The 56687-nt window shown below is 58.3% G+C and carries 57 protein-coding genes and 3 pseudogenes (2 of these 60 running past the window's edge); 27 read left to right on the top strand and 33 right to left on the bottom strand.

The window, feature by feature from the left end:
- The 7 genes and pseudogenes from ACQY4M_RS21105 to ACQY4M_RS21135 all read right to left on the bottom strand — a co-directional run.
- Window positions 1–147 carry the beginning of a sulfotransferase family 2 domain-containing protein gene (locus ACQY4M_RS21105; RefSeq protein ID WP_428548439.1) on the bottom strand. The gene continues 243 nt to the left of window position 1, outside the view, so the window shows 147 of its 390 coding nt (coding positions 1–147); the start codon lies at window positions 145–147; its stop codon lies beyond the left edge, outside the window.
- Between the two features lie 319 nt (window positions 148–466).
- Window positions 467–1363, bottom strand: a pseudogene (locus ACQY4M_RS21110) (aminotransferase class III-fold pyridoxal phosphate-dependent enzyme); the annotation flags it as partial.
- Between the two features lie 265 nt (window positions 1364–1628).
- Entirely contained in the window at window positions 1629–2651 is a 1023-nt protein-coding gene (locus tag ACQY4M_RS21115) for an IS110 family transposase (RefSeq protein WP_428540060.1), read from the bottom strand.
- A 111-nt stretch (window positions 2652–2762) separates the two neighbouring features.
- Window positions 2763–3083, bottom strand: a complete 321-nt coding sequence (locus tag ACQY4M_RS21120; RefSeq protein ID WP_428542677.1) for a head decoration protein — start codon at window positions 3081–3083, stop codon at window positions 2763–2765.
- Between the two features lie 3 nt (window positions 3084–3086).
- Entirely contained in the window at window positions 3087–4019 is a 933-nt protein-coding gene (locus ACQY4M_RS21125; RefSeq protein ID WP_428542680.1) for a head maturation protease, ClpP-related, read from the bottom strand.
- A 13-nt stretch (window positions 4020–4032) separates the two neighbouring features.
- Window positions 4033–5430, bottom strand: coding sequence for a phage portal protein (locus ACQY4M_RS21130; protein ID WP_428548442.1), 1398 nt, complete (start codon window positions 5428–5430; stop codon window positions 4033–4035).
- Window positions 5431–5504: 74 nt separating this feature from the next.
- Window positions 5505–5720, bottom strand: a complete 216-nt coding sequence (locus tag ACQY4M_RS21135) for a phage head-tail joining protein (RefSeq protein ID WP_428548445.1) — start codon at window positions 5718–5720, stop codon at window positions 5505–5507.
- Window positions 5721–5775: 55 nt separating this feature from the next.
- Between ACQY4M_RS21135 and ACQY4M_RS21140 the strand changes: the two genes are divergently transcribed.
- Window positions 5776–6117 (top strand): type II toxin-antitoxin system RelE/ParE family toxin, encoded by a 342-nt coding sequence (locus tag ACQY4M_RS21140; RefSeq protein WP_428548448.1) that lies wholly within the window; start codon window positions 5776–5778, stop codon window positions 6115–6117.
- On the top strand, window positions 6114–6404 hold the full coding sequence (locus tag ACQY4M_RS21145) for a helix-turn-helix domain-containing protein (RefSeq protein ID WP_428548451.1): 291 nt from the start codon (window positions 6114–6116) through the stop codon (window positions 6402–6404). Before ACQY4M_RS21140 ends, ACQY4M_RS21145 begins: the two co-directional genes overlap by 4 nt.
- A gap of 4 nt (window positions 6405–6408) precedes the next feature.
- Here ACQY4M_RS21145 and ACQY4M_RS21150 read toward each other — a convergent pair whose 3' ends face one another.
- Together ACQY4M_RS21150 and ACQY4M_RS21155 are read right to left on the bottom strand one after the other, a co-directional pair.
- On the bottom strand, window positions 6409–8313 hold the full coding sequence (locus tag ACQY4M_RS21150; protein WP_428548454.1) for a phage terminase large subunit family protein: 1905 nt from the start codon (window positions 8311–8313) through the stop codon (window positions 6409–6411).
- Entirely contained in the window at window positions 8261–8830 is a 570-nt protein-coding gene (locus tag ACQY4M_RS21155) for a terminase small subunit, Nu1 (RefSeq protein ID WP_428548457.1), read from the bottom strand. The genes ACQY4M_RS21150 and ACQY4M_RS21155 overlap by 53 nt, the downstream gene beginning before the upstream one ends.
- A gap of 103 nt (window positions 8831–8933) precedes the next feature.
- Between ACQY4M_RS21155 and ACQY4M_RS21160 the strand changes: the two genes are divergently transcribed.
- The 6 genes from ACQY4M_RS21160 to ACQY4M_RS21185 all read left to right on the top strand — a co-directional run bounded on the left by ACQY4M_RS21160 (window position 8934) and on the right by ACQY4M_RS21185 (window position 11857).
- Window positions 8934–9131 (top strand): DUF6900 domain-containing protein, encoded by a 198-nt coding sequence (locus tag ACQY4M_RS21160; protein WP_428548460.1) that lies wholly within the window; start codon window positions 8934–8936, stop codon window positions 9129–9131.
- Window positions 9128–9256: a hypothetical protein gene (locus tag ACQY4M_RS21165; RefSeq protein WP_428549063.1), complete on the top strand. Its 129-nt coding sequence runs from the start codon at window positions 9128–9130 to the stop codon at window positions 9254–9256. Before ACQY4M_RS21160 ends, ACQY4M_RS21165 begins: the two co-directional genes overlap by 4 nt.
- Window positions 9257–9334: 78 nt before the next feature.
- Complete coding sequence (locus tag ACQY4M_RS21170) at window positions 9335–10351, top strand: IS110 family transposase (RefSeq protein ID WP_428542502.1); 1017 nt, start codon at window positions 9335–9337, stop codon at window positions 10349–10351.
- Between the two features lie 349 nt (window positions 10352–10700).
- A complete protein-coding gene (locus ACQY4M_RS21175) occupies window positions 10701–11201 on the top strand; it encodes a DUF3489 domain-containing protein (protein ID WP_428548463.1) in 501 nt (166 codons plus the stop codon).
- A 72-nt stretch (window positions 11202–11273) separates the two neighbouring features.
- Entirely contained in the window at window positions 11274–11546 is a 273-nt protein-coding gene (locus tag ACQY4M_RS21180) for a type II toxin-antitoxin system Phd/YefM family antitoxin (RefSeq protein WP_118943303.1), read from the top strand.
- Entirely contained in the window at window positions 11546–11857 is a 312-nt protein-coding gene (locus ACQY4M_RS21185; protein WP_428548467.1) for a type II toxin-antitoxin system RelE/ParE family toxin, read from the top strand. Before ACQY4M_RS21180 ends, ACQY4M_RS21185 begins: the two co-directional genes overlap by 1 nt.
- 16 nt (window positions 11858–11873) lie before the next feature.
- On the opposite strand, the pseudogene ACQY4M_RS21190 reads toward ACQY4M_RS21185, so the two are convergent.
- Window positions 11874–12167, bottom strand: a pseudogene (locus ACQY4M_RS21190) (DNA methyltransferase); the annotation flags it as partial.
- 65 nt (window positions 12168–12232) lie between these two features.
- The gene (locus ACQY4M_RS21195; protein WP_428539582.1) at window positions 12233–13459 is read right to left on the bottom strand and encodes an IS256 family transposase; all 1227 of its coding nucleotides are present in this window, start codon (window positions 13457–13459) and stop codon (window positions 12233–12235) included.
- 367 nt (window positions 13460–13826) lie between these two features.
- On the opposite strand from ACQY4M_RS21195, the gene ACQY4M_RS21200 reads away from it, so the two are divergent.
- On the top strand, window positions 13827–14870 hold the full coding sequence (locus tag ACQY4M_RS21200; RefSeq protein WP_428539227.1) for an IS5 family transposase: 1044 nt from the start codon (window positions 13827–13829) through the stop codon (window positions 14868–14870).
- Between the two features lie 63 nt (window positions 14871–14933).
- Here the strand turns inward: ACQY4M_RS21200 and ACQY4M_RS21205 are convergent, their stop codons facing one another.
- A complete protein-coding gene (locus ACQY4M_RS21205) occupies window positions 14934–15350 on the bottom strand; it encodes a hypothetical protein (protein WP_428548470.1) in 417 nt (138 codons plus the stop codon).
- Between the two features lie 175 nt (window positions 15351–15525).
- Here ACQY4M_RS21205 and cobS point away from each other — a divergent pair, with 175 nt between their 5' ends.
- The 6 genes from cobS to ACQY4M_RS21235 all read left to right on the top strand — a co-directional run bounded on the left by cobS (window position 15526) and on the right by ACQY4M_RS21235 (window position 23114).
- Window positions 15526–16497, top strand: coding sequence for a cobaltochelatase subunit CobS (cobS, locus tag ACQY4M_RS21210; protein ID WP_428548473.1), 972 nt, complete (start codon window positions 15526–15528; stop codon window positions 16495–16497).
- A gap of 397 nt (window positions 16498–16894) precedes the next feature.
- On the top strand, window positions 16895–18769 hold the full coding sequence (cobT, locus tag ACQY4M_RS21215) for a cobaltochelatase subunit CobT (RefSeq protein WP_428548476.1): 1875 nt from the start codon (window positions 16895–16897) through the stop codon (window positions 18767–18769).
- A 41-nt stretch (window positions 18770–18810) separates the two neighbouring features.
- Entirely contained in the window at window positions 18811–20583 is a 1773-nt protein-coding gene (locus tag ACQY4M_RS21220; RefSeq protein WP_428548479.1) for an aminopeptidase P family protein, read from the top strand.
- A gap of 33 nt (window positions 20584–20616) precedes the next feature.
- Window positions 20617–21090 carry a metalloprotease gene (locus ACQY4M_RS21225; protein ID WP_428548482.1) on the top strand — a complete coding sequence of 158 codons (474 nt, stop codon included), beginning with the start codon at window positions 20617–20619 and terminating at the stop codon, window positions 21088–21090.
- Between the two features lie 94 nt (window positions 21091–21184).
- Entirely contained in the window at window positions 21185–22411 is a 1227-nt protein-coding gene (locus tag ACQY4M_RS21230; RefSeq protein ID WP_428539582.1) for an IS256 family transposase, read from the top strand.
- A 361-nt stretch (window positions 22412–22772) separates the two neighbouring features.
- Complete coding sequence (locus ACQY4M_RS21235) at window positions 22773–23114, top strand: DUF427 domain-containing protein (RefSeq protein WP_428549038.1); 342 nt, start codon at window positions 22773–22775, stop codon at window positions 23112–23114.
- A 43-nt stretch (window positions 23115–23157) separates the two neighbouring features.
- Here the strand turns inward: ACQY4M_RS21235 and ACQY4M_RS21240 are convergent, their stop codons facing one another.
- Entirely contained in the window at window positions 23158–23349 is a 192-nt protein-coding gene (locus ACQY4M_RS21240; protein WP_118942099.1) for a CDGSH iron-sulfur domain-containing protein, read from the bottom strand.
- A 72-nt stretch (window positions 23350–23421) separates the two neighbouring features.
- The gene (locus ACQY4M_RS21245; protein WP_428548485.1) at window positions 23422–25110 is read right to left on the bottom strand and encodes a chloride channel protein; all 1689 of its coding nucleotides are present in this window, start codon (window positions 25108–25110) and stop codon (window positions 23422–23424) included.
- Between the two features lie 83 nt (window positions 25111–25193).
- Between ACQY4M_RS21245 and ACQY4M_RS21250 the strand changes: the two genes are divergently transcribed.
- From ACQY4M_RS21250 to ACQY4M_RS21260, 3 genes are all read left to right on the top strand, one after another.
- Window positions 25194–26570, top strand: a complete 1377-nt coding sequence (locus ACQY4M_RS21250) for an FAD-binding oxidoreductase (RefSeq protein ID WP_428548488.1) — start codon at window positions 25194–25196, stop codon at window positions 26568–26570.
- Between the two features lie 282 nt (window positions 26571–26852).
- Window positions 26853–28079, top strand: a complete 1227-nt coding sequence (locus ACQY4M_RS21255) for an IS256 family transposase (RefSeq protein ID WP_428539582.1) — start codon at window positions 26853–26855, stop codon at window positions 28077–28079.
- A gap of 99 nt (window positions 28080–28178) precedes the next feature.
- The gene (locus ACQY4M_RS21260) at window positions 28179–29936 is read left to right on the top strand and encodes a helix-turn-helix transcriptional regulator (protein WP_428548491.1); all 1758 of its coding nucleotides are present in this window, start codon (window positions 28179–28181) and stop codon (window positions 29934–29936) included.
- 103 nt (window positions 29937–30039) lie between these two features.
- Here the strand turns inward: ACQY4M_RS21260 and ACQY4M_RS21265 are convergent, their stop codons facing one another.
- On the bottom strand, window positions 30040–31095 hold the full coding sequence (locus ACQY4M_RS21265; protein ID WP_428542130.1) for an IS5 family transposase: 1056 nt from the start codon (window positions 31093–31095) through the stop codon (window positions 30040–30042).
- A 377-nt stretch (window positions 31096–31472) separates the two neighbouring features.
- Between ACQY4M_RS21265 and ACQY4M_RS21270 the strand changes: the two genes are divergently transcribed.
- Window positions 31473–32528 carry an IS5 family transposase gene (locus ACQY4M_RS21270; RefSeq protein ID WP_428542130.1) on the top strand — a complete coding sequence of 352 codons (1056 nt, stop codon included), beginning with the start codon at window positions 31473–31475 and terminating at the stop codon, window positions 32526–32528.
- 69 nt (window positions 32529–32597) lie between these two features.
- Here the strand turns inward: ACQY4M_RS21270 and ACQY4M_RS21275 are convergent, their stop codons facing one another.
- The 3 genes from ACQY4M_RS21275 to ACQY4M_RS21285 form a co-directional block, all read right to left on the bottom strand.
- Window positions 32598–32888 carry a hypothetical protein gene (locus tag ACQY4M_RS21275; RefSeq protein WP_428548494.1) on the bottom strand — a complete coding sequence of 97 codons (291 nt, stop codon included), beginning with the start codon at window positions 32886–32888 and terminating at the stop codon, window positions 32598–32600.
- Between the two features lie 143 nt (window positions 32889–33031).
- The gene (locus ACQY4M_RS21280) at window positions 33032–33634 is read right to left on the bottom strand and encodes a nicotinate-nucleotide adenylyltransferase (RefSeq protein ID WP_428548498.1); all 603 of its coding nucleotides are present in this window, start codon (window positions 33632–33634) and stop codon (window positions 33032–33034) included.
- Window positions 33635–33656: 22 nt separating this feature from the next.
- Complete coding sequence (locus ACQY4M_RS21285) at window positions 33657–34226, bottom strand: hypothetical protein (protein ID WP_428548501.1); 570 nt, start codon at window positions 34224–34226, stop codon at window positions 33657–33659.
- A 164-nt stretch (window positions 34227–34390) separates the two neighbouring features.
- Between ACQY4M_RS21285 and ettA the strand changes: the two genes are divergently transcribed.
- Entirely contained in the window at window positions 34391–36046 is a 1656-nt protein-coding gene (gene ettA / locus ACQY4M_RS21290; RefSeq protein WP_428548504.1) for an energy-dependent translational throttle protein EttA, read from the top strand.
- 114 nt (window positions 36047–36160) lie between these two features.
- Here the strand turns inward: ettA and ACQY4M_RS21295 are convergent, their stop codons facing one another.
- From ACQY4M_RS21295 to ACQY4M_RS21310, 4 genes are all read right to left on the bottom strand, one after another.
- Entirely contained in the window at window positions 36161–36415 is a 255-nt protein-coding gene (locus ACQY4M_RS21295) for a transposase (protein ID WP_428548507.1), read from the bottom strand.
- A 24-nt stretch (window positions 36416–36439) separates the two neighbouring features.
- Window positions 36440–36682, bottom strand: a complete 243-nt coding sequence (locus tag ACQY4M_RS21300; protein WP_428548510.1) for a transposase — start codon at window positions 36680–36682, stop codon at window positions 36440–36442.
- Between the two features lie 61 nt (window positions 36683–36743).
- Complete coding sequence (argF, locus tag ACQY4M_RS21305) at window positions 36744–37670, bottom strand: ornithine carbamoyltransferase (protein WP_428548513.1); 927 nt, start codon at window positions 37668–37670, stop codon at window positions 36744–36746.
- Window positions 37667–38851 carry an aspartate aminotransferase family protein gene (locus ACQY4M_RS21310; protein ID WP_428548516.1) on the bottom strand — a complete coding sequence of 395 codons (1185 nt, stop codon included), beginning with the start codon at window positions 38849–38851 and terminating at the stop codon, window positions 37667–37669. The genes argF and ACQY4M_RS21310 overlap by 4 nt, the downstream gene beginning before the upstream one ends.
- 201 nt (window positions 38852–39052) lie before the next feature.
- Here ACQY4M_RS21310 and ACQY4M_RS21315 point away from each other — a divergent pair, with 201 nt between their 5' ends.
- The 3 genes from ACQY4M_RS21315 to ACQY4M_RS21325 all read left to right on the top strand — a co-directional run bounded on the left by ACQY4M_RS21315 (window position 39053) and on the right by ACQY4M_RS21325 (window position 41164).
- Window positions 39053–39667 (top strand): ABC transporter ATP-binding protein, encoded by a 615-nt coding sequence (locus ACQY4M_RS21315; protein WP_428548519.1) that lies wholly within the window; start codon window positions 39053–39055, stop codon window positions 39665–39667.
- Complete coding sequence (locus ACQY4M_RS21320) at window positions 39664–40476, top strand: ABC transporter permease (protein WP_428548522.1); 813 nt, start codon at window positions 39664–39666, stop codon at window positions 40474–40476. Before ACQY4M_RS21315 ends, ACQY4M_RS21320 begins: the two co-directional genes overlap by 4 nt.
- A gap of 124 nt (window positions 40477–40600) precedes the next feature.
- The gene (locus tag ACQY4M_RS21325; protein ID WP_428548525.1) at window positions 40601–41164 is read left to right on the top strand and encodes a GcrA family cell cycle regulator; all 564 of its coding nucleotides are present in this window, start codon (window positions 40601–40603) and stop codon (window positions 41162–41164) included.
- A 207-nt stretch (window positions 41165–41371) separates the two neighbouring features.
- Here the strand turns inward: ACQY4M_RS21325 and ACQY4M_RS21330 are convergent, their stop codons facing one another.
- From ACQY4M_RS21330 to ACQY4M_RS21345, 4 genes are all read right to left on the bottom strand, one after another.
- The gene (locus tag ACQY4M_RS21330) at window positions 41372–43396 is read right to left on the bottom strand and encodes an AsmA family protein (RefSeq protein ID WP_428548528.1); all 2025 of its coding nucleotides are present in this window, start codon (window positions 43394–43396) and stop codon (window positions 41372–41374) included.
- Between the two features lie 65 nt (window positions 43397–43461).
- A complete protein-coding gene (gene ubiM, locus ACQY4M_RS21335) occupies window positions 43462–44658 on the bottom strand; it encodes a 5-demethoxyubiquinol-8 5-hydroxylase UbiM (RefSeq protein WP_428548531.1) in 1197 nt (398 codons plus the stop codon).
- A gap of 163 nt (window positions 44659–44821) precedes the next feature.
- Window positions 44822–45937, bottom strand: coding sequence for an OmpP1/FadL family transporter (locus tag ACQY4M_RS21340; protein ID WP_428548534.1), 1116 nt, complete (start codon window positions 45935–45937; stop codon window positions 44822–44824).
- Window positions 45938–46020: 83 nt separating this feature from the next.
- The gene (locus tag ACQY4M_RS21345; RefSeq protein ID WP_428539582.1) at window positions 46021–47247 is read right to left on the bottom strand and encodes an IS256 family transposase; all 1227 of its coding nucleotides are present in this window, start codon (window positions 47245–47247) and stop codon (window positions 46021–46023) included.
- Between the two features lie 346 nt (window positions 47248–47593).
- On the opposite strand from ACQY4M_RS21345, the gene rimO reads away from it, so the two are divergent.
- Both rimO and ACQY4M_RS21355 read left to right on the top strand, forming a co-directional pair.
- Window positions 47594–48964 carry a 30S ribosomal protein S12 methylthiotransferase RimO gene (gene rimO / locus ACQY4M_RS21350; protein WP_428548537.1) on the top strand — a complete coding sequence of 457 codons (1371 nt, stop codon included), beginning with the start codon at window positions 47594–47596 and terminating at the stop codon, window positions 48962–48964.
- Window positions 48965–49248: 284 nt separating this feature from the next.
- A complete protein-coding gene (locus ACQY4M_RS21355; protein ID WP_428548540.1) occupies window positions 49249–51453 on the top strand; it encodes a DUF255 domain-containing protein in 2205 nt (734 codons plus the stop codon).
- On the opposite strand, the gene ACQY4M_RS21360 is transcribed toward ACQY4M_RS21355, so the two are convergent.
- From ACQY4M_RS21360 to ACQY4M_RS21375, 4 genes are all read right to left on the bottom strand, one after another.
- Window positions 51450–51803: a YigZ family protein gene (locus ACQY4M_RS21360; RefSeq protein WP_428548543.1), complete on the bottom strand. Its 354-nt coding sequence runs from the start codon at window positions 51801–51803 to the stop codon at window positions 51450–51452. The genes ACQY4M_RS21355 and ACQY4M_RS21360 overlap by 4 nt on opposite strands.
- A 2-nt stretch (window positions 51804–51805) precedes the next feature.
- Window positions 51806–52504: a VIT1/CCC1 transporter family protein gene (locus ACQY4M_RS21365; RefSeq protein WP_428548546.1), complete on the bottom strand. Its 699-nt coding sequence runs from the start codon at window positions 52502–52504 to the stop codon at window positions 51806–51808.
- A gap of 25 nt (window positions 52505–52529) precedes the next feature.
- Window positions 52530–53246 carry a M48 family metallopeptidase gene (locus ACQY4M_RS21370; protein ID WP_428548549.1) on the bottom strand — a complete coding sequence of 239 codons (717 nt, stop codon included), beginning with the start codon at window positions 53244–53246 and terminating at the stop codon, window positions 52530–52532.
- A 65-nt stretch (window positions 53247–53311) separates the two neighbouring features.
- Window positions 53312–53968 (bottom strand): IS1595 family transposase, encoded by a 657-nt coding sequence (locus tag ACQY4M_RS21375; RefSeq protein ID WP_428539609.1) that lies wholly within the window; start codon window positions 53966–53968, stop codon window positions 53312–53314.
- Between the two features lie 250 nt (window positions 53969–54218).
- Here ACQY4M_RS21375 and ACQY4M_RS21380 point away from each other — a divergent pair, with 250 nt between their 5' ends.
- Window positions 54219–54857, top strand: a complete 639-nt coding sequence (locus ACQY4M_RS21380) for a hypothetical protein (RefSeq protein ID WP_428548552.1) — start codon at window positions 54219–54221, stop codon at window positions 54855–54857.
- A 19-nt stretch (window positions 54858–54876) separates the two neighbouring features.
- On the opposite strand, the gene ACQY4M_RS21385 is transcribed toward ACQY4M_RS21380, so the two are convergent.
- Complete coding sequence (locus ACQY4M_RS21385) at window positions 54877–55101, bottom strand: DUF167 domain-containing protein (RefSeq protein WP_428549041.1); 225 nt, start codon at window positions 55099–55101, stop codon at window positions 54877–54879.
- Window positions 55102–55188: 87 nt separating this feature from the next.
- Between ACQY4M_RS21385 and ACQY4M_RS21390 the strand changes: the two are divergent.
- Window positions 55189–55548 (top strand): annotated as a pseudogene (locus ACQY4M_RS21390) (transposase); the annotation flags it as partial.
- Between the two features lie 123 nt (window positions 55549–55671).
- Here the strand turns inward: ACQY4M_RS21390 and istB are convergent.
- On the bottom strand, window positions 55672–56403 hold the full coding sequence (istB, locus tag ACQY4M_RS21395; RefSeq protein WP_428539322.1) for an IS21-like element helper ATPase IstB: 732 nt from the start codon (window positions 56401–56403) through the stop codon (window positions 55672–55674).
- Window positions 56400–56687: the end of an IS21 family transposase gene (gene istA, locus ACQY4M_RS21400; RefSeq protein ID WP_428548555.1), read on the bottom strand. Its footprint extends 1212 nt past the window's final position; only the last 288 of its 1500 coding nucleotides appear in the window; its start codon lies beyond the right edge, outside the window — the gene reads right to left on this strand; it ends in the stop codon at window positions 56400–56402. Before istA ends, istB begins: the two co-directional genes overlap by 4 nt.

The following is a 56687-nucleotide window of genomic DNA, read 5'->3' on the forward strand; positions in this document are numbered from 1 at the left end:
TTCAACTATCGGAAGGTGGCGTGTGATCCGTCTTAACAGGGTCTGCGGGTCTGGGTCTGTGTATTTTGTCAAGGCAATCGAGATTGATGAGCCCGCGGTTTTGGGAATGTGCAAAAAGATAAACTTGTAGCTGGTCGAAATAAGCACCTGATTTCCTCTTATTCGTTTCTTTTATTTATGAACCAAGGGCTTTAGTTGGTCTATCGCTTTATACTCCATTCAAACCTATGTTCGAATTTACAACCTGAAGTGCCCTATAGGAGTCCATACATCCATAAAAGCTGGCCCAACCCAGCCAGGAAAAAGAGACGTCACACAGATCTTCTGATGCACCCAGCCCCGTCGGAAACCTTTAAGCGTGGTATAATAAATGTGGCGGAGGAGGTGGTTCTGGCAGCGGACGTTCTCTGGGCTTTACGAGAACGTTGCGCAACGGTCAAAAGCCGCTAGGATTGGCCTAATGCGCTCAGGTTTCTCGAAGAATACTGGCCAAATACGTCAGGATCATATCCACGCCCTCTTGGTCAATTGTAAGCGGCGGTCGGATTTTCAGCACGTTGTCCTTTGGCCCTTCGCTGCCGATCAGAATCCGGCAATCGCGCATTCGGTTTTTGACGTATGTACAAAGCTCAGATGCCTCTTCAAGCGTGTCAGAATCCTTGATCAGATCGACCCCGATAAACAGTCCCATACCACGCACATCGCCGATTTGAGGGAATTCTTGCTGCATCTGTTTCAGACCACCAAGAAGCCGTTGGCCCATTATGCGCGCATTTTCCTGAAGGCCTTCGTCGTCAACAATGTCCAGCACCTCTTTGCCAATCAGGCATGAAACGGTGGAACCACCGAATGTCGAAAAAAATTCGGGGCCATTGGCAAAACTATGTGCGATTTCTGCCGTGGTCACCAACACTCCTAAAGGATGCCCATTGCCGATGGGTTTGCCCATGACAACGATGTCGGGAACCACGTCCTGCTGTTCAAAACCAAAGTAATGCGTTCCCAGCCGTCCCAGTCCGGTTTGCACCTCGTCAGCGATGCACAGACCTCCGGCGGCACGAATACGCTGATAGACACCCTTCAAATATCCGGCCGGCGGGATGATTTGCCCCGCGACAGAGGGAAAAGTCTCGGCGATGAAGCCAGCCAACCCGTGACCGTGCGCCCGAAGCCTTGCAATCGCCGGGTCGACCAGCTGGGCGAATTTTTGCGCCCGGTCGGGGTCATCGCGGCGGAACCGGCCGCGATAGTCGTCGGGCAGATCAATCAGCTCCACCCAATCGGACGGCCCGACGCCGCCCGGGGCATTGAACTTGTAGGCCGAAATGTCGATCGCCCCGGTTGTGTTGCCATGATAGCCATGTGTGGATGGCTCCTTTTTTGCAAGGGTTAATTTGAAGTTTTGATCATTGCGGTTGCGGTCATGTGTTCGGCCTGTTGGCGCGGTACGTTTGACCGCTGGCCCTGATGAAGTCCGCGTCGCCTGGGTCCCAATCATGGAGACGAGCTTTTATGCCCGGGCTACCGATACGGGGTGTCCCGGCGGCGGCTTTCGTTGATCATCATCATTCATCTTTGCCCTCGCAACTCGGTGCGGCGAACCCGTATCCCGGTCGCTGCGATTCCTGTCAGTTGACTGCCGGGCGGCGATAAACATCTCCGCGCAACAGCACGGCCCAGATGATGCGCGCTGTTTTGTTGGCAATGGCAACCGTGACCACACGCGCGGGCTTTTTATCAAGCAATCTGCGGATCCAGATGCCGGTGGCGCTGTCGTCGCGTCCGTCTCTGCGAATGATCGATGTGGCACCATTTACCAGCAGAGTTCGCAGATAGGGATCGCCCATTTTGGATATTCGGCCGAGCCTGTCCTTGCCTCCTGACGAATTCTGCCTTGGTACGAGCCCGAGGAAGGCCGCGAACTGGCGCCCCGACGCGAAGGCAGCCGGGTCCGGAACGCTTGCGGCCATGGCGGTTGCCGTGATGAACCCGACGCCCGGGATCGTCTGTAACCGCTGGCTCACCGCACTTTGTCGATGCCAGGCACGCAGCTGATTATCGAGCGAACGGATTTCTACGGTGAGCGTCTCAAGCTGACGGGCAAAACCCAGCAACGCCGTACGCGCGACCTCCGGCAGGTCGTCATGCTCTCCGTCCTTCATGGCCTTCGCCATTCTTACGACATGTTGCGGCCCCTGTGGCGCAATGATGCCGAATTCGGCCAGATGGCTGCGAAACGAATTGAGCATCATGGTCCGTTGCCGGATCAGCAACTTTCGCGTCCGGTGCAGCACCATGACACCCTGTTGCCCAGGCGTCTTGATCGGTACAAAGCGCATGTTCGGGCGTGTTACGGCCTCGCAGATCGCCTCGGCATCTGCCATGTCGTTCTTTTGCCGTTTGACATAGGGTTTGACATAGGCGGGCGGGATCAGCCGCACATCATGGCCGAGCGCCGCAATCTCCCGCGCCCAGAAATGGGAGGTACCGCAAGCTTCTATTCCCACAAGACAAGGCGGCAACGCGCTCATGAACTCCAGAACGGCATTGCGGCGCAATTTCTTCATCAGCACAATCTGTCCTGCAGCATCAACGCCGTGAAGCTGAAAAACAGACTTTGCCAGATCGATCCCGAGTGTTGTAATCTCCATTGTGGATGGCTCCTTCTCTTATTGGTTTGCGACAGCACCAATATGGCACATTGCGATGCCGGCGGGTGGAGCCATCCACCCCATCATGAGCGGCCTCCTTTCAAAACAGAATTAGCGGGTAAGAATGCCGACGGCGGCGAGCGCCGTATGGGCAGCGGCGATTTCCAGCGCTGTGGGCGTGCCGGCGAACACCAGATCATTGCCGTTGACGATGGCGGGGCCACGCAGCAGCACAACTGCATCCACATCGACAGCGGCCGGATCATGGGCGGCGTATTTGCCGGAGGCGGTGATTTTGCCGAGCACCGTGCCGGGCTCCAGAACCGGGGTTGCGCCGCCGGTGGCGATGGTGACGACCTCGCGGGTGTAATCGCGGAAGGCCTCCCAGACGAGGAACCCGCCAGGATGAGTGGTTTCGGTCAGAGTTGTCATTTTTTATCCTTTGCGTTTGAAGGTGCGGGCAATCACGTCGCCCCAGGGTTTGGCCTGAGGCGCGGGCCCCGGTTGCGGGTGGGAGGAGGAGATGTCGGGATCATCGGCAGCGCGGGCGTCGATCAAAGCCTTGCGGATATCCTCGAGGCTGGTCTCGGCGGACAGGAATCCCGCCGCCATTTGTGGTTGGCCGGCAAGGCGGCAGAGATCGACCACGGTCTTGGCATAGGCCATGGCCTCGTTGCGGATGGTTGCGGGGTCAGGCTCGGGGGTGGTTTTGCCCACGGGGGAAGGGTCCGGTTCAGGTTCGGGTTCCACCGAGACGGATTCATTCTTTGCCTTTACCGCCTCGATGATTTCCGGTGGCGTGTTTTGGAACCGGCTCACATCAAAGCTGGCGGCCATTTTGACCGGTTCTGCCATGGTATCGGCAAAGCCCATATCCAGTGCTTCGGCAGCATCCAGCCAGGTTTCCTTGGCCATCAGTTTCGCGATGTCTTTCTCTGCCTTGCCGGATTTCGCCGCGTAACCTCGCAGCAGGCTGGCTCCGATCTTGTCGAGGGCCTCGGCCATGGATCGCATATCAGATGCCGTGCCCATCACCATGCCCGAAGGATCATGGATCATCAGGAAGGCATTCTCCGGCATGATGATCTCATCCCCCGCCATGGCGATGTAGGAGGCGGCCGAGGCGGCAATGCCGTCGATGCTCACGGTGACATTGCCTGCGTGGCGCGTGAGCGCATTGTAGATCGCCACAGCATCAAAGACCGAGCCGCCCGGGCTGTTGAGCCGCAATGTCAGCGGGGTCTTGTCCGGCAGCTTGCCGAAGTCGGCCAGAAACGCCTTGGCCGAAACGCCGTAAGCGCCGATTTCGTCATAGATCGAGATTTCCGCGCCCTCATCGAGGGCGCAGATCGAATACCAGTTGTTCATGGTGGTTCCTTTGCTACTTTTGCTGTTCTTCGGGGTCGGCCGGTTTCATGGGCGTTGCCCGCGCGCCCTGCGTCTCGCCGGGGCTGGTGCTGTAATGAAGTCCCAAAGCGGCGGCGCGCTCGGCGTCCGCTGCATTCTCGCGGTCGATTTCCTCGATGTCATAGCCGGTGGCCTCGACCGCCTTACGCCGCGACATCAACCCGGCTTCGATCCCCAGGAGTTGCGCTTGAATGTCCTTCAGCGGATCGACCCAATCCCAGCGTGGCGGGATCCAGTGCACCGGTTTGGCCTTGGCCATGTCCGGCAGATCAAACGCACCCGACAGGGCTGCCGCCTCCAGCCAGCGCGTCCAGACCGGTCGGCAGAACTGGTGCGCCATGACACCGTGCTGCAACTGCCCGATGCGGCGGCGGAACTCGACCAGTTCGGCCCGCAGGCTGGAATAATTGGCCTGGCGCACATCGCCGGTGACCAGATGATACGGCAAGCCAAGCGAGGCCGAGATTGCCAGCAAGGTGCGATATTGAAACGCCTCGTAACCGCCGCCCACATCAGCGGGGCTGGAGAACTTGATGTCTTCGCCGGGAAGCAGGACCTGCAGGGTGCCCGGCTCGAGGCTGGCAATGCCAATGCCCTCGCCGGTATCTTCCACCTCCCCCATTAGCGCTTCTTCCGGCGCATTCTTGGTGATGAAGCCCGCGAACATCGCAGCGGTTTTCTTGCGGTCGAGCTCGGCGTCGTCATATTGATCGAGCAGAAACAGCCGCACCATCGCTGGCGCGACATGCGGCAGGCCCCTGATTTGCCCCGCATCAATGGGGCGGTAGATGTGCAGAACGTCCTCGGCGGGCACCCTTGTCGTCTCTGGGAAATCCGCACTCCGGTCCGTGCTGTCACCGGGGTGACGGCGGCGGAAATGATAGGCGACGCGCCGCCCGATCAGGTCGAACTCGATCCCGCAGCGGATGCGGTTGCCGCTCGGCGCGGTCTCGGTTTTCTCGAAGGGCAGCATTTCCGATTGCAGAAGCTGCAACTGCATCGGGACCAGCAGCCCGTCCTCGGCCCGGCGTGGCCGGATACGCACGAAACATTCCCCCGCCACAAACATTTCGCGGGCAATCATCGCCTGCAGCCCATAAAAATCCGTCAGCCCGTCGGCATCCGCCTGATCGGTCCAAGCCAGCCACAGGCGTTGAACCCGGTCCCGCAACTCGCCGTCCTCGATCAGCGACGAGGGTTTGATCCCGTCGCCGACCAGATTGGCCGCATAAGCCTCGCAAGCATTGGCGGCGTAGCCATTAGTAACGACCAATTCACGCGAGCGCGCCAGTAGGCGCGGCCCGCCGGATGCCACCAGCGAGTTGATGTTTTCCAAAGGCGGTTGCCAGCCACGCAGGCGACGGCGAGACATTGCCCCTTCGAGGCGAGCGCGTACGCCATTCGGGCCGCCAGCGGGTTGGCGGCGAAGTATGTCAAACAAGCCCATTACAATCCCTTGGTCGTGGTCACGCGCACCTGCCGGATGACGCTGCGACCCTCGAGTGTGGCGATTTCCCGGTCCAGCACATCGATGGCGCGGTCGATTTCCGCGAGGCTGCGGTATTCCACCGTCTTGCCATCATAGCTGACCCGGGCCACACCGCTCGCGCGCGAGGCCGCCAATGCCTCGCGGCGGGTTTGCAGTTCTGCCAGTGTGGTCATGTTGTTCCTTAATGTTAGCCATTGACATATAGGCCACTGACGCCTATCTAGTGTTATGACCATTGTAACCGTTGTCGAAATGCCCGAATTCCAGCGCCGCGCCCGCGCAATCATGAGTGATAGCGAGCGCATGGAACTGATCGATTTCGTAGCCCGCAACCCAATGAGCGGCGTGTCCATAGGTGGCGGTGTGCGCAAGTTTCGTTTTGCGCGCACAGGCAGCGGTAAAAGCGGCGGATACCGGGTGATCCATGTCTTCAGCCCGGAAGACGGCACACCGGTCATATTGATCACGGTCTTCGCCAAGAACGAGAAGGCCAACCTGAGCAAGGCTGAAACCGAGGCCGTAAAGACCCTTGGCAAGACCCTGACAGAAACCTACAGGAGCAAGCAATGAGCGACGCATTCAACAGCATCGAACGAGGCCTGAAAGAGGCTCTTGCCCACGCCAGGGGCAAAGGCCCGGCAGAGATCCACGAGATTGACATTCCGGAACCCGATGTTCAGGTCATCCGTGCCCGCACCGGCCTTTCACAGGCCGAGTTCGCGCGCAGCATTGGCGTGAAAAAGGGAACCCTCCTTAATTGGGAATACCGCCGCCGCCGCCCTGACGGACCGGCCCGCGTCCTGCTGGCCATGATCGCCAAGGACCCGGAAATCGTGCAACGCACCCTGAACGACTGAAGCTCTACCTCATGTAATTCGAGCGCACGGAACGACGCTGGTTTGTGGAGCGGGTGTGTCGCACAGTTTTTACCGAGCCTGTGCCTGCCTCGGCATCAGATACCGCAAGCTGCCGTTCCAATTCATCCCATTGTTTGTCCGACCAACGGTCCGCCCCAAGGATCCACGCGGCCGCGCGGGCATAGACCCGACAATCCAGCGCCTCGTTGCGTTCGCGCAGTTTCTGCCATTCCAGCCGGGCAAAGCCGCGTTTGTTGCGCACCGTCACCAGTTGCTCGGCGACCAGTTGTTTCAGCCATTCGCTGTCGATCCAGCCCGGCAGGTGCAGGGTTCCGGGCGGATAATCCGTTCCATCGCCCGCCAGTTCCTCCGGCGTTGGCCGTTCCAGCCGCAAGAACCGGTAGGTCTCGGATTTGAAGGTCGAGACCGCCACCGTCCACAGCCGCGCGCCACGGCGCAGGCGTTTGCCGGCAATCGTCGCATCCACGAACGTCGGTCCCGACACCGGACTTGCACGATTGAACCCTTCCACCCCCTTGACCGGGGCCACCTGGCCAAAGCCGACCTTGCGGGCCCAGCCATAGACAGCAGGGGTTCCATAACCGGTATCGATGGCCAGCCGCGCGATGGTCATCTGGCTGCCATTGGCATGTTGCCATGTCCGGCCAAGTAGGTCGGTGAGGCCATTCCAGCAGCCTTCCGAGCCCGGGCCGCCGTCAATCACGATGTGGTCGATCAACCAGCTTTCCAACCCGCGTCCCCAGGCCCAGACATCGACCTCGATCCGGTCCTTTTGCACATCCGCGCCCGCCGTCAGGAAGAGCGCGTTGGCCGGAACAATGCCCGGTTTCCAGTCTTCCATGCGATCGAGCAGTCGCTGCCAATCGGGTGCTTCACCAGATTCCACCCAGGTTTCACCAAGCGAGGTGTTGATGAAGGTTTTCATGGTGTCATCGCCACCGGCGCGCGCCGACAGAAACGCTTTTACCATTGCCTCAAGCCGCACCCAGGGCGAATAGATCTCGTTGAGATGGAACCCGGCAATCCCGGTGAACGGTTTGTTTGCCTGCCAACGACCTTTCCCGATTGCCGCCCAGCGGGTCTCGTCATCCCAGACAGCATTGCAATGGATGCAGTGATACTTTGCGGTTTCCGGCCTGTGCGTCCCGCTCGCCGTCTTGTCCCATTTGACCTGCCCCCAGACCAGCACCTGCTCTTCGTGACATTCCGGGCAAGGCACATGGTATTGCCGCTGATCACTCTCCTCATACGCCGCCTCGATCCGGCTCGACCCTTTGTTGGTGGGCGTCGATACCAGCACGATCTTGCGGTTCCAAAATGTCACCGTGCGCTTTTTCGCCAGATTGACCGGATCCCCCTCCGCCCCGGCGCTGAACGGGTAGCGGTCCACCTCGTCACACATCAAAAGCCGGATCGGGCGGCTGGCCAACCCCGAGGGTGCATTCGCCCCGACAATGGTCAGATGCCCGCCCGGAAACCGCTTGTGCAGGATCTTGTTGTTGCCATCCCGCGATTTCGGGTCGGCGATCTTGCCGGTAAGGCACGGGGTATCCCGCGCCATCGGCGAGAAACGGTCCTTCGACCAGGTTTCCGCATCCCGCTCGGTCGGCATCACCACCATGATCGGTGCCGGATCCTGATCAATGTGATAAGCCACCGAATTATTCAGCATCTCGGTTTTGCCCACCTGTGAACTGGACATGATCACGACGCTCTCCACACCCGCGTCGGAAATCGCCTCCATGATCCCGCGCTGGTATTCTGCGCGGCTGGTGCGCCACTGTCCTGGTTCGGCGCTGGCCTCGGAGCTCAGCCGCCGGTTTTTATCCGCCCAGTCACTGATCGTCAGTTCCGGTGGCGGGCGCAGCACGTCCAGCGCCCGTTTCACCGTCCGGCCCAGGATCGATGATCCCGATATCGTCAGGGACGGTATTTCTTTCCGGCTGCACATCACTATTGGCTAAATCCTCTAGGGCCGCGCGCAGGCTTTTGCCGAGCAGATTGCGGGCATCGGCAACGCTGCCTGCGGCATAAACCTCCGGAGCCAAACGATCCGGCACGGCCAGAATCCGGGTGCGCAACAGGGCCAGGACCCTGATCCAGGCGGCCTCGATATCCTCCACCGCCACCAATACCCCGCGACGCTGCGCGGCTTCCATTTCCACCAGATCGGCGCGGGCCCGGATATAGCGCGCCCGCTCGGCCGCATAATCGGGCGCGCCTGCCTGCGCGCTTACCGCCTGATCACGCAAGTAGTGGACATAGCCGCGCACCGAACCGATCAGGTCATATTGCCCGCGTGTGGCTTTGGGAATCACACCTTCACGGCTCAGTTGTTGCACCCGGCGCTCGGACAGGTCCAGAAGCTTTGCAATCACTGCCAAAGGCTGTGTGGCAGCGGCCATTTACAATCTCCACCTTCCGATCAACGCAATGATATTGCTGCTATTTTACTGGATAATCATCCCAGAAAGAGCGATTCTGATTACACCAAAAAGGAGCCAGACCATGACAGCCAAGACCAACCAAATCGCCCCCGCCGACCTGCTGGCCAGCATTGCCCAAAAGCCCCTCTTTATCGAGACGCTGGAGGAGCGCAAAAGCGACAGCCTCGACTTCCACGAGGTTTCGGTCTGGGGCATTCAGGCCGCGCTCGAAGCCGCCTACGCCGCAGGGCTGGCCGCCGCACAGGAGGCAAAATATTGACCCGCAGAAACGACAAGGCACTCGCCGCCTTTCTGACCCGCAAGGCCGAGATCGACACCATGCTCGCCCGCCTGCAGGCCCTGAGTGATGACCATTTTGAAGCCAGCCCCGATGAAATTCACTGATGGCGTGGATGGCCCCTGCTTCCGTCAACTCACTATGGCAAAGTGAGGGCCGTAGAAGTGCTTCACAAGGAGAGGATCATGAACAAGAAACTACAAGCAGAGGCTATCGTCACCGTCGGCCTCGACATTGCCAAGAATGTTTTTCAGGTGCACGGCATTGATATACAAGGGCAAGTGATTGTCCGACGCCAGTTGCGCCGCAGCCAGGTTCTTTCATTCTTTAGGCTGCTGAATTCCTGTCTGATTGGCATTGAGGCCTGCGCCGGAGCCCACTTCTGGGCGCGTGAGCTGACACGTCTGGGCCATAATGTGCGTCTGATGCCACCTTCTTATGTCAAGCCCTACATCAAGCGTCAAAAGACGGATGCCGCAGATGCGGAAGCAATATGCGAGGCTGTAACCCGGCCGACCATGCGCTTTGTGCCAGCCAAGACCGAAGAACACCAAGCCATCTTGATGCAACACCGCACCCGCGATATTCTGGTCCGGCAGGTCACGCAGATCGTCAATGCCATCCGCTCGCATCTGGCTGAATTCGGAATTGTTGCGCCTGTTGGCGTACAAAATGTCGACCGTCTGCTTGAGGCAGCCGCAGAGCTTCCAGAACAAGCTGGCGTTGCATTCGATCTCCTTTCCCGGCAGTTCCATGAGACCCGTGATCGGGTTGCCGAAATCACCCGCCAAATTGAGATTTCCCAACGGCAAGACCCAACTGCACGTCGCCTGACCACGATCCCCGGTGTCGGGGTGCTGACTTCCAGCGCGATTACCGCGACAACGCCGGATGTGTCGCAGTTCCGCTCAGCACGCGACTATGCGGCATGGATCGGCCTTACCCCCAAACAGAATTCAAGCGGCGGTCGGGAACGGATGGGTGGCATATCGAAAATGGGTGACCGGTATATTCGACGGTTACTTTATCTTGGCGCTCTGGCGCGTATCCGCACACGACGCCGGCGTGGGGAAGGCGATGATTGGATCTGGCAATTGCTGAAGAGAAAGCCGGTGAAGGTGGTGGCGATTGCCATTGCGAACAAAATGGCCCGAACGATCTGGGCGTTGTTGAAATCCGGCCAAAGCTACCGGCCCGCATAAATTGACCAAAACACAATAGCCGGGCCCGCCCGGCTTCCGAGACGGCAAGGCGCAAAGTGAGGTGATGGCAAAAGGCAATAAACGTATCAGGACACCCCGTGTGGCCCCAAGCGATACGATCGCGTTCCACTGATTGGACCTGATACATGCGGACTTCATCAAGGCGCGCAGAAATACATCTGCAAACAGACGCCGAATACATGGCCGCGAAACGCCAGTTGCAGTACCAATTTTGTACTTGCCCAGCAGGGGCCATCCATACATGGGGCCATGTGGGCGATCTGGCCGACATTTCAAAGAACCTGCGCGAGATTTGCGACCGCGCCTTTCAAGAAGGAGAATATTCAGCATGAGCAAACTTACCGAAACCCAGACCCTCATCTTGTCGCGTGCGTCGCAACAGGACGACCGTATTGCCTTGCCGCTGCCGGACCGCCTGCGGGGCGGGGCCGCCAACAAGGTGATCGTGCCCTTGATCCGGAAGGGTTTTCTGGACGAGGTCGAAGCCGATATTCGCAAGGGCGAACCGACATGGCGCAAGACCGGCGATGGCCACGGCACCACGCTGGTCATTACCGATGCGGGGCTGGCGGCCATCGGGGTCGAAACAGAAACGCCGCAAACTGATCCGGCACAGCCCAAACCCCGAGCAGGCACCAAACAGGCCATGCTGATCGAGATGCTCGAAGCCCCCGACGGGGCAACGATCGCCGAGATCGCCAAGGCAACTAACTGGCAGTCGCACACTATACGTGGAGCCATTTCAGGCACATTGAAAAAGCGGCTGGGATTGACCATCATCTCCGAGAAAATTGCCGACAGAGGCCGCGTTTACCGCATTGCCTCCTGACCCAGCACTGGACTCCGCCTTGATTGCGCACTACATTAGCATCTAATTAGGTGCGCAATCAGGAGCCAAGCCATGGATATCACCAAAGACATCCGCCCCCTTACCGAGTTCAAACGCGAGACTTCGCGCTTTGTGGCCCGCCTCAAGGAAACCGGCCGCCCGTCGGTGCTGACGGTGAACGGCAAGCCCTCGGTCGTGGTTATGGACGCCGCTGCGTGGCAGGACATGCAGGACCAGATCGACTATGCCCAGACCGTTGCAGGCATCCGCAAGGGGCTGGATCAGGCACGCGCTGGCGAAGGTGTTGAAGCCTCGGCCTTCTTTGACGATCTGTCCGCCAGCTGATGGCTCGCCAGTATCGCGTCATTGTTACGCCAAAGGCCGCCGATGATATCCGGCAGGAACATGCGTGGTTGCAGGAGCGCAATCCCCGTGCCGCCGACGACTGGCTGGCGGGCATGCGCAAACTGATCCTCGGCCTTGCCTTGATGCCGGAATCTCATGCGGTTGCCCCGGAATCCGCCGAGTTCGATGTTGAAATCCGCCGCGCATTATACGGGCGCGCCACCCGCTGGCGGGTGTATTTCACAATCATGGATGAGACGGTGCAGGTTTTGCACGTGCGGCATGGCCGCAGGAGCGATTGGCACCCCTGATCAGCTCATACATGCCTCAGCGCGGTTTTTTCGCCAGTTCGGCTGAGGTTTGATCTGTGCCTTCCAGCGTTGCCTGCTGCCCTGTAAACTGCTGCCAGCGCTCGACGGCGACATCGACGTAAGCCGGATTCAACTCGATCCCGAGGCAGACCCGCCCCGTGGTCTCGGCCGCGATCAACGTGGTGCCGGAGCCCATGAACGGCTCGTAAATCGCTTGTCCGGGGCTGGAATTATTCAGGATCGGGCGGCGCATGCAATCGACAGGCTTTTGCGTGCCGTGCACCGTATCGGCATCCTGATCCTTGTTGGGGTTGTGTCTCGAAAGTGGTGGAAATTGATTTCAGGCACCTCCGAGCGGGTTGAGTTATGCGCCGGTCAGGCGGCTTGGTCAAGGGTTGCGTCGGCGACGGGCTGAGCGAGCGTTTCCCAGCCATCGACCTTTCGCATGACGATCTGCCCCGAGGCCATCAGAGCCCAAAGCAGCATCGGCACGGTCTCGGCGCATGGCAGCACGGTCTGGGTCTTGATGCGGCGGCGGAATTCCTCGTTCAGGCGTTCGATCGCATTTGTCGTTCTGGCCGATTTCCACTGGCCTTGTGGCAGACGCGTGAAGGTGAAAAGCTTATCTCCTGCTTCTTCCAAGCTGTCAGCGACGGCCTTGCATTTCAGCCGCCATTTTCGCAGAAATGCCTTGCGGCGGGTGGCGATTTCCTCGGGTGTTTTGGCGTAGATCATGTCGCGGTAATCTTCTGTCAACTCATCATGCATACGCTTGGGTGCCTTGGCCAGAAGGTTGCGGTGCTTGTGCACCGTGCACCTCTGGATCGGCAGATCTTCACCCCAGAGGGCAATGAGAGCGACCTCAAGTCCCGGTGCCCCGTCCACGATGACAAATTCGGGCCGTTTCAACCCGCGCGCATCCAGATCGTTGATGAACTGACGCCAGGCGGAGGTGCTTTCGCCGCCCATGTTCATCAGTGATAACAAGACCTTCTGCCCATCCCGGCGCACGCCAATCGCGGCCAGAACCGAGATATTGGTGGCCTTCCTGTCAATCCGCGTTTTGATCACGGTGCCGTCCAGGATCAGCCGCACGATGTCTTCATCCGCAAGGCTGCGGGCGCACCACGCCTGCCAGTCCACCTTCACCTTGCGCCAGGCGCGGCTCACCACATCCTTGCTGACCGCCCCCTGAAACAGGCCGAACAGGGCGCGTTTTACCCGCCGTGTGTTGGTGCCCGAAAGGTAGACAGCAGCGATCAGCGCCTCGGCCTTCTTCGTCAGCCGCTGGTAGCGGGGCAATGCCTTCGAGCGCCATTCTCTGGCCTTGCCGGCCTCGCCTGTGATCCGCGCACGCGGCACGCGCACCGTTTCGGTTCCAAATGTTCCGACCAGTTGCCGCTCGCGATGCCCGTGGCGGTATCCGGCCTTTGCCCCGCCGCTGCGGCCATACCGGCAACGGCCCAGAAACTGCTCCAGCTCCTCTTCGAAAACCGCCTCGATCGTCGCGCGGATGTTCTGGCGCAGCCGGTCTTCAATCGGGTCATAGCCTGCTTCATTGGCCAGTAGCGCGGATGTCGATGTTGCTGTATTCTTTGTCATGGCGTGATCTCCTTGGCGGTTCCAGCCGCCGGTTGGGTGGCTTCGATGCACCCGGAGATTACGCCGTCCTCGAATTTCCACCAAACTCGCGACACTACCCAGAAGGTTTTTGGGGGCATTAGGTTTTGTTCCTTATTGTGAGGGCAGATCGTAATTTGCAATCAGAACCTCGCCGCGTTCACCGCGTGCTTCATTCTTCAATCCGATTGTGTAGGTGGTTTTGATCTGCGCGATATTGAACTGCCCAAAGGTTTCACGCACCCCTTCAACATCATTTATAGGGAACCTCTAAAAATCCCCCAAAATCCGGCCTGACGGGGTAGAATCGTCATCAGGATGAAAATGATTCGACCGACGGGGTTTTGTCATGGGTCAGATGGGATTTTTTGATCTTTCCAGCCGATACGCGGGACTGGACAAATCTGGTGATCCGCTGGTGTTGCTCAACGACATGGTGCCGTTCGAGGATTACCGGGACGAGCTGAAGGCCATATGGCGCACGCCGCCCGAACAGCGCAAATCCAACGCTGGCCGCCCGCCTTGGGATGAGGTGCTGATATTCAAGACGATGGTTTTGCAGCAGCTCTACAACCTCTCTGACGATCAGATCGAGTATCAGATCCGCGACCGCCTGTCGTTCATGCGGTTTCTCGGCCTTGGCATTGAAGACAGCGTACCTGACGCCAAGACCATCTGGGCCTACCGTGAAAGGCTGGCCGGGGCCGGGAAGATGAAGGAGCTGTTTGACAAGTTCGATGCCTTTCTGCGCGAAAAGGGCTATCTGGCGATGGGCGGGCAGATTGTTGATGCGAGCATCGTTCCGGCGCCGCGCCAGCACAACAAAAGGGACGAGAACGAGAAAATCAAGGCGGGCGAAACGCCTGAAGAGTGGGAGGAAAAACCCCACAAGAAGCGCCAGAAGGACGTGGATGCGCGCTGGACGAAGAAGCACGGCAAGAGCTATTACGGCTACAAGAACCACATCAATGTCGACCGGCGGCACAAATTCATCCGCGCTTATGATGTCACCGATGCCGCCGTGCATGACAGCCAGGCGCTTGCCGGTCTGATTGATGCGAGCAACACCTCATCGGACCTGTGGGCCGACAGCGCCTATCGCTCGCAAAAGATCGAAAGCGAGCTGGAAGAGCGGGGGCTTCACAGCCATATCCATCACAAGGGCAGGCGCGGCAAGCCGCTTGGCGAGCGCCAGCAAAAGGCCAACCGGAGGCGCTCGAAAGTGCGGGTCCGGGTCGAGCATGTATTCGCTTTTCAGGAGCGCTCCATGGGCGGCAAGCTGATCCGCTCCATCGGCCTGAAGCGGGCGCGATTTCGCATCGGGATGATGAACCTGGTCTACAACATGAAGCGCTTCGTCCAGTTCGAATGCGGCCTGGCGGCGCCGGGATAAGGGTTCATGGGGTGAGGTGTGCCTGAAATACCCAAAACCGGCTTGAAACCGGTGAAAATGGGTTTATGATCCGAAGCAATCAGGCGGGACAGGCGAAAAACCGTCCACCCCGCCGCGAAGAAGGCGAAAACGGGAATTTACAGAGGTTCCCAATACTACAGAAAGGTCATTCAGCACACCTTCTCCGCCCCAAAGCCCCATCACCAATACCGCCAACATTGCCCCGACAGCCGTCGCCAGAACCGCCCCCAGCGCCGCCAGCAACCAGCCCTTGCGCCCTTGCTGCCCGAACAGCGCGTAAAACAGCATACCGGCCAACCCCGCCCCGACAATAACAGGCAAGATCACCTCGTCCGCACTACCATAGCAACTGCTGAACGTCGTATAGCAATCGGACCAGACAAACCCGATCATCGAAAAATACCCCGCCAGCCCGATCACTACACCGGCCGCAATTACGCGTGTTTTTCGTTGAGGCATGTTGACGCTCCTTACTATTTACCCTGACAAACCAATACCGCGGGATTTAACAGTTTTCCCCCAGAAGAACAACAGGGAATGTGCAATTCCCCCCTGACGATCACTTGCACCTGCGGTAAAATTGTTGCACCAACCATTGTAAGCACTGAAAACGAAAAAGAAGCGGACCGATATCATGGACAGCACCACCAAACCCACCGAAGAAATTTCAGTCCGCGAAGTATTTGGCGTGGATACCGATATGCCCGTCAAAAAGTTCGAGGACCGCACCGACCGCGTGCCCGAAATCGACCCGACCTATAAATTCGATCCCGAAACCACGCTGGCCATCCTCGCCGGGTTTTCCCACAACCGCCGCGTGATCATTCAGGGCTATCACGGCACTGGCAAATCGACCCATATCGAACAGGTCGCCGCCCGCCTGAACTGGCCCTGTGTGCGCGTCAATCTGGACAGCCACATCAGCCGGATCGACCTGATCGGCAAGGACGCGATCAAACTGCGCGACGGCATGCAGGTCACCGAATTTCAAGAGGGCATCCTGCCCGCTGCCCTGCGCACCAACACCGCCATCGTGTTTGACGAATACGATGCGGGGCGTGCCGATGTGATGTTCGTGATCCAGCGGGTGCTGGAACATGACGGCAAACTGACCCTGATGGACCAGAACGAGGTGATCACACCGCACCCGTCGTTTCGCCTGTTTGCCACCTCGAACACTGTCGGGCTGGGCGATACCACCGGCCTGTATCATGGCACTCAACAGATCAACCAGGCCCAGATGGACCGCTGGTCGATGGTCGCGACGCTGAACTACCTGTCCCATGATGCCGAAAGCGCAATCGTGCTGTCAAAAAACCCGATCTACAACACCGATGCGGGCCGCAAGCAGATCAGCCAGATGGTAACGGTCGCTGACCTGACCCGCACCGCGTTTATGAACGGCGATCTGTCCACCGTGATGAGCCCCCGCACCGTGATCAACTGGGCCCAGAACGCCACGATTTTCCGCAACGTCGGCTATGCTTTCCGCCTGTCGTTCCTGAACAAATGCGACGAGTTGGAGCGCCAGACCGTGGCGGAATTCTATCAGCGTTGCTTTGACGAAGAACTGCCGGAAAGCGCGGCGAGTGTGAGTTTGGGGTGATGGGGAAAACCGCTACATTCCTGTTTCTCATTTGGTGCACTACAAACGTTGCTAGTGCTGATGTGCAGATATGTGGTCAGATAAGCCTTCAATATCCACGGGAGACAATTAACTGGGAAGATAAATCGCGAGACGGAGTTTTGGCCTATTGTATTCACGAGTCCGGAAAACTGCCTCGGGCTTTCAAAGCGCCAAATCTGCAGTCAGAACCCGTTCAGCCCATGAACTTCGGGTATCAGCATTCTCGGTTTCATGTGACTGCAAAAAGCATCGTCGTCGTGCAAGATAGCATATTTCTTGGTGTTTCCATTCCAAAATCTCCAAATTGTTCGAATTGGGTTGACCATTATGTATTGATGGAAAACTTATTCTGTCAATTCCGACCCGGACATGAGCCATGACCAAACCAACCGACAACCCAGCTGATCCGTTCAAAAAGGCGCTCGCCGAAGCCACCAAGGTAATGGCGGATGACCCCGAACTGTCGGTCAGCTTTACCGTGGACCCTCCGGGGGCCACGCCCGACACCGTGCGCCTGCCCCAAGTCACCCGCCGCATGACCCATGACGAGGTCTTGCTGGCCCGTGGCACGGCGGATGCCTTGGCCCTGCGCCACAAGCACCACGACATCGCCACCCACGCCCGCTATGCCCCGCAGGGCGAGTTGGCGCGCGGTATTTACGAGGCAATGGAGAACGCCCGTTGCGAGTCCGTGGGCGCGCGCGACATGCCCGGCACCTTGGGCAACATCGACGCCAAAATCGCGGACGAGGCGATGCGGCGCGGCTATGGCGAGATCACCGATCAAAGTGAAGCCCCGTTAAGCGAAGCCGCCGGTTATTTGGTGCGCCAGCTGGCCACCGGCCGCGATCTGCCCACGGATGCGCAAAACGTGCTGGACCTGTGGAAAGACTATTTTCAGGACAAGGCCGGCGGCACGCTTGAGACCTTGCAGGACATGCTGGCCGATCAGGCCGATTTCGCCCGTTTCACACGACAGGTGATTGCCGATCTGGGCTATGGTGATCAACTGGGCGATGATCCCGACGCCGAAGATGACAACAGCGACGAGCAGTCCGAGGAAAGCGACGAGCAGGACGACAACCCTGACAGCCAAGGGCAGGATGACGAGCAGGAAGAGGCCGAGGCATCCCCCGAGCAGTCGCAGGATGAACAGCAGGACCAGTCCCAGGCCAGCGTCACGATGGACGACATGGCCGATATGGAGCAGGGCGACGAGGCCGAATTGCCCGAGGGCGAGGCCCCGATGGACCCGCCGCCCCCTGCCCCCGTGTCCAAGGCCGATCCTGACTACAAGGTTTACTGCACCGATTTCGACGAGGAAATCCGCGCCGAGGATCTGGCCGAACCCGCCGAGCTGGAACGCTTGCGGGCCTATCTGGATCAGCAACTGGAACCGCTAAAGGGCGCGGTTTCACGGCTGGCCAACAAATTGCAGCGCCGCTTGCAGGCGCAACAGAACCGTGCGTGGGAATTTGATCTGGAAGAGGGTATTCTGGACGCGGGCCGTCTGGCGCGGGTGGTGGCGAACCCGACGACTCCGCTGTCGTTCAAGATCGAAAAAGACACCGAATTCCGCGATACCGTGGTCACCCTGCTGATCGACAACTCCGGTTCCATGCGGGGCCGTCCGATTTCCATTGCCGCGATCTGTGCCGATGTTCTGGCCCGCACGCTGGAACGTTGTCAGGTCAAGGTGGAAATTCTGGGCTTTACCACCCGGGCGTGGAAAGGCGGGCAAAGCCGTGAAAAATGGCTGAACGCGGGGCGCGAACAGGTGCCCGGCCGTCTGAACGATCTGCGCCATATCATTTACAAGGCGGCGGATGCCCCCTGGCGCCGCGTGCGGCCCAATCTGGGGCTTATGATGAAAGAGGGCCTGCTGAAGGAAAACATCGACGGCGAGGCGCTGGAATGGGCGCACCGGCGCATGGTGGGCCGTCCAGAGGCACGCAAAATCCTGATGGTGATTTCCGATGGCGCGCCGGTGGATGATTCAACCCTGTCGGTTAACCCCGCGAATTATCTGGAAAAACACCTGCGCGACGTGATCGAGATGGTCGAGAAGAAAAAGCTGGTGGAACTGCTGGCAATCGGCATCGGCCATGACGTAACGCGCTATTACGACCGCGCGGTGACGATCACGGATGTAGAACAACTGGCTGGTGCGATGACCGAACAACTGGCCAGCCTGTTTGACAGTGACCCGCGCGCACGGGCACGGGTGATGGGGATCAGGCGGGCGTCCTGACGCGCGCAGCAGGTATTTTTAGCAAGAAGAAGGGGTGAAGGATGTTCCAGAGTTTCGAGGTGACATCGACGCCCGAAAAGGGGCCAAAGCGGCTGGCGCAGTTGCGGGGTGAAATTGCCCGCGAAGGGCTGGACGGGTTTCTGGTGCCGCGTGCGGACAGGTTTCAGGGCGAATATGTTACCCCTTGTGATGCACGGCTGGCGTGGTTGACAGGGTTCACCGGCTCGGCGGGATTTTGTGCTGCACTGATGGATCGGGCGGGCGTGTTCGTAGACGGACGTTATCGCACGCAGGTGAAATCGCAGGTCGATCTGGCGTATTTCACTCCGGTGGACTGGCCGGAAACTACGCTGGCGGACTGGTTGAAACAGGCGTTGCCCGATGGCGGCAGGGTTGGTTTTGACCCGTGGTTGCATACCAAGGGCGAGATGGAGAAACTGGCTGATTGCGGTGTGGAACTGGTGGCCATGGATAATCTGGTGGACCGGATCTGGGCGGACCGACCTGCACGACCCAGCGGCAAGATCATGGACTATCCTGTTGAATTTGCCGGGGAAACATCCGGGGCCAAGCGCAAACGCATTGCCGCGGATATAAAAGATGGTGGTTCGGAAGCAGCCGTTTTAACGCTGCCCGACAGCATTTGCTGGCTGCTGAACATTCGCGGCAGCGACATCGAGCGCAACCCCGTGGTGCAGGGTTTTGCTATTCTGCACGCGGACGGGCAGATTGATCTGTTCACCGATCCCGCCAAGGCCGAGGGACTGGCGCTGGTCGTGCAGCCTTGGGAGGCATTTGAACCAGCCCTCAAGGCGTTGCAAGGCATAGTGCGGGTTGATCCCGATACGGCTCCGGTGGCCGTAAGTGATATATTGCAGGGCGCGGGTATCGAGGTGCAACACAAGACAGACCCCTGCATCCTGCCCAAGGCCTGCAAGAATACCACCGAAATTGCCGGCACCCGCGCGGCGCATTTGCGTGACGGGGTGGCGATGGCGAATTTTCTGGCCTGGCTGGACGATGCCGCGTCCAAAGGCGGGCTGACCGAAATCGAGGTGGTGAAAAAACTGGAGGGGTTTCGGCGCGACACCAACGCCCTGCGCGACATCAGCTTTGAAACCATCTGCGGCGCGGGGCCGAATGGGGCGATCATCCATTACCGCGTTACAGAAGAAACCAATCGCGAGATCCGCAAAGGCGAATTGCTGCTGGTAGACAGCGGTGGGCAATATCTGGACGGCACCACCGATATCACCCGCACCATAGCCGTTGGTGATGTAGCGGACGAAGAAAAGGCGTGCTTTACCCGTGTATTACAAGGCATGATTGCCATTTCCCGTGCGCGGTTTCCAAAGGGGTTGGCAGGGCGTGATCTGGATGCGCTGGCACGTTTCCCGCTGTGGCTGGCGGGGCAGGATTACAATCACGGCACCGGTCACGGCGTGGGCACCTATCTTTCGGTGCACGAGGGGCCGCAACGGATTTCCAGGGCCTCGGATGTGCCCCTTCAGGCGGGTATGATCCTGTCGAACGAACCGGGATATTACCGTGAAGGCGCCTTTGGCATCCGCATTGAAAACCTGATTGTGGTGCAACCCGCCCCTGCCCTGCAAGGTGCGGATGATCGCGATATGATGGCATTTGAAACCCTGACCTATGTGCCGATCGACAAACGCCTGACCAAACCGGATATGTTAAGCAGTGGCGAGCGGGACTGGCTGAACGCCTATCACGCGCAGACCCATAAAATGCTGTCCCCCCTGGTGACGGAGGAAACCCTTGACTGGTTGACCCGCGCCTGTGCGCCCTTATAACGAAACGGATTTTTTATGATTTGGCGGGTTTGAATGTTCGGCAGCAGTAAAGTTATTTTCGAGTTTCGCGGCTTCTTCGGGGTGCCGGTGCATATCGGTTCCAGCATCCTTCTGCTGGTTCTGCTGTTCCTGTCCTTTGGCACCAGTGCCGCACAATTGCTCTACAATGCAATCTTTCTGGGGCTGATCATCGGATCGATCTACCTTCACGGACTGGGCCACGCATGTGCCACATTGATTCAGGGAATTCCTGTGCGCCGGATCATGATTTATGGCGGCGGCGGATTTTGCGAACGGACCCGCTCAGCCACACCCAGACAGGAAGAACTGATCGTGGCGATGGGGCCGATTGTGAACCTGACCATCTGGGCGGTGGCATCCCTGATCTGGCCCTATATGCCGGAAGGGCTGTTGATGTGGGCCGTGAACCTGCTGGCCTGGATCAACCTGTTTTTGGCAATTTTCAACATGATCCCGGTGCAACCATTGGACGGGGGCAAATGGTAGTGTCGCGAGTTTGGTGGAAATTCGAGGACGGCGTAATCTCCGGGTGCATCGAAGCCACCCAACCGGCGGCTGGAACCGCCAAGGAGATCACGCCATGACAAAGAATACAGCAACATCGACATCCGCGCTACTGGCCAATGAAGCAGGCTATGACCCGATTGAAGACCGGCTGCGCCAGAACATCCGCGCGACGATCGAGGCGGTTTTCGAAGAGGAGCTGGAGCAGTTTCTGGGCCGTTGCCGGTATGGCCGCAGCGGCGGGGCAAAGGCCGGATACCGCCACGGGCATCGCGAGCGGCAACTGGTCGGAACATTTGGAACCGAAACGGTGCGCGTGCCGCGTGCGCGGATCACAGGCGAGGCCGGCAAGGCCAGAGAATGGCGCTCGAAGGCATTGCCCCGCTACCAGCGGCTGACGAAGAAGGCCGAGGCGCTGATCGCTGCTGTCTACCTTTCGGGCACCAACACACGGCGGGTAAAACGCGCCCTGTTCGGCCTGTTTCAGGGGGCGGTCAGCAAGGATGTGGTGAGCCGCGCCTGGCGCAAGGTGAAGGTGGACTGGCAGGCGTGGTGCGCCCGCAGCCTTGCGGATGAAGACATCGTGCGGCTGATCCTGGACGGCACCGTGATCAAAACGCGGATTGACAGGAAGGCCACCAATATCTCGGTTCTGGCCGCGATTGGCGTGCGCCGGGATGGGCAGAAGGTCTTGTTATCACTGATGAACATGGGCGGCGAAAGCACCTCCGCCTGGCGTCAGTTCATCAACGATCTGGATGCGCGCGGGTTGAAACGGCCCGAATTTGTCATCGTGGACGGGGCACCGGGACTTGAGGTCGCTCTCATTGCCCTCTGGGGTGAAGATCTGCCGATCCAGAGGTGCACGGTGCACAAGCACCGCAACCTTCTGGCCAAGGCACCCAAGCGTATGCATGATGAGTTGACAGAAGATTACCGCGACATGATCTACGCCAAAACACCCGAGGAAATCGCCACCCGCCGCAAGGCATTTCTGCGAAAATGGCGGCTGAAATGCAAGGCCGTCGCTGACAGCTTGGAAGAAGCAGGAGATAAGCTTTTCACCTTCACGCGTCTGCCACAAGGCCAGTGGAAATCGGCCAGAACGACAAATGCGATCGAACGCCTGAACGAGGAATTCCGCCGCCGCATCAAGACCCAGACCGTGCTGCCATGCGCCGAGACCGTGCCGATGCTGCTTTGGGCTCTGATGGCCTCGGGGCAGATCGTCATGCGAAAGGTCGATGGCTGGGAAACGCTCGCTCAGCCCGTCGCCGACGCAACCCTTGACCAAGCCGCCTGACCGGCGCATAACTCAACCCGCTCGGAGGTGCCTGAAATCAATTTCCACCACTTTCGAGACACAACCGCAAATTGTTTCATTTGTTACTACTGCGCTTTACATCACCGGGCGTGGCCACACGGATTGCCGGCGGGGTTGGGCTGGTGATTTCCGTTCTGTGGATCCCCGCGATGTATCTGGCCTATACAAAAATGGGTTTTTTGCTGTTTTTCTTTCCGCCTATTGGCCTGCATTGGCAAATGTTACGGCGCAAAATTTAAGCGCAAGCCGGAAAAATTTCGCCTGCACGGCTTTGGGACGTGCAAATCGCCTAATAGATGTGTTAGTGTCTGCTCTCACTCAACAAGATAGGGCGCAGCACATGTCGGAACATATCAAGATTCACAAAGCAAATGGCAAATGGGTGGTGCGCGCAGGCGGGGCGATTCTGGGTGAAAGCACCAATGCATTAAAGTTGAGTGAAGGTGATATGAAACCGGTGATCTATTTTCCGCGTAAAGATATTGCGATGATTTTTCTGGATGAAAGCGATCAGAGCAGCCACTGTCCACACAAGGGCGATGCACGCTATTATTCGATCCAGACCAAAAGTCTGGTGCTGGAGAATGCGGTTTGGTCTTATGAAAACCCGATCGAATCCGTGGCGCAGATCAAGGGTTATCTAGCCTTTGATCCGGCGCAGGTTACCGTCGAAGAACTGTAATAGCGTGCCCCGCACATGGTGCGGGGCCTCTCTGTTTCACAAGCTATTCGTCACTCCAGCCGTTTTCCTTGTGCGATCCATCACAAAAGGGTTTGTTGGCCGACATGCCACAGCGGCACAGGGCGGTCATCGCCTTTTCCTCGGCCACGGTGCCGTCGGGCAGTACGATCGTTTTGCAGTTTTTCACGATCAACGGGCCATCCTTGCGGATTTCGATACGGGTTTCTTCACTCATTGTTTGCGTCTCCTGTTTGCTGTTCAAAAACAGCCTAGCTGTTTTCAGCAACTGGCGATAGGGGCGCACCGGTTACGAATGTTCCTCGGCCGCCGTGGCTGCCAGCGCCTTGTTATAGGCCTTTAGCGCATCCACCTGAAACAACGCCCCCCACAGTTCGGGCGAATCCGCCTCGCTGCCCAGCGTCACCACGGGGATAAAGGCGTGCGCGGTGCTCTCGAAAATCGGCATCGCTTGTTTCAGGGTGGCATTACCGTCGATATAAACCCCCTGCCCGATCAACTCCCAACAGGCATCATCCGAGGGTGCGCCTTCGGTTCCCTTGGCCCGCATCACACTGGCCACACCGCACATCGACAATAGATACGCCTGCGGGCCTGCCGACAGATGCACGCCCTTGCGCTCTAACAATGTCAAAAAGAACGACCGATCCACAATCCGGCTGGCCAAGGCTGTGGACAGCGACACGGCCACCATCACCGCGATCCCTGTTTGCCAGTCGCCGGTCAGCTCGAACACGATCAGCGTGGTGGAAATCGGCGCGCCCAATACGGCGGCCGCGACCGCCCCCATGCCCGCCAGCGCATAGATGGTTTCGGATCCCGACACATTTGGAAAGATCGAGGTCGAGATCAGCCCGAACGCAAGTCCTGTCAGTGCGCCAGTCATCAGCGACGGGGAAAAGATGCCGCCACCCATCCGGCCTGCCATGGTGATGGCCACTGCCACAACTTTAACCACCGCAAAAATCATCGCCTGATACAGCAGCAGATTGCCGGTCAACGCCCGCGATGTGGTTTCATAGCCCACCCCGATAATATGCGGAAAGGCAATCGCAATCGCCCCCAGCATCGCACCGGCCACAGCGGGACGCAGCCATCCGGGCATATGGGTGCGTTTTTGCACATAGTTGCCCAGATCATCGGCCCAGAAAACCACCTTCATCAGCGCCACAGCGACAAGGCCACTGACCAGCCCCAGGATCATAAAGGCGGGTAATTCCACATAGAATACCAGTGACCCTTCGACCGGAACGGTAAATTCGGTGACATCGCCCAGATGTATCCGGCTGATCACCGTGCCTGCCACGGACGCAATCACGATCGGCGCAAAGGCATGCACCGCAAAGTGGCGCAACACCACTTCCAGCGCGAACAGCGCCCCTGCGATTGGCGCGTTGAAAGAGACTGAAACCGCCGCAGCGACCGCACAGCCCAACAGATCACGCCCCGTGATACCGTTTGCATGTATGCGGTTCGACACCCAGCTGGAAATTACCGAGGCCAGATGCACCACCGGCCCTTCGCGCCCGCTGGATCCGCCCGAGGCCAGCGTGATCATCGAGGCGATCGCGCTGGCGATGCCCTCTTTCTGTTCGACCCGCCCTTCGTTCATTGCGGCCCCTTCGATCACATCGGCAACCGAGCGCACCACCCCATCATCGGTATAGCGGTTCAGGATCAGCCCCACCACCAACCCGCCGGCAATCGGGATCAGCAGGATCCAGTACCAGTGCAGGGTTTCGGCAAAACTGTGCAGCAGATGCAGGTCCTCGGCCCCGTAGAGCCAGCTTTGCAGCGCCGAAATCCCTTTGCGAAACCCCAGCGCCGCATAGCCCGATGCAATTCCGATAATCAGCGCGATGAACCAGAACTGCACCTGGCTGGGGCCTTTCTGGCGTATCACGCGCAGCCCAGTGCGGAGGGCTTGTAACCCTTCGCCCAACTTCTGGGTAATCAGTGTTCTTTCTTCATTCAGCACAACCAGCGCCCTATCTGACAAATCCAGGGTTTAACCCTGCGTAACCTTGGCCTATCTTGCACCAAACAGCTTTGAGGCCCGCAATGACCATCCAAACCGCAATCACCGCTTTGACCACTGTTCTAGGGGATCGCCTTAGTCTGGCCAAGCCCGATCTGGACGCCCATGGCACATCCGAAACCCATTTCACCCCAGCCCCGCCCGACGCGGTGGCCTATCCGGTGAATACCGACGAAGTTTCGCAGATCGTGAGGATTTGTAACGAACATGACTGCCCCGTCATTCCCTATGGCGCAGGCACCTCGCTTGAGGGGCACACATTGGCGGTGAAGGGCGGTGTGACAATTGATCTGGCCCGTATGAATCGCCTGCTGGCTGTGAACGCCGAGGATATGGATGTGGTAATCCAGCCCGGCCTGACCCGCGAGGAGCTGAACACGGAACTGCGCACAACCGGCCTGTTCTTTCCGGTTGATCCCGGTGCCAACGCCACCCTTGGCGGCATGGCCAGCACGCGGGCCAGCGGCACCACGGCGGTGCGTTACGGCACCATGCGCGACAATGTTCTGGCGCTTCAGGTGGTTCTGGCCGATGGCCGCATCATCCGCACCGGCAGCCGGGCGCGCAAATCATCGGCGGGTTATGATCTGACCGCGCTGTTTGTCGGCGCCGAGGGCACCCTTGGCATCATCACCGAACTGACCCTGCGCCTACACGGCCAGCCCGAGGCGATTTCATCCGCCGTCTGTTCGTTTGACGACATCGGCAATGCGGTAAACGCGGTGATCGCCACCATCCAGATGGGCATCCCGATGGCGCGGATCGAATTCATCGACGCCGACACCACGCGCGCCTGCAATGCCTATTCCGGCACCGACCTGCCCGAGGTGCCGCATCTTCTGGTGGAATTTCACGGGTCCGACGCGGGCGTGGCCGAGCAGGCCGAACGCTTTGGCGAAATCGTGCAGGATATGGGTGGCACCGGTTTCAAATGGTCTGCCAAGACCGAAGAACGCAACGCGCTATGGGACATGCGCCACAAGGCCTATTACGCCTGCGTTGCCCTGCGCAAAGGGGCCACCGCCGTTGTCACCGACGTCTGCGTGCCGATTTCCCGCCTTGCCCAAGCGGTCGAGGAAACCCGCGCCGACATCGCCGCCAGCCCCATTCCGGGTCCGATCCTTGGCCATGTCGGAGACGGAAATTTCCACGCGATCCTGTTGGTGGAACCGGGCAACGATGAGGAAATGAAAGTCGCGAAAAATCTGTCAAACCGCATGGTAGAACGCGCCTTGGAAATGGGGGGGACAGCCACCGGCGAACATGGCATCGGCATGGGCAAGCTAGATTATATGCAGGCCGAACATGGCGACGGTTGGCAGGTTATGGGTGAAATCAAATCGGCGCTGGACAGGAATGGCACTCTAAATCCCTCAAAGGTTGTGCCATCCAGCAATTAGATTCCCTTTAACGTGCTGTTACTACAACAAAACACTGTGTTTCCGGTTCACAAGTTGGAGCAATTTGATAAGAATGGTACTCTAAAGCTATAAATTAGAGATTTTTCCCTGAGTAATTTGCATGCGTATATTGTCTTTCCGCCATAATGAACCGGAAAGACAATTGTGCAAGTTTGGTTTGGGGGTAGTGTCGCGAGTTTGGTGGAAATTCGAGGACGGCGTAATCTCCGGGTGCATCGAAGCCACCCAACCGGCGGCTGGAACCGCCAAGGAGATCACGCCATGACAAAGAATACAGCAACATCGACATCCGCGCTACTGGCCAATGAAGCAGGCTATGACCCGATTGAAGACCGGCTGCGCCAGAACATCCGCGCGACGATCGAGGCGGTTTTCGAAGAGGAGCTGGAGCAGTTTCTGGGCCGTTGCCGGTATGGCCGCAGCGGCGGGGCAAAGGCCGGATACCGCCACGGGCATCGCGAGCGGCAACTGGTCGGAACATTTGGAACCGAAACGGTGCGCGTGCCGCGTGCGCGGATCACAGGCGAGGCCGGCAAGGCCAGAGAATGGCGCTCGAAGGCATTGCCCCGCTACCAGCGGCTGACGAAGAAGGCCGAGGCGCTGATCGCTGCTGTCTACCTTTCGGGCACCAACACACGGCGGGTAAAACGCGCCCTGTTCGGCCTGTTTCAGGGGGCGGTCAGCAAGGATGTGGTGAGCCGCGCCTGGCGCAAGGTGAAGGTGGACTGGCAGGCGTGGTGCGCCCGCAGCCTTGCGGATGAAGACATCGTGCGGCTGATCCTGGACGGCACCGTGATCAAAACGCGGATTGACAGGAAGGCCACCAATATCTCGGTTCTGGCCGCGATTGGCGTGCGCCGGGATGGGCAGAAGGTCTTGTTATCACTGATGAACATGGGCGGCGAAAGCACCTCCGCCTGGCGTCAGTTCATCAACGATCTGGATGCGCGCGGGTTGAAACGGCCCGAATTTGTCATCGTGGACGGGGCACCGGGACTTGAGGTCGCTCTCATTGCCCTCTGGGGTGAAGATCTGCCGATCCAGAGGTGCACGGTGCACAAGCACCGCAACCTTCTGGCCAAGGCACCCAAGCGTATGCATGATGAGTTGACAGAAGATTACCGCGACATGATCTACGCCAAAACACCCGAGGAAATCGCCACCCGCCGCAAGGCATTTCTGCGAAAATGGCGGCTGAAATGCAAGGCCGTCGCTGACAGCTTGGAAGAAGCAGGAGATAAGCTTTTCACCTTCACGCGTCTGCCACAAGGCCAGTGGAAATCGGCCAGAACGACAAATGCGATCGAACGCCTGAACGAGGAATTCCGCCGCCGCATCAAGACCCAGACCGTGCTGCCATGCGCCGAGACCGTGCCGATGCTGCTTTGGGCTCTGATGGCCTCGGGGCAGATCGTCATGCGAAAGGTCGATGGCTGGGAAACGCTCGCTCAGCCCGTCGCCGACGCAACCCTTGACCAAGCCGCCTGACCGGCGCATAACTCAACCCGCTCGGAGGTGCCTGAAATCAATTTCCACCACTTTCGAGACACAACCTGGGGGGTTTGGGGGCATAGGGTAACGCGCGACATGGTCAAAAATACGGGTATAATCAACAGCAAGACTCCGCCCGGTGTCCGCGATGATGTGATTGACCGCCTGTACGAAGTGGCCATGGACCCCACCCGTTACGAGGAACTACTGGACCATTGGGAAGACATGATCCGGCCTTTGCGCAAAGGCGCGAACGGCACCTTGGTCAATGTTGATCTGGATGCGGAATATGTCAGCCATTTCACCCGCGCCGACAGGTTTTTGGAGAAACTTGATGAAAACCCGTCTGCCGAAAACCATTTGTCGAATGTGGACAAAGCCGCAGCATTCCTGATTGGGCGGAATTTGCGGATTGTTGATGTAAACTATCCTGCCGAACAGGTACTTGGGGTGGAAAAGGGCGACAAGCTGTCTGATCTGCCCATAGAGCCGGATGATCTGGCCGCACTGGAAAAACAGGCCGCCGCCATGCTGATGAGCAATAGCGAAACGGCTGCCGTATTTCGCGCCCGTATGACAGACAACAACCGTTTGGTGGTGTTCCAGTTGCAAACCCTGCGGCAGGAAAACGAGCCTCCTCTGGTGGTTGCGATCACATCCGAAGTCAGCTGGCCCGAGGGGTTTGACACCTTGCTGAATTCCGCCTTTGGCCTGACAACTGCGGAAACCGGCGTGGTGCGCGGGCTTGCCGAATGTCAAAGCCTGCGTGAAATCGCAGATGCACGCGGGCGGTCTGTGGATACGGTACGGGCGCAACTGAAATCGGTTCTGGGCAAAACCGAAACCCGTTCGCAAACCGAACTGGTCCGCCTGACCCTGTCGATGATGGACATCGCCAGTTACACCGAAGACACCGCTGCACAGGTTTCGGGCGAAAGCACAGGCACCCATAATCTGGAGCCGCGCCCCTTTCATGTGCTAACCCTGCGGGACGGGCGGAAAATGGATTACCTGATTTTGGGTGATCCCAAGGGGCGCCCGCTGTTCTTTTTACCCCAGGACTATGGATTGGTGCGCTGGCCTGCATCGGCCGAAACCACGGCTGCAAAAAGGGGTCTGAAAATCATCGTCCCCTTGCGCCCCGGATACGGGAATTCCTCGCCTTTTCCGAAGAAAAAGGAATTGGGACCAACCATCGCGAATGATTTTGTACAATTGATGGACCATCTGAAAATTGACCGCTGCCCGATGGTATCCTTGGGGTCGGACGTGTTTTATTCCGCCTATTTCCATCAAGCCCACCCTGAACGTATCAGCGCTGTTATCGCCTGTTCCGGGACTTTCCCGCTGGACCGCTCCGCACAATATGAACGTATGGATAAATGGCACCGATTCATTCTGGCAGGGGCCAGATATACCCCCCATCTGTTGCCTTTTATGGTCAAAGCGGGGTTTTCGCTGGCCCGCCGGTTGGGAAAACGCGGCTTTGTGCATGCGGTCTATGGTGGCTCTGACGCGGATGTGGCAACCTTTGAAAACCCCGAGGTTTTCGAGGCGATGGTCTGCGGATCCGAGGTTTGCCTGTCAAAGACACACAGCGCCCACAAATCTTTTGCGATGGAGGTCATCGCGCAGGAAACGACCAATTGGGCGCCGGTTCTAGAGAACCTTCAGGGGTCGGTTCCGGTGCATTATCTGAACGGATTGCAAGACCCGCAAGTTCCCGCCCAAACCCTGCGCGAATTTCAGGAAAAATACCCGTGGATAAATTTTCACACTTATGAAGATGCCGGCCAATTGGTTTTCTTCCTGAAATGGCCGGAAATCATTCCGCTTATCGAGAAATATTTGTAAAAGACCTCTGCATGAGGCCATGGCTTTCGGTTGAAGCAAGATTTCGGCCGCCCACCTTGCGCCCCTGCGGGTCCGGCGGACAGACGGGTGGCGGGGTTTGGGGCTATGCGATTGCGGGGGTTTGCGGGTTGAGGGTGATCCTGTTTGCGGCCTTGAGCAGGTTTTGCGCGATGGCGGCCATGACCATCTGGGCATGCACCCTGGCGCGCCCGAAATATCTCGCCCGCTGCAGGCCGAAGAGGCGTTTCATCGTGCCGAAAGTCTGCTCGATGCGGAAGCGGCGTTTCGAAATCAGCCGGTTGAAGCGTTTCTCCGATTGCCGCAGGGGGCGGCCGCGCGCTGCCTTGCGCAGGATGCCGTCGCGGTATTTGCCGCGCAGCATCTGGCGGTTGGCCTTGCTCGCATAGGCCTTGTCGGCCAGCACCCGCTGCGCCTTTGCGCCCGCGATCATGGTGGCGAATTCGGGGCTTTCGGCGGCATTGGCGGGCGTGGTGTGCACCTTGTCGATAAAGCCCTCTTCGTCGCAGCGGGCAAAGCCCTTGTAGCCGAGCGTGCTCTTGCGGCCCTTCTTGACCCAGCGGGCATCAGGGTCGGCGCTGAAATGCAGCTGTGCCCCGTCGGGTGAGACCTCGGGCGGATCATCCGGCGTCCCTTCCCTTGCCCCGTCCTCTGCCCGGTCCTCTGCCCGGTCCTGCGGGGCGTCGATATGGGTGCGCGGGCGCGCCGCCGCCGCGATCAGGGTCGCATCAATGATCGCCGCCTCAGCCTCTTTCAGCTTCAGCCCATGCGCCTCGATCTGGCGGCAGACCTCGGCCAGCAGCTCATCGTAAACGCCACCCCGGACCAGCGCATTGCGGAACCGGCAGTGGGTCGTCTCATCCGGCACCGACGCGTGCAGATCGAGCCCGCAGAACAGCATGAAATCCAGCCGCACCTTCAAGGCCCGCTCCAGCTTCGGGTCGCTCAGCCCGTGCCACTGGCCAACCAGAAGACACTTGAACAGAACCAGCGGATCATAGCCCTGAGGCCCGATCCCCGAGCGCCCCAGACCGCGCCGCAGGATCGGCAAAAACGAGTTCCAATCCATCAGCGCGTCGATCTTCGACAGAACGTCATCCGCGCCGATCCGTGCCGCCGCTTCGTGCAGGAAAAGGTCCATCTATTCACCCCAGAGATTTCCCGGCTAGCTTACCAAAACGGCCAACCCGGGGGAATCCCGATGTTATGCAGAGGTCTTTGTAATATTATCATTGTTTACCCCATATGGGGTATGACGACACATGCCAAACCGGTGCAATCTGTATTCATTGAAATACGGTGAACAGGTTACTCGCTGCAAACCCTAAATTCTTTTTGAATGCGCCATCCCCCTTCCGGGGTGGTTTGTTCAAAGTAAATATATCCGGGATACCGGGATTCGGGATGGCTCGTTTGGTGGCAATGGCACGCTATATTCAGAAGACCTCTGCATAACATCGGGATTCCCCCGGGTTGGCCGTTTTGGTAAGCTAGCCGGGAAATCTCTGGGGTGAATAGATGGACCTTTTCCTGCACGAAGCGGCGGCACGGATCGGCGCGGATGACGTTCTGTCGAAGATCGACGCGCTGATGGATTGGAACTCGTTTTTGCCGATCCTGCGGCGCGGTCTGGGGCGCTCGGGGATCGGGCCTCAGGGCTATGATCCGCTGGTTCTGTTCAAGTGTCTTCTGGTTGGCCAGTGGCACGGGCTGAGCGACCCGAAGCTGGAGCGGGCCTTGAAGGTGCGGCTGGATTTCATGCTGTTCTGCGGGCTCGATCTGCACGCGTCGGTGCCGGATGAGACGACCCACTGCCGGTTCCGCAATGCGCTGGTCCGGGGTGGCGTTTACGATGAGCTGCTGGCCGAGGTCTGCCGCCAGATCGAGGCGCATGGGCTGAAGCTGAAAGAGGCTGAGGCGGCGATCATTGATGCGACCCTGATCGCGGCGGCGGCGCGCCCGCGCACCCATATCGACGCCCCGCAGGACCGGGCAGAGGACCGGGCAGAGGACGGGGCAAGGGAAGGGACGCCGGATGATCCGCCCGAGGTCTCACCCGACGGGGCACAGCTGCATTTCAGCGCCGACCCTGATGCCCGCTGGGTCAAGAAGGGCCGCAAGAGCACGCTCGGCTACAAGGGCTTTGCCCGCTGCGACGAAGAGGGCTTTATCGACAAGGTGCACACCACGCCCGCCAATGCCGCCGAAAGCCCCGAATTCGCCACCATGATCGCGGGCGCAAAGGCGCAGCGGGTGCTGGCCGACAAGGCCTATGCGAGCAAGGCCAACCGCCAGATGCTGCGCGGCAAATACCGCGACGGCATCCTGCGCAAGGCAGCGCGCGGCCGCCCCCTGCGGCAATCGGAGAAACGCTTCAACCGGCTGATTTCGAAACGCCGCTTCCGCATCGAGCAGACTTTCGGCACGATGAAACGCCTCTTCGGCCTGCAGCGGGCGAGATATTTCGGGCGCGCCAGGGTGCATGCCCAGATGGTCATGGCCGCCATCGCGCAAAACCTGCTCAAGGCCGCAAACAGGATCACCCTCAACCCGCAAACCCCCGCAATCGCATAGCCCCAAACCCCGCCACCCGTCTGTCCGCCGGACCCGCAGGGGCGCAAGGTGGGCGGCCGAAATCTTGCTTCAACCGAAAGCCATGGCCTCATGCAGAGGTCTTTCAAAGGTTACCTTGCCTGCCGGAATGACTGTCGTGTTAACAGTAACGCCCATCACATCAGTTGAGCGGTCATCATCGTTACCGATGATGTGGTCGTCCACCATATCCATTGTTTCTAACGAATCCCACAGGAATACATGCAGCGTTGTGTCGGCAAATGCCGGCGCCGCCATTCCGGCTGTTGCCAGAACCGCCGCCGCAATCAAATTCTTACTCATTTTTTTATTCACCTTGAAATTGCCAAATGATGTATCCACCGCATGACAAGACTTCATTGCTAAATTGCTATCGCGTGCAATATGATAAGTGGCAAAAAACCATAGGGTTAGCCAATCAACTTATTGCGTAAACCATAGTTTTATATCAAAAGATTACGGCCATTTTCCGCCAATGCATGTGGCTATTTAATCCACCCACCCCGCGCCCGTATCTGGGTCGAGGACACATCCACCATCGGCACATTGATGAAACACCACGCAGGCGGCGGGCTATCCGCCAGTATCCCCGCCTGCGCGCCACGCAACCGATACCCCTCGTACCGCTTGGCCGCCTTGGACATCCGCGCCGACGTCCGGTCACCGGGTCGCGCAATTATCCCGACGGGCACGTTTTCCATAATCCATTCCCAGTGCTGCCAGCGATGGAATTGCGGCAGATTATCCGCCCCCATCAGCCAGACAAACTTTACACCGCGCCGCCGTGCAAATATCGCCTGCAAGGTTTCAGCGGTATACCGCGTCCCTACCCGCGCCTCGAAATCCGTCACCTTGATCCGTGGATGGTCCGAGATCGCCCGACAGGCCGCCAACCGCTTCTCCATCGCCGCGGGTGCATCCTGTTTCAACGGATTGCCCGGCGACACCAGCCACCACACCTGGTCCAGATTGAACCGCTTTAACGCCGCCCTGGAAATATGCACATGCCCCCTGTGCGGCGGGTCGAATGATCCGCCCAGCAGGCCGATGCGCTGGCCAGCGGCTGCGAATGGAAGTTTGTCGCTCATCCGGTTTCCGACCTTGCAGGCTTTACGAACATTTCATGTAGCCTTTCAGCAGGTCACGCCATACCTTTTGCGGACGAAACCCTCTGACCAGCCCGTTTCCCTCACGACCGGTAAAGGCTGTAATGCCATGCTGAATCATATAAGTCGGATGATATTTCGGTGGTCCCTGCCGTTTCATCAGAGCGCAGAATGCCTTGTGACGAGGGGAATTGTTCCCCCCGAATTTATTAAATGCCGCTTGTAGTTTCTTTAGCCGCGTTGACCCCAGCGTATTCCTGATATTTATCCCCAATACGTCGCCGGCCTGATGCGCCGTACGGTCCTTTACCCGCTTGGTATCATAAGCCGCACGCAGTTGCATCAGGATGAACAGATCAACCGCAGTATCATAATCTTTTCTGTCGGCGCATTTCACTACAGCCACCGCCAGATCGGCAGGAGTATACTCGCGCCGAGCATCCTTTAACGGGACACAACCCACTTTATGCGTCGGCGCCAGATTTCCGTCAGCTTCATAGTTGATAACCTGCGAATTTGCCTGTAATGGCAAAAAGCACAGCATAAACAGCAAAGAAAAATATTTCATAATCATTCCTCCCAGAGCGTTGCCCCATAAACCCCGCATCACCGGTGGGACCACAGCATGGATACCGGATGATCGGCAATTCGTCGAGATGTGCTATTCAAATGATTGCCCAGCGGCGTCTGGTTGGGTATCAAAGCCTTCAACACCAGATTCCCATTCAGGAGCACCCCATGGCAGCCTATCAATACGTTTACTTTATGGACGGCGTGTCCAAAACCTATCCCGGCGGCAAGAAATGCTTTGAAAACATCCGGCTGAATTTCCTGCCCGGCGTGAAAATCGGCGTGGTCGGGGTGAATGGCTCGGGTAAATCCACCCTGATGCGGATCATGGCTGGGATCGACAAAGATTTCACCGGCGAAGCATGGGCCGCCGAGGGCGCGAAAATCGGCTATTTGCCGCAAGAACCGCAACTGGACCCGTCGCTGGACGTGCGCGGCAATGTGATGCTGGGCGTGGCCGACAAAAAGGCCATTCTGGACCGCTATAACGAACTGGCCATGAATTACTCGGACGAAACCGCCGACGAAATGGCCAAGCTGCAAGACGAGATCGACGCGCAGAACCTGTGGGATCTGGATGCGCAGATCGACGTCAGCATGGAGGCCCTGCGCTGCCCCCCCGATGACGCCGATGTCTCGACCCTTTCGGGCGGCGAGCTGCGCCGCGTTGCCCTGTGCAAGCTGCTGCTGGAAGCGCCCGACATGCTGCTGCTGGACGAACCAACCAACCACCTTGACGCCGAAACCATCGCCTGGCTGCAACAGCACCTGATGGATTACAAGGGCACCATCCTGATCGTCACCCATGACCGCTATTTCCTTGATGACATTACCTCGTGGATTCTGGAACTGGACCGCGGTCAGGGCATCCCGTGGGAAGGCAACTATTCAAGCTGGCTGGAGCAAAAGGCCAAACGCCTGTCGCAAGAGGCGCGCGAGGATAAGTCCCGCCAGAAAACACTGGAGCGCGAGCTGGAATGGATGCGAGCCAGCCCCAAGGCCCGTCACGCCAAATCCAAGGCCCGTATCAACGCTTATAACGACATGGCCAACATGTCCGAGCGCGAGAAAATGGGCCGCGCGCAGATCATCATCCCCAACGGCCCGCGCCTTGGCAACAAAGTGATCGAGGTCGAGGAGCTGAAAAAGGCGATGGGGGACAAACTTCTGGTCGAAGACCTCAGCTTCTCCCTGCCGCCCGGCGCGATTGTCGGGGTGATCGGCCCCAATGGTGCGGGTAAAACCACACTGTTCCGGATGTTGACCGGGCAGGAAAAACCGGACGCCGGCACGGTGGAATACGGTGACACGGTGCAGCTGTCCTATGTCGATCAATCCCGCGACGATCTGGACGATAACGCGACTGTGTGGGAGGCGATTACCGACAGTCAGGACATCATTATGCTGGGGGACGCCGAAATGAATTCCCGCGCCTATTGCTCGGCGTTCAATTTCAAGGGCGGCGATCAGCAGAAAAAGCTGGCCATGCTGTCGGGTGGTGAACGCAACCGCGTGCATATGGCCCGTCTGCTGCGGTCGGGCGGCAACGTGCTGCTGCTCGATGAGCCGACCAATGACCTTGACGTCGAAACCCTGCGCGCGCTCGAAGACGCCTTGGTCGATTTCGCCGGCTGCGCTGTTGTCATCTCGCACGACCGGTTCTTCCTTGACCGGATTTGCACGCATATTCTGGCGTTTGAGGGCGACGCGCATGTGGAGTGGTTCGAGGGCAACTTCGAGGACTATGAAGAGGACAAGAAACGCCGGTTGGGTGCAGACGCGCTGGAGCCAAAGCGGGTGAAGTTCAAGAAGTTTGTGAGGTAGGGTGGGCGGTTCCGCGCCCAAGCGCGGGTTCGCTCACCATTCTGAACAATCACAAACGGTGGGCGAACCTGCGGCTGCGCCACAGAACCGCCCACCCTACACCATCGCCCAAATTCAGGCGCTTTGTTTTGTTTCCAGATCGCCACCCCACTCCGGTGAAACCATCCCGCGTGCAATTTCCCGATGGATTGACGAATAAGACCAATCCACAGCGCGTTCGACAAACCCGTGTTTCACCGGATTGCCCCAACAATATTCCACATGATTTCGATAATCGCGTTCATCACGGATCAAATGCTCCCAAAACCGCCGCTGCCAGATGCCCTTTTCCCGCTTTGCCACCAAACTTGGACGCTGCGGTGCTTTCATGCCAATCCGGTGCGAGAACCGCCCTTAGATCAATCGCCACCGCGTGGAAAAATCCGCATCCCCCTTGGGTAACGTCCAGACCGCGTGGATATGGTCCGGCAAAACCACCATCGCGTCACACACAAACGGCCGCTCGGCCATTGTGGCCAAAAATGCCGCCCGTAGATCGTCAATCCGCTCGACCAACAGATCCCCGCCCCGACGGGCAAGGTTCACGCTAAAGAAATAACTGGCTCCGGTCACACGGGCGCGGCGATAGTTTGACATGACCGCACCTTCGCACGGTCATGGTAAAGGCAGGGTTAATTCGCGCCCAACTGGATGCGCTCTAAACCCCCAGACACCACCGCATCACGGCCTTTTGCGCATGCAGACGGTTCTCGGCCTCGTCAAAGATCACCGACTTTTCACCGTCCATCACTGATGATGTCACCTCTTCATCCCGATGCGCGGGCAGGCAGTGCATGAATAGGGCGTCATCCTTGGCCTGCTCCATCAGATGGTCGTTCACCTGATAGGGTTTCAACAGATTGTGGCGGCGTTGGCGGGTCGACTGGCTGTCGTGCATCGAAACCCAGGTATCGGCCACCACCAGATCGGCCCCCTGCACCGCCTTTTCGGCGTCCCGTTCAATCACCACATTCACGCCCTTGCTGCGGGCAAGGTCCACGAATTCGGCTTCGGGATCCAGCGACGGCGGTCCGGCAAAGGTGAAGTCGAACCCGAACTGCCCCGCCGCATGCAGGAAGGAGGCGCAGACATTGTTGCCATCCCCCGTCCAGACCACTTTCTTGCCTTTGATCGGGCCGTTGTGTTCCTCAAACGTCATCACATCGGCCATGATCTGGCAGGGATGCGTGCGGTTGGTCAGCCCGTTGATCACCGGCACATCGGCGTATTCGGCCAGCTCCTGCAACACGGATTCCTCGAAGGTGCGGACCATGATCATATCCACATAGCGCGACAGAACCCGCGCGGTGTCGGCGATGCTTTCGCCATGGCCCAACTGCATATCGGCACCCGACAGCACCAGCGTTTCACCGCCCATCTGCCGCACGCCCACGTCAAAGGAAACCCGCGTGCGCGTTGACGGTTTTTCAAAAATCAGCGCCACGATGCGGTTTTTCAACGGCTGTTCCGCGTCCGGCGTGCCCTTGGGCAGGCCTTTGCGGGCCTCTTTCATGTCGCGTGCCTGATTGATCATGCCCCTCAAGGCGTCAGCATCAGTTGTGTGAATATCCAGAAAATGGTTCATGATTTCAATCCTTTGGAAACTTCGCTTGCCGCCTTGTCCAACCGCGCAACACCTTCGGCAATGTCTTCGTCGGGGATGTTCAGCGCGGGCAAAAGCCGCACCACATTATCCGCCGCCGGCACAATCAATACTTCGGCCCCGTAGGCCGCGTTGATCACATCCATGTTGGGCACCTTGCATTTCAACCCCAGCATCAGGCCGGAACCGCGCACAGCTTCGAACACATCGGGGTGTGATGCAACCAGCCCTTCCAGCGACTGGCGCAAGGTGCCTGCCTTGCGGTTCACATCGGCCAGAAATTCATCGGTGGCAACAATCTCCATCACCGCATTTCCCACCGCACAGGCCAGCGGGTTACCGCCATAGGTCGAGCCATGCGTGCCCGCCGTCATGCCCGATGCGGCATCTTCGGTTGCCAGCAGCGCGCCCAGCGGAAAGCCCCCGCCGATGCCCTTGGCCACCAGCATGATGTCGGGCGCAACGCCTGCCCATTCATGGGCAAACAGCTTGCCGGTGCGCCCCATGCCGCACTGGATTTCGTCCAGCACCATCAACGCGCCCACCTCGTCACAGGCATCGCGCAAGCCCTTCAGGCAGGCATCCGGCAACGGGCGGATACCGCCCTCGCCCTGAACAGGTTCGACAATCACCGCCGCCACGGTGTCATCCATCTCCGCCGCCAATGCCTCGTGATCACCAAACGGCAATTGCACGAAGCCCGGCAATAGGGGGCCAAAGCCTTTGGTCATCTTCTCGGACCCCGCAGCGGCAATCCCTGCCGCCGAACGCCCGTGGAACGAGCCTTCAAAGGCGATAATCTTGACCCGCTCGAGCTGGCCCTTTTCGAACCAATATTTACGCACCATCTTGATTGCCAATTCGCAAGCCTCGGTGCCGGAATTGGTGAAAAACGCGGTGTCGGCGAATGTGGCCGCAACCAGCCTGTCGGCCAGCGCCTGTTGCTGTGGAATTTCATAGAGGTTCGACGTGTGCCAAAGCGCTTGCGCCTGATCGGTCAGCGCGCCAACCAAAGCGGGGTGTGCATGGCCCAGAACATTCACCGCGATGCCTGCACCGAAATCCAGAAATCGGCGTCCGTCTGCCTCGATCAACCAGCTACCTTCGCCTTTGACGAAAGAAAGGGGTGCCCGGTTATAAGTCGGCAAAACAGAGGGTATCATAGCAAAGTTCCTTTAGAAGAAGCCCTTGGGTGGCGCAAAGCCGGGGGCATGTCAATATTTTAGGAAGAGGTGTGCCGCATGGCACGGGATTAAACACGACCCGGCGGGCCGAAAATGCTAGATTAGCGTCGGCGTCGGTTGCACTGGGCGATATTCGGGCGTTTAATCATGGGGAACGTCTTAGCGAAGGATTGCCCACCTGTGAACCCCGAAAATCCCCTGCTGAAGGTGCGTGCCCTGACCCGCCTGATGATCGGCCCCGTCAGTTTTGGCGTGGGCGCGGGGGAATGTGTGGCGATCACGGGGCCGTCCGGCACCGGCAAATCGGTGCTGCTGCGCGCGATTGTCGATCTGGACCCGAACGACGGACAGGTGCAGGCCGGCGATGTGATCCGCGCCGATGTGCCCGCACCCGACTGGCGCAAAACCGTCGCCATGCTGCCAGCCGAAAGCGGCTGGTGGCTGGATCATGTCGCCCCGCATTTTCAGGCGCCGGACAAGATACGCGGCCAACTGCCCCTTGTCGGCCTGCCCGAAACCGCGATGGAATGGGAGGTCGCCCGCCTCTCGACCGGCGAAAAACACCGCCTTGCCCTGTTGCGCTGTCTGGAGGGCAACCCAAAGGTTTTGCTGCTGGACGAACCCACGGCAGCGCTGGACCATAACACCACCCTGCAAATCGAAGCCCTGCTGAAACAGCAACTGGACAAAGGCACCGCCATCCTGATCGTCACCCATGACGCAGCACAGGCCAAACGGCTGGCCCACCGTATCCTGCATCTGGAAGATGGCCAATTGCATCAGGTGGCCGCATGAGCAGCTATATCGCCCTGACATACACCGATCTGCTGCTGGCTTCGATCTTCCTTGTGATCAACGGGCTGCTGTCGCTGTGGCTGCACCTTGGGCTGGAACGCAAACTGGCCATCGCCGCGGTGCGTATGGTGGTGCAACTGATACTGGTCGGGCTGCTGCTGAAAAGCCTGTTTTCGATCCTCTCTCCGTGGCTGACCCTGCTGGTTGCCACATCAATGGTGCTGTTCGCGGGCCGCGAGGTCTGGGCACGGCAGGACCGCAAACTGCGCGGCCTCTGGGGCTTTGGCATCGGCACGGGGGCGATGGCCTTTGCCGGGGCGGGGATCACGGTGATTGCCCTGACCACGATGATAGGCTCGGACCCGTGGTGGACGCCACGCTTTGCCCTGCCGGTGCTGGGGATGGTGCTGGGCAACACGATGAACGGCATATCGCTGGCGCTGGACGCGCTGCACACAGGCATCAGCCGCGAACGGGTGTCGATCGAGGCGCAACTGCTTCTGGGCCAAACCCGCTGGTCCGCCCTGCGCCCCGTGCTGCGCCGCGCCCTGCGTTCGGGTTTCATGCCGATCATAAATGCCATGGGCGCGGTCGGCATCGTATCCCTGCCCGGCATGATGACGGGTCAAATCCTGTCCGGCGTGGACCCGACCGAAGCGGTGAAATACCAGCTTCTGGTGATGTTCCTGATTGGCGGGGCAACGGGGCTGGGGGTGCTGGCAGCGACATTCGGCTCGGTCTGGCGCTTGACGGATGAGCGCGACCGGCTACGTCTGGAACGACTAACCAAACCCAAAGAGTCCACCTGACACCATGGCGCTTGTATCCTGCGCACGGGCCGTATATAATGCCAGCAACAGAATTCTACCAGAGTGGTCGTTGGAACGGGGCAAGCCTGCCTGCGCCACGGCCATTTTCAGTTAAGGAAAACAGATGTCCTGGACAGATGAACGCGTTGCAACGCTGACCAAAATGTGGGGCGAAGGCCAATCCGCTAGCCAGATCGCCAAGGAACTGGGCGGCGTGACCCGTAATGCCGTGATCGGCAAGGTGCACCGCCTTGGCCTGTCCAACCGTGCTACCAGCGGCAGCAAGGGTGGGGCCAAACCGAAAGCCGCGGCAAAACCTGCCGCCGCCCGCACTGCCAAACCGGCGGCCAAAGCCAAACCGAAAGCCGCGCCCGCCAATGCGGCGCCAAAACCTGTCCTGCCCCCGCGCAAGGCAATCATTCCGGCCGGCCAACCCTTGCCGCCACAACCTTCGGCAAACGAAATCAGTCCCGAAGCGCTGGCCACCGTGCGCGAAGTGGAAAAGAAAGCCAAAAAGATCGGCCTGATGGAACTGACCGAACGCACTTGCAAATGGCCGATTGGCGATCCGGCAACCGACGAATTCTGGTTCTGCGGTCTGCCATCGGAACCGGGCAAGCCCTATTGCGAAGCACATGTTGGCGTGGCCTTCCAGCCGATGTCTGCCCGCCGAGATCGCCGGCGCTGATTATCGCAGCCATTCAATTGAGATTACAAAAAACCCGCAGGAATAACCTGCGGGTTTTTTGTTGGATATTCCGGATATTTCCAAGTTGGACGAAAGAACCACTAAACCGGTTTAGTGGTTCTTTTAAGAAGCCGTTTTCAGCATTTATCCCAACGCCTTATCCGCCATTCAGGTTGTGCAGATTGCCCTAATTATTCCCCAGCAAATTCAGCAACCCCCGCTTGGCCTCTTCCTCCAGCTTGCGCTTTGCCGCATCCTCGATGCTTTCGCCGTCCTGCGTCTCGACCCCAGCGCATCTTTCGCCCGCTGTTCAGCCGCCGCCCGTTCAGCATCCAGCCGTTCTTGCAAGGCCGCCTTCTCGGCGTCTAACCGCGCTTGAGCTGCCGCTTTCTCGGCGGCAAGTTTGGCCTCCAACGCTGCTTTCTCGTCTGCAAGATTCTGGTCAATCAGCCCTTTCAGGTCAGGCCGGAATTTCGGGTTGGCCCATGTGCCGGTAATCAGCACTGGAACTGAGATACCGCCATTTCCATCCTCGTCCGCCAAGGCCACAGGATTGATCCGGTAATTCAGCGTCTGTGTGCCGATCCCCACTTCTCCGGAACCATCCGCCCGCGCCAGCGGGGCCACAAAGGACAGATCGTCATTATACAATACCCCGTCTTTCATCGTGAAGGTGGCACCAATGGAATTAAACACCGTCTTCTGCCCCTCGCCACGATAGGACGCATCCAGATTTCGCAGCATTCCTGCCAGATCAAGGCCCAGAATTTCCCCCTGTCCCAAAGTGAACGACCCATCCCCCGACAGGCTACGCATAATCGCATCAACCGTATTGCCAACCCCCAGAAATTTAACCCGCAGATCACCAACAGCAATCAATCGCTCGTAATCGGCCAAATCCATCAGCAAAGGCTGCATCGCTATATGGGCAACCTTCAGATCACCACCGACCGACAGCCCGCCGCGTCCGTTCATTACAAACTGGCCGCTGACAACCCCTTGATAGGCCTGCACCTTGTGCAACTCGAACACCGCCCGCGACCGGTCCAGTTTCACCGCCACACTGGACGGGCCCAGCTTGACCGTGCCCAGATCAATCGCATTGGCAACCAACCCGACATCGGCATCCACCGTTGATAACGCACTAACGTCGATCACATCCTTTGGCCAACCTGTCGAGGTCTCGACCGCCGCGCCGGTTTCATTATCCACACTGGCCGCAAGAACCGAAAAATCCAGCGCATCGGCCTTGAATTGGCCTTTCACAAGCGGGCGCTCCTTACCGGCGATGAAAACGTCAACCGCACCGGTCAGCACATTTTGGTCCAGACTAATCGCCCCGTTGCGCAAATGCGCAGTGCCCTGCGCCGTATAGGTCACATCCCCCGACAGTTTCGCCGTGCGCCCCATGCCTTTGGGCAGGTCCGGTGCGTCCATCCCCAGCGCTCCGAATAGCGCGGCCATATCCGCCAGATCGGCATCCACTTTCCCCTCGGCCGCAAAGGGTGAAATACCGGCCTTGCCGTCAAAGGCGATTGTGCTGCCGCCAGTTTTGATCGACGCTGTAAGTGCACTTACGCCGCCATTAAGAAACTTGCCGAAATTTGCAACAGTTGTGTCCAGCGCAATCGCCTGGCCGTGCATCCGTGTGGACAGGGATATATCCCCCTGCCCCGCGAAATCCGGCAGATGCAGATCGATATCCAGATCGCTTAGAACCGTCTTTTCGCCGCTGGCATGATCAATATAGGTCAGCTTGCCGCCCCGCACCAAGCCACGCCCCAGCGTAAACGCCGGAATGGCACCGCCGCCCGATGACGCCCCCGCCGGTGCCGCAGTGGCCCCTGCCGGAGTCATCTCCCAATTTGCACGCCCGTCTTTGGCAACCTCAAGCAGGATCGTCGGCGAGATCACCTCGACCTTTTTGATCTTCACGTCTCCCCCGAACAGCGCCATCAGGTCCACCCCGATGCTCAGCCCTTCGGCCCGCAACATCGGCTCGCCACCGGCCCAGTCGGCATTGGCAATCGTCACCGGCCCTGTCCGGACCCCTAATAGCGGATAGATCGAGGTGCGCACATCGCCTGTAATGTCCATCTGCCGGCCTGTCGCGGCCTCGAACTGGTCTTCGGCGAATTTGGCGATCCTGTCACCGGGCATGAACAGCAATGCCGTCACCCCTACAATGATCAGGATAAATACAACTAGGATAAACCGAAGGATCAGGCGCACAATAACTCTCCTGCGTTACAAGAACATGCTTTCAAACTAGGTGCCCGATGCCGTGCGCTCAAGCCCTATTTGGCGTGCTGTTCGATATGGGTCAGCTGGTGCAGAATACGCTTCTTGACCGGCGGCAGGAAATTCCCCACCCGCAGCGCCACATCCCGCAACAGGCGGGCCGGAACCGATGTGTCGGTATACAGTTTCACCAGCGCATTGGTGCCGTGATACAGCGGCAGCACCGCCCGACGGTGTGCCGATTCATAGCGTTTCAGACCTGTCATAGCACCGATATCGGTCAGATTGCGCACGGCTTCCTCGATCTGGTCGGACAACAGCTTGGCCCCGCTTAAACCCAGATTAAACCCATGCGCGGTAACCGGATGCATCCCCACAGCCGCATCCCCCACCAGCGCGAAACGGGTGGTGACGAATTGCTTGGCCAGAACCCCGACCAATGGATAAGGGTGGCGTTTGGTGACCAAAGTCATCTTACCCAGTTTGCCGCCGAACCGTTGGGCAATATCCGCGGCAAAAGCCTCGGGTGCCATATTCAGAACCGCATCGGCATTGGCCGTAGGCAGCGTCACAACCACAGAGGATTTATTGCCATACATCGGCAGGATCGCAAGCGTCTGGTCGTAAAAGAAACACTCGGTCGCGGTGTCCTCATGGGGCAACTCGTGCTCCATCTCGCAGACAATCACAACACGGCCGAAATCCAGACTGTTGGCCGCGATCCCCATCTTGCGACGTGTACCGGAAAAACGGCTGTCTGCCGCCACAACCAGCGCCGCCGTCAGCGTGGTGCCATCGGCCAGACCGACGGTGCCTTCGGTGGTGTTGGTGGCAACCGAAACCACTTCGCTTTCGCACAGCAGGGTCAGGTTTGGCTGATCCTGAACCGCCTTATATGCCGATTGCCGGATCAAATGGTTCGGCACAATCCGCCCCAGATAATCCGCCCCCGATCCGCGACTATCGAAATGCAGCGAAAACGGCGATTTGCCATTCACCACCTTGGCGTCGCGAATGGTGCCGATCTGGTCCTCGGGGATATGCGCCCACATGCCCAGATCTTTCATCAGCTTTTCCGACGTATGCGTCAGCGCAATATCGCGCCCGTCCTCGGGCGGATTGGCCAGCACGGCCTCGCTCTGCATCTCGACAATCGCGATTTGCAAACCGCTACCCGACAGGGTGCGGGCAAGGGACAGGCCTGCGGGGCCTGCGCCGATAATAACGATGTCAAAATTGCGGGGAGCGGTCATCGGAAAGCATCCTTTGTGAAAGCGGTATCGAACGACAGTGCCAGACTCATATGGCGCTTGAAATGACGTATATCAACGGAGGCAGGGTTTTTCCACTGTGTCCAACGCGAAAAAGGGGGCGCCAATTAGACGCCCCCTTAATCACATCCATCTTGAAACGATGTTAGAACTTGCGTGTCCAACCCACCGAAACGCTGAACTGGCTCATATCAAGCGTGATCGGGCCACCTGTTACAGTGTTCTCTGGCGCATATTCGATTGCAAAATCAATTGAATTGCTGGGGTTGAACGAATAGGTGCCGCCAACTGTCAGGTGATGGGTTACAACACCAGGAGCAAGAATACCCAACGATACATCTTCGGGCCCAACCGGATTTTCCGAATAGGCATACCCTGCACGCCATGTCATCGTGTCGTTGGCTTTGTATTCCATACCCAGTTTAAGAACGTTGATATCGTCCCAGCCGAAACCGGCACCACCGGGGGCACCGAATGGCCCCGCATTTACTGCGTTTGAAATCGCATCCACACCGGAATAGAAAATCCGCTGCACATCCAGCATCATCGTCAGTTTTGAATTCGCCTTATAGGCAAGCCCTGCCGTAATCGATCCGGGAATATCAAATTCGCCGCGATTTTCGAACAAGCCTGCGTATTTGTCGAACTTCGTCATGTTCATCTTGGAACTGGCCGACAGACCCAGACTCAACTGTGGTGAGGCCTCATAAACGATACCGGCACGCAACCCACCACCATAGGACCAGTCACGACCCGAACCGAACGGTAGTCCGTTTGCACGGAATGTTTGGATGACTAAAGTTGGTGAAATCCCCCAAGACAGGTTGCCCGATTTCCCAGCATAGGTTGCCGAAATAAACATCTGGCTCAGATCAATGCCCGTCGGGGTCGCTCCAAACACCGGGGCGGGGTAATCCGTGTTCATGCCCCCATTGCCATAGACCGAAATATTGAACACTTTTCCGTTGTCCAACGGCTTGTTATAGGAAAAATTCGGTACCGGGAAATAATTCGAGTTACTTTCAACGCGCAGCCCGCCCATCGTGAAACCACGGTTCGGACTGAAGATATCCAGCCCGAATTGCATCTCGTGCCCCACATTTGCGGCGTTGGCCGGGTTCAGCGTGGCCGACATGGCCTCGTAGCCATAGGCAACACCCGTGCCCCCCATCGCCCGTTGATTTGTACTGAACCCCAGTGCGAACATCCCTTCGGTTGCCATCGCCGGTGATGCCAAAATCATTGCTGTTGTAAGCGTCATCCCTAAACGGCGACCCGGGTTGTGTCTCGAAAGTGGTGGAAATTGATTTCAGGCACCTCCGAGCGGGTTGAGTTATGCGCCGGTCAGGCGGCTTGGTCAAGGGTTGCGTCGGCGACGGGCTGAGCGAGCGTTTCCCAGCCATCGACCTTTCGCATGACGATCTGCCCCGAGGCCATCAGAGCCCAAAGCAGCATCGGCACGGTCTCGGCGCATGGCAGCACGGTCTGGGTCTTGATGCGGCGGCGGAATTCCTCGTTCAGGCGTTCGATCGCATTTGTCGTTCTGGCCGATTTCCACTGGCCTTGTGGCAGACGCGTGAAGGTGAAAAGCTTATCTCCTGCTTCTTCCAAGCTGTCAGCGACGGCCTTGCATTTCAGCCGCCATTTTCGCAGAAATGCCTTGCGGCGGGTGGCGATTTCCTCGGGTGTTTTGGCGTAGATCATGTCGCGGTAATCTTCTGTCAACTCATCATGCATACGCTTGGGTGCCTTGGCCAGAAGGTTGCGGTGCTTGTGCACCGTGCACCTCTGGATCGGCAGATCTTCACCCCAGAGGGCAATGAGAGCGACCTCAAGTCCCGGTGCCCCGTCCACGATGACAAATTCGGGCCGTTTCAACCCGCGCGCATCCAGATCGTTGATGAACTGACGCCAGGCGGAGGTGCTTTCGCCGCCCATGTTCATCAGTGATAACAAGACCTTCTGCCCATCCCGGCGCACGCCAATCGCGGCCAGAACCGAGATATTGGTGGCCTTCCTGTCAATCCGCGTTTTGATCACGGTGCCGTCCAGGATCAGCCGCACGATGTCTTCATCCGCAAGGCTGCGGGCGCACCACGCCTGCCAGTCCACCTTCACCTTGCGCCAGGCGCGGCTCACCACATCCTTGCTGACCGCCCCCTGAAACAGGCCGAACAGGGCGCGTTTTACCCGCCGTGTGTTGGTGCCCGAAAGGTAGACAGCAGCGATCAGCGCCTCGGCCTTCTTCGTCAGCCGCTGGTAGCGGGGCAATGCCTTCGAGCGCCATTCTCTGGCCTTGCCGGCCTCGCCTGTGATCCGCGCACGCGGCACGCGCACCGTTTCGGTTCCAAATGTTCCGACCAGTTGCCGCTCGCGATGCCCGTGGCGGTATCCGGCCTTTGCCCCGCCGCTGCGGCCATACCGGCAACGGCCCAGAAACTGCTCCAGCTCCTCTTCGAAAACCGCCTCGATCGTCGCGCGGATGTTCTGGCGCAGCCGGTCTTCAATCGGGTCATAGCCTGCTTCATTGGCCAGTAGCGCGGATGTCGATGTTGCTGTATTCTTTGTCATGGCGTGATCTCCTTGGCGGTTCCAGCCGCCGGTTGGGTGGCTTCGATGCACCCGGAGATTACGCCGTCCTCGAATTTCCACCAAACTCGCGACACTACCGCGACCCGTTTGTCCTAGCTGTTTTTTCAATTGTCTTCCTCCCTGAATTGCGGTCTCTTTTGTCCGACCGCGACATATTGCCAGCCACAATTCAGCCTTGCCCCCTTTGAGTCAAATTCTTTTATCTAGATGTCAAAGTAATCCACGGAAATGTGTTCAGATTAGCCCATTTCCCCCGCATTTCGCTTCCAAATCGCGTAAAAAACGGGCATTAGAAAACTCCCGCACTCTTTCAGGCCCGCTCGACATGTCCCAGAACCCACCTTCCTTGCGCCCCGACCTTGCGCCCCGTGCCCGCATCGATGAACCGGCCCGCGAGGGGCAGCCGCGCATCGGTATGGTCTCGCTTGGCTGCCCCAAGGCGCTGGTGGATAGTGAGCGCATCCTGACCCACCTGCGCGCCGAGGGGTACGCCATTTCCCCCGACTACACCGGTGCCGATGCGGTGATCGTCAACACCTGCGGCTTTCTGGATTCCGCCAAAGCCGAAAGCCTGGACGCCATCGGCGAGGCCCTGCGCGAAAACGGTCGCGTCATTGTCACCGGCTGTCTGGGGGCCGAACCCGATTACATCCGCACCCACCACCCGCAAATCCTTGCCGTCACCGGCCCGCACCAATACGAACAGGTGCTGGACGCAGTGCACACCGCCGTGCCGCCCGCGCCCGATCCCTATATCGACCTGCTGCCCGCATCCGGCGTATCCCTGACCCCGCGCCACTACAGCTATCTGAAGATTTCCGAGGGCTGCAACCACGCCTGCAAATTCTGCATCATCCCCGACATGCGCGGCCGCCTTGCCTCGCGCCCCGCCTTTGCGGTGATGCGCGAGGCGGAAAAGCTGGTCGAGGCCGGTGTGAAGGAGCTGCTGGTGATCTCGCAGGATACCTCGGCCTACGGCCTTGACCTGAAATATGCCGAGGAAAAGGGTCACCGCGCCCATATCACCGATCTGGCCCGCGATCTGGGCAGCCTTGGCGCCTGGGTGCGCCTGCACTATGTCTACCCCTACCCCCATGTGCGCGAGTTGATCCCGCTGATGGCGGACGGGCTGATCCTGCCCTATCTGGACATCCCGTTCCAGCACGCCCATCCCGATACGCTCAAACGCATGGCCCGCCCCGCCGCCGGTGCCAGAACGCTGGACGAAATCGCCGCGTGGCGCGACATCTGCCCCGACATCACCCTGCGCAGCACCTTCATCGTCGGCTACCCCGGCGAAACCGAAGCCGAGTTCCAGACTCTGCTGGACTGGTTGGATCAGGCGCAACTGGACCGCGTCGGCTGCTTCCAATACGAAAACGTCAAAGGCGCGCGTTCGAATGCGCTGCCGGACCACGTGGCAGACGAGGTGAAACAGGACCGCTGGGACCGGTTCATGGTGAAAGCCCAAGCCATTTCCGAGGCCAAATTGGCCGCCAAAGTCGGCAAGGTGATGCAGGTGATCGTCGACGAGGTAGACACAGACGCCGCCACCTGCCGCACCATGGCCGACGCGCCCGAGATCGACGGGAACCTGTTTATTGACGAGGGGTTCGAAGGGTTGAAGGCGGGGGATATTGTGACGGTGGAAGTGGACGAGGCTGGGGAGTATGATTTGTGGGGGAAGGTGATTTGAGGAAGGCGCGGTGAAAATGGTGGGTTGAAACCCACCCTACACCACCGCAAGCCCGTAGGGTGGTGTTCACCCCACCACTGAACCACCACCTCATTTTGCAAAATACCGGACAGGGGCAAACGCCGCAATCCTCCACACCCCATGTCATCCCCGCACACGCGGGGACCTCTCGCCGCAAACGTCACCCTAACTACGATCCCCGCTTTCGCGGGGATGACACCCCAAAGACCACCTCACCCAATCGTCACCTGACAAGCCCGTTCCCCACCGCTATGCTCAACCCCATGCGTATATTTCTCTCCCTCCTCCTGATCCTGATCGCCTCGCAAACCTTTGCAAAAAACCGGTTGGCACAGGAATCCTCGCCCTATCTGCAACAGCACGCGGACAACCCCGTGGACTGGTATCCGTGGGGACCGGAAGCGCTGGAAAAGGCGAAGGCCGAGGGGAAAATGATATTTCTGTCAATTGGTTACGCCTCTTGCCATTGGTGCCATGTGATGGAGGCCGAAAGCTTCGAGGATGAGGAAATCGCCGCCTATCTGAACGAACATTTCGTCAGCATCAAAGTGGACCGCGAACGCCGCCCCGATCTGGACGAACAGTTTATGCTGGTCACATCCGCCCTGACCGGCAGTTCCGGTTGGCCCAATTCCGTGTTCCTGACCCCCGATGCCGAACCCTTCTTTGCCGGCACCTATTTCCCGCCCGATGCCTTCTTGCAAACCCTTGAAACCATTGTAGATGTTTGGAAAACCGACAATGCCGCCCTGCGAACCGAGGCCTTTACCATATCCCAGCGCCTGCGCGATTATCTGGACCAGACATCGGTTCTGGGCGATGTCACCGACGCCGACATAAACGCCGCCGCAACGGCGATGCTGGGCAATCTGGACGATTTCAACGGCGGTTTTGGCACCGCCCCGAAATTCCCGCGTGAAAACGTGCTGCTGTTCCTGCTGGATCAGGCCGAACGCAGCGGCGATACCGCCCTGATGCAGGCCGTCACCCTGACGCTGGACGGCATGGTGCGTGGTGGAATCCACGACCACGTTGGCGGCGGGTTTCACCGTTATGCAACCGATCCGGAATGGAACATCCCGCATTTTGAAAAAATGTTGTATAATCAGGCGCTTATTGGTCGTATTCTGTTGCGCGCCTATTCCGCCACCAGCAACCCCGACTACGCCCGTGCCGCCACGCGCACGATGGATTATATACTGCGTGACATGCGCAGTCCCGAAGGTGCCTTTTACGCCGCACAGGATGCGGATTCCCTTAATGCCGAGGGCCAAGACCAAGAAGGCGCATTCTACCTTTGGACACAAGAGCAGGTTAAGCAAACCCTTGGCCCCGAAGCCACCGCTATCATTGACGTTTTTAACATTACAAAAGACGGTAATTTCGAAGGGGCAAGCGTCTTGCACACCTCCGAAACCCCGCTAAAGGCAATATCCGGCGGGGATGGAATGATTGCCCAACGCTCGTTCAGGGGTCTGCTGGGGATGCTGAACAATGCCCGCAACAATCGCGCTAAACCGCTGACCGACAAAAAGATCGTTCTGCCCTGGAATGCCGAAATGATCATAACACTGGCCGAAGCCAGCCGTGTTCTGGGTCGCGCGGATTACGGCGAAGCGGCTGTTCAGGCTACAGAATTCATGCTGCAAAATATGTGGCCCGACGATGGGCTGAAACGCATCTTGTATCAGGGGGCGGCAAACACCAATGCCCATCTGGTCGATTACGCCGCCCTTGGCCGTGCCCTGCTGGCGCTTGACGATTACCTTGGCGGGGCGGATTCCGACTGGCTGGGGATAGCAGACAAGCTGGCCGCCGATATGCTAACCCTGTTTTCCGACGAAGGTCAGGCGATGCGAATGAACGCGCAAACGGTGGGTCTTGGCCCCATGCGCCCGCTGGACGATAACGAAATTGCGTCTGGAAATGCACAGGCACTGGAGTTGCTGGCAGGCCTTGATCGCCGTTTGGCCCGCACAGGCGAGGCCGCGCCGAAACTAGCTGCCGCATTGGCCGTTGATGCGATCAACGCACCGGGGCAACGGGCGGCAACGCTGGTTGCAATTGAAACACAGCGCAACGGGCTGACAGGTGCAATGCAGGTGTCAAACGGTGGTGCTGTTCGGGTGTTTGCATCGCTGGGGCCCAAAGGCAAGCAACTGCTGTTGAGTGTGGAGCCACGCGAGGGTTGGCACATAAACGCGCACAAGCCGCTTGAGGATTATCTGATCGGTATGGAATTGGCCGTGGGGGAAACACCTGCCCCCCTAACCGCCTATCCCAAGGCCGAAATCAAGGAACTGGGGTTTAGTAATAAACCCTTGTCACTGTATGACACGTCTTTTGTCATGGCCGCCCCGATTGTGAAAACCGGCGACAAACCTGTCACCGTCCGTCTGACCCTTCAAGCCTGCAATGACGAAGTGTGCCTGCCTCCCGATGACATGCTGTTTCGGGTCTGGCCCTAACGGCGCAATTGCTCCAGATAGTATTTCACGCAGGTTTGCACATGGCGAAATCTGTCCCCGCCCAATTTCACCCCGCCATACCAACGGGTCACAACGATGATGTGGTTTTGCAGCCCCTCGCGCTCCAGCATCCGCAAGATCACCATGCCCGCGCCGCTTTCCCCGTCGTCGTTCTTGACCGGCCCCTCGGGCAGTAACGCAGCCCATGTATTATGGGTTGCACGTGCATATTTCTTGTCCCGTTTCAGTGCCTTGATAAAGGCCTTGGCGGTGGCACGATCAACAACAGGGCCGCCGCACACCGCATATTTGGATCCTTTGTCACTGACTACATTTTCAAATTGCAGCACGCCTAGACCACCGTTGCCCCGAACAGATAGCCGACACCAGCCGTTGCTGCCATCGCCAGTGCGCCCCATAGGGTAACACGGACAACTGCACGCATGACCGGCGCGCCACCGGTACGGGCAGACAATGCGCCCAACCCTGCCAATGCAACCAATGACACACCTGTCGAAACCTCGGTAATCTGTCCAAAAGGCGCCAGTAAAACCGACGCAACAGGCAACGTCGCCCCTGCCGTAAACGCCGCCGCCGAGGCCAGCCCCGCCTGTATCGGTCGTGCCGTGACAACATGCGAAATTCCCAATTCGTCACGGGCATGGGCCCCCAGTGCATCGTGTTCCATCAGTTGCACTGCAACTTCGTCGGCCAAGTCGGCGGTCAGACCGCGATCGACATAGATCTGCGCCAACTCGCGGCGCTCGAACTCCGGTTGCGCCTCAAGACCGCGTGCTTCGCGGGCCAGATCGCTTTTCTCGGCGTCCGCTTGCGAACTGACCGAGACATATTCACCGGCCGCCATTGACATGGCCCCCGCCACCAGACCGGCAACACCGGCCAGCAAGATTTCTGGCTGCCCCGCCCCGGCGCTGGCCACACCGGCAATCAGACTGGCCGTCGAGACGATGCCATCGTTTGCACCCAGAACAGCCGCCCGTAACCAACCGATACGATCCACATAGTGGCGCTCCAGATGTGTCCATTCCATTTGGCTTGATCTTTCAAAATTTCAATTACAATTTGGATACGGTTTGGCGAACGACTTCAAGCCGCTTTGCGTTGGGGGGGTGCGAGCCAAGATATTTGTCACCCGGATCGGGAATGCGGTGAAAATACTGCGCACCCCTTAATGGATTATAACCGGAATGGGCCGTAATGACTGTGCCCAGCGCATCGGCTTCAAGCTCGTATTGCTTCGAGTACTTGCGAATTCCAATAAATGCACTGCGCTGTTCGGCCCGTTCGATCGCTTTGGCATCTGCCCCTTTGACTGCTGCCTGAAGCCCGCCAACCAGAAACCCCTCAAGGGCGCTGTCACGGCTTTTCGATATGTGCTCCAGAATATGGTGGGCCACCTCGTGTCCCAACACAAACGCAAGTTCGTCCTGATTTCGGGTTTCTTGAATCAATGCGCTTGTGAATACAATGATCGGCCGATCCTTGTCATCCAAAGCCTGAAACGCATTTGCGGGCTGTTTCCTGCGGTTGTCGATCAGAATTGTGAAGTTGCATTTGGCGGTGATGGCCCTACGGCGGCACTCACGGCGGGCAACTGGTTCCATACGGCGTACAACTGCCAGAAAATCCTGTATTTTGGAATTCTTGCTGGCGGCAAAAGCAGAGACCGGCACTGGCGGCGGAACCCGATCTTTCTCGGCCGGTTTCTCGGTGGTTGCTTCGACACATCCGGTAACAGCCAGGGCAGCAACCAGCATCACAAATCTGCGCATATTCACTTGTCCTTTTCAAACCTGTCCCGAACCCTATCAAAAAAGAAAGGGGTTGACCCAGATAACTACTTCAAGTAACGCTTAACCCATTGTCTTAGCTGCAATAACTGAGCTGAAGGGTCACTGTTGTTGAAACGCCACTCGCATTCCTTCAAATATAGCCCAAATTGGGCCTTGGGGACACCGTTAAATCGGCGCATGTGGCGCTTGGCTTGGTTCCAGAAATTCTCGATGCCATTGATGTGGTTGTGACGGTCTGCAAAGAGCTTGGAATGGTTGATGCGAAAGTGGTGGAAGTCTGACACATCCAGCACATTATAACCGCGCCAACAATCGGAATAGACGATGGAATCCGGCACGACTTTGCGCTCTATGATCGGGATCAGAGTGGCGGATTTGGCGTCCGGGATGATCTTGGTGTAAACCTTCCCACCCCTTTTTAATATACCAAAAACGGGAATTTTACCTGCCGCACCACGCCCGCGTTTACCTTTGCGTTTGCCGCCAAAGTAGCTTTCGTCCACTTCTATTTCTCCGCCGAACATAGCTTGGCTTTCCGCCTCCAGCTCATAGGCGATTATCTCGCGCAGGCGTAGAAAATAAAACGCTGCGGTCTTGCGGTTTACACCACACAAACTGGCTGCTGTTCGTGCTGTCGATCCCGAAACAAAATGCTCCGTAAGACGGTCTTGCTTGTAGTGGCTCAGGCGACTCTTTCTCATGCTTCCCATCATAACCTCTTTTTAGGTTATCTGGGTCAGCCCCAAAAGAAACCATTAGCCACCCCTATGCCAGCAAGCCAGTAGGAACATTTCTTGTGAATTGGCGAATGGGATACATAAGGGTCAGAAATCCGCCGATAGTATTGGCATTATTATTTTCATTATGGGGAAAAGCTTTGAATTGGTAGACTCGAACCGGGATGGCCGCGAATCAACCTAAACGGTGATAACGCTGCACGAGGACGCGAAAATGAAAAAGAGAACTGCAATATGCCTGCTGGCAGGCAGTGTATCCGTTGTTCCGTTATATGCGGTGGGTGAAACCGGATACTATTTCGGAACAGGTTTTTCATATCGATTGATGAGTGCACACCGCCTGAAAGACGAAAAACGCTACATTCAAAGAAAACGCTCGAATCACGATATGGTTCTGGGATACCGGATCGAAAAAGGCCGTGCATTTTTCGGGCCGGAAATCAACGTTGAGCGATTTCGGCGCGGATGGTTTCAGGATATGCATGCTTCATCCAGCTGCGATGCAATTCAAAACACATCCTATTACTGTTCACGCCGTTCTACGTACAGGGTGCGGGGAATATACGGTCGCAAACTGGGGCAAAGAACAGAAGTCTATGGCGCCCTCGGAATTGGTGTGATGAAAGGCTACGGTGCCATCCAGCAGGGCCAGATTAGCCTGGGGATCAATGCCGGTGTTACGGTAGGTCTGGGAATACAATACCCCATCCGTAGAAATGGCATGCTAAGGGCCGAGGTGGTATATGACAATTTTGATCTGGTCGTTCAGCACCCCAGGGGACCGGATGGGCAGCGTTACTCACCTTCCTACGAGGCGACTACATTAAAGCTAAGTTATATTCTGAGCTTCTAGGATTTTTGAAGCGGGAGTATCACCCAATTCTAAAAACCTTGTCCCGCGAGGTTGCGCCGCGGATCAGGGTTAGACGGGTTTTGGGCACACCCAATGCCTTTGCCAGTAATTTAGCCACTTCCTTGGTCGCCTTTCCTCCTTCGGGAACCGTGGTGACATATACACGAATATTGCCATCCTCGACGGTTATCCGGTTGCGGGACGCCTTGGGCGTTACCCGCACTGATATCTCGTCACGAGTAATGCCCGAAAGTTGGTGATGGGGTGATTGGGTGGCATATCATGGCGGTGTTGACGCGCCGCGATTCTCAGAGAGAAAAGGATATGCCACATGGAAGACGATACTATTTTGGAGTTTACCGATCCAGCCGGAATTTCACCTGATCCGCTGACGGATATCTTGCGCAAAGGCGCGCGGGATCTGTTGGCACAGGCGGTCGAGGCCGAGGTTTGTGATCTGATGGCGCAACACGCGCATTTGAGGGATTCGGCCGGTCGCCAGCGCCTTGTTCGCCACGGATACCTGCCGGAGCGCGAGGTGATGACGGGGATCGGCCCTGTCCCGGTGAATGTGCCTCGGGTGCGTGATCGTGGCACGGGGGCGGAGAAGATCAGGTTCACCTCGACGCTTCTGCCGCCGTATCTGCGCCGGGCAAAGTCGGTCGAGGAGTTGTTGCCCTGGCTCTATGTCAATGAGCATTTAAAACTGACCCGGTTTCGGCATTTAAATTTGCCCCCCCCTTTGTGGCGCAAAGCCCCCAGTCGGGCCGCCTTCATGTAGCGAGTCCGTCTGGGGGCTTTGCTTGCGGAACGGCTAGTTTTTTCTACGGCGTTTACTCTGGGCGAACCGGTATGAGGTATTGCCGGTTTCGATGATGTTGCAGTGATGAGTGACGCGATCCAGAAGGGCGGTTGTCATCTTGGCATCCCCGAAGACCGAGACCCATTCACCGAACTCAAGGTTGGTTGTGATGATGATGCTGGTCTTCTCGTAGAGCTTGCTGATCAGATGGAAGAGCAACGCGCCACCGGATTTGGGAAACGGGATGTAGCCCAGCTCGTCGATGATGACGCAGTCCAAAGCCGAGAGCTGCCGGATGATCTTCCCTGCATTGCCGTCGGCCTGTTCCTTGATCAGGGCGTTGATCAGATCGACGGCGTTGAAGAAGCGCGCCTTCTTGCCGTTGTTGATCAGCGTCGTTCCCAGCGCGATGGCGATGTGGGTTTTGCCCGTGCCGGTTCCGCCCACCAGGATGAGGTTATGGGCCTCCTCTGTGAACTGGCCGGTGCAGAATGGTTCGATCTGGGCCTGGGTGAGGGCGGCGGCGCTGTAATCGAAGGTGGCGAAGTCCTTGTGATGGGGGAACTTCGCAACCCTCATTTGATACTGGATGGAGCGCACCCGGCGCTCTACAGTCTCGGCGTCGATCAGTTGCCTTATCGCTGTGGTCAGACTTGGCGGCTTGCGCGCGGACAGCAGATCATGGGCGCAAGCTGCCATTCCATGCAACCTGAGGGCTGTCAGTTGGTCGATCAAGGCATTCATACGGCAACCTCCTCAGCCGAGCACAGGGTCTCATAGCGTTTGCAATCGGCTTCGGGCCGCAAGGTCAGCTGCGGATAAGCGCAGGCATCGCTGAGCGGTGTGATGACCGGTTCCACCAACTGGTTGATCAGATTGATGATGGCGGGCAGCCGCAGGGTGTTTTGTGCCACCGCCAGATTGCAGGCCGTCTCGACCACCTCGATCCCGTGATCCTGTGCCAGCAGGAGCAGGTCGACGAACTCCCGATCCCCGCCTTTACCAGCCATGTAATGTTCCCTGATCCG

Origin of the sequence: Profundibacter sp. (assembly GCF_965277155.1) — a bacterium.
Classification (GTDB): domain Bacteria; phylum Pseudomonadota; class Alphaproteobacteria; order Rhodobacterales; family Rhodobacteraceae; genus Profundibacter.

Bases quoted from the DNA above. Each gene is read 5' to 3' on its own strand.
- ACQY4M_RS21115 (WP_428540060.1), bottom strand. From the start codon at position 2,651: ATGGAGATTACAACACTCGGGATCGATCTGGCAAAGTCTGTTTTTCAG.
- ACQY4M_RS21120 (WP_428542677.1), bottom strand. From the start codon at position 3,083: ATGACAACTCTGACCGAAACCACTCATCCTGGCGGGTTCCTCGTCTGG.
- ACQY4M_RS21125 (WP_428542680.1), bottom strand. From the start codon at position 4,019: ATGAACAACTGGTATTCGATCTGCGCCCTCGATGAGGGCGCGGAAATC.
- ACQY4M_RS21130 (WP_428548442.1), bottom strand. From the start codon at position 5,430: ATGTCTCGCCGTCGCCTGCGTGGCTGGCAACCGCCTTTGGAAAACATC.
- ACQY4M_RS21135 (WP_428548445.1), bottom strand. From the start codon at position 5,720: ATGACCACACTGGCAGAACTGCAAACCCGCCGCGAGGCATTGGCGGCC.
- ACQY4M_RS21140 (WP_428548448.1), top strand. From the start codon at position 5,776: ATGACCATTGTAACCGTTGTCGAAATGCCCGAATTCCAGCGCCGCGCC.
- ACQY4M_RS21145 (WP_428548451.1), top strand. From the start codon at position 6,114: ATGAGCGACGCATTCAACAGCATCGAACGAGGCCTGAAAGAGGCTCTT.
- ACQY4M_RS21155 (WP_428548457.1), bottom strand. From the start codon at position 8,830: ATGGCCGCTGCCACACAGCCTTTGGCAGTGATTGCAAAGCTTCTGGAC.
- ACQY4M_RS21160 (WP_428548460.1), top strand. From the start codon at position 8,934: ATGACAGCCAAGACCAACCAAATCGCCCCCGCCGACCTGCTGGCCAGC.
- ACQY4M_RS21170 (WP_428542502.1), top strand. From the start codon at position 9,335: ATGAACAAGAAACTACAAGCAGAGGCTATCGTCACCGTCGGCCTCGAC.
- ACQY4M_RS21175 (WP_428548463.1), top strand. From the start codon at position 10,701: ATGAGCAAACTTACCGAAACCCAGACCCTCATCTTGTCGCGTGCGTCG.
- ACQY4M_RS21180 (WP_118943303.1), top strand. From the start codon at position 11,274: ATGGATATCACCAAAGACATCCGCCCCCTTACCGAGTTCAAACGCGAG.
- ACQY4M_RS21185 (WP_428548467.1), top strand. From the start codon at position 11,546: ATGGCTCGCCAGTATCGCGTCATTGTTACGCCAAAGGCCGCCGATGAT.
- ACQY4M_RS21195 (WP_428539582.1), bottom strand. From the start codon at position 13,459: ATGACAAAGAATACAGCAACATCGACATCCGCGCTACTGGCCAATGAA.
- ACQY4M_RS21200 (WP_428539227.1), top strand. From the start codon at position 13,827: ATGGGTCAGATGGGATTTTTTGATCTTTCCAGCCGATACGCGGGACTG.
- ACQY4M_RS21205 (WP_428548470.1), bottom strand. From the start codon at position 15,350: ATGCCTCAACGAAAAACACGCGTAATTGCGGCCGGTGTAGTGATCGGG.
- cobS (WP_428548473.1), top strand. From the start codon at position 15,526: ATGGACAGCACCACCAAACCCACCGAAGAAATTTCAGTCCGCGAAGTA.
- cobT (WP_428548476.1), top strand. From the start codon at position 16,895: ATGACCAAACCAACCGACAACCCAGCTGATCCGTTCAAAAAGGCGCTC.
- ACQY4M_RS21220 (WP_428548479.1), top strand. From the start codon at position 18,811: ATGTTCCAGAGTTTCGAGGTGACATCGACGCCCGAAAAGGGGCCAAAG.
- ACQY4M_RS21225 (WP_428548482.1), top strand. From the start codon at position 20,617: ATGTTCGGCAGCAGTAAAGTTATTTTCGAGTTTCGCGGCTTCTTCGGG.
- ACQY4M_RS21230 (WP_428539582.1), top strand. From the start codon at position 21,185: ATGACAAAGAATACAGCAACATCGACATCCGCGCTACTGGCCAATGAA.
- ACQY4M_RS21235 (WP_428549038.1), top strand. From the start codon at position 22,773: ATGTCGGAACATATCAAGATTCACAAAGCAAATGGCAAATGGGTGGTG.
- ACQY4M_RS21240 (WP_118942099.1), bottom strand. From the start codon at position 23,349: ATGAGTGAAGAAACCCGTATCGAAATCCGCAAGGATGGCCCGTTGATC.
- ACQY4M_RS21250 (WP_428548488.1), top strand. From the start codon at position 25,194: ATGACCATCCAAACCGCAATCACCGCTTTGACCACTGTTCTAGGGGAT.
- ACQY4M_RS21255 (WP_428539582.1), top strand. From the start codon at position 26,853: ATGACAAAGAATACAGCAACATCGACATCCGCGCTACTGGCCAATGAA.
- ACQY4M_RS21260 (WP_428548491.1), top strand. From the start codon at position 28,179: ATGGTCAAAAATACGGGTATAATCAACAGCAAGACTCCGCCCGGTGTC.
- ACQY4M_RS21265 (WP_428542130.1), bottom strand. From the start codon at position 31,095: ATGGACCTTTTCCTGCACGAAGCGGCGGCACGGATCGGCGCGGATGAC.
- ACQY4M_RS21270 (WP_428542130.1), top strand. From the start codon at position 31,473: ATGGACCTTTTCCTGCACGAAGCGGCGGCACGGATCGGCGCGGATGAC.
- ACQY4M_RS21280 (WP_428548498.1), bottom strand. From the start codon at position 33,634: ATGAGCGACAAACTTCCATTCGCAGCCGCTGGCCAGCGCATCGGCCTG.
- ACQY4M_RS21285 (WP_428548501.1), bottom strand. From the start codon at position 34,226: ATGATTATGAAATATTTTTCTTTGCTGTTTATGCTGTGCTTTTTGCCA.
- ettA (WP_428548504.1), top strand. From the start codon at position 34,391: ATGGCAGCCTATCAATACGTTTACTTTATGGACGGCGTGTCCAAAACC.
- ACQY4M_RS21295 (WP_428548507.1), bottom strand. From the start codon at position 36,415: ATGAAAGCACCGCAGCGTCCAAGTTTGGTGGCAAAGCGGGAAAAGGGC.
- ACQY4M_RS21300 (WP_428548510.1), bottom strand. From the start codon at position 36,682: ATGTCAAACTATCGCCGCGCCCGTGTGACCGGAGCCAGTTATTTCTTT.
- argF (WP_428548513.1), bottom strand. From the start codon at position 37,670: ATGAACCATTTTCTGGATATTCACACAACTGATGCTGACGCCTTGAGG.
- ACQY4M_RS21310 (WP_428548516.1), bottom strand. From the start codon at position 38,851: ATGATACCCTCTGTTTTGCCGACTTATAACCGGGCACCCCTTTCTTTC.
- ACQY4M_RS21320 (WP_428548522.1), top strand. From the start codon at position 39,664: ATGAGCAGCTATATCGCCCTGACATACACCGATCTGCTGCTGGCTTCG.
- ACQY4M_RS21325 (WP_428548525.1), top strand. From the start codon at position 40,601: ATGTCCTGGACAGATGAACGCGTTGCAACGCTGACCAAAATGTGGGGC.
- ubiM (WP_428548531.1), bottom strand. From the start codon at position 44,658: ATGACCGCTCCCCGCAATTTTGACATCGTTATTATCGGCGCAGGCCCC.
- ACQY4M_RS21340 (WP_428548534.1), bottom strand. From the start codon at position 45,937: ATGACGCTTACAACAGCAATGATTTTGGCATCACCGGCGATGGCAACC.
- ACQY4M_RS21345 (WP_428539582.1), bottom strand. From the start codon at position 47,247: ATGACAAAGAATACAGCAACATCGACATCCGCGCTACTGGCCAATGAA.
- rimO (WP_428548537.1), top strand. From the start codon at position 47,594: ATGTCCCAGAACCCACCTTCCTTGCGCCCCGACCTTGCGCCCCGTGCC.
- ACQY4M_RS21355 (WP_428548540.1), top strand. From the start codon at position 49,249: ATGCGTATATTTCTCTCCCTCCTCCTGATCCTGATCGCCTCGCAAACC.
- ACQY4M_RS21365 (WP_428548546.1), bottom strand. From the start codon at position 52,504: ATGGAATGGACACATCTGGAGCGCCACTATGTGGATCGTATCGGTTGG.
- ACQY4M_RS21370 (WP_428548549.1), bottom strand. From the start codon at position 53,246: ATGCGCAGATTTGTGATGCTGGTTGCTGCCCTGGCTGTTACCGGATGT.
- ACQY4M_RS21375 (WP_428539609.1), bottom strand. From the start codon at position 53,968: ATGAGAAAGAGTCGCCTGAGCCACTACAAGCAAGACCGTCTTACGGAG.
- ACQY4M_RS21380 (WP_428548552.1), top strand. From the start codon at position 54,219: ATGAAAAAGAGAACTGCAATATGCCTGCTGGCAGGCAGTGTATCCGTT.
- istB (WP_428539322.1), bottom strand. From the start codon at position 56,403: ATGAATGCCTTGATCGACCAACTGACAGCCCTCAGGTTGCATGGAATG.